The sequence below is a fragment of the Tsukamurella sp. II2bb genome (genome assembly GCF_057815145.1).
The window spans coordinates 55,674-110,161 of sequence record NZ_JBYPZI010000012.1; the positions used below are offsets into that span (position 1 = coordinate 55,674).

Consider the following 54,488-nt stretch of genomic DNA (forward strand, 5'->3'; position numbering starts at 1 on the left):
GTCCATCGTGGGCGCGGAGGAGATCTACCCGATGCTGGCCGACGTCAAGCCCGTCGCCCGCCTCCTGGGCCTGCCCTACGCGCCGATCACGCCGCTGTTCCCATGGCTCGGGCCCCTGGGCATGGTGCCGCTGCCGTCGAAGTGGCACATCGAGTTCGGCGAGCCCATCCCGACGGACCGGTTCGCCCAGTCCGACGCCGACGACCCCATGGTGGTCTTCGAACTCACCGACAACGTCCGCGAGACCATCCAGCAGTCGCTCTACCGCATCCTCGCGCGCCGGAAGAACATCTTCCAGGACTTCTAGGTTCGACGGTGCGGTGCTCGTGCCCGACGGTGCTGTGCGGCCGGGCTGGGTGGTTCGGTGGCCGGGCCGGGCGGGAGGACCGTTCCGCTCGCGGGTGTTCGTCCCCCGCGCGGCACCGAAAGGCGGGTCTGGCGTTTCGTCCCCCACTGGACGCCGGTCGTGGGGTGTGGGGTCGGCCGTCCCCCGCGCGGCGCCGATTCCCCACCGGGCGCCAGCTGTCCCACGTCGGAAGCCGATTCCCCACCGGACGGGCGCACCGTCGGAGCTGGGGGCCGGCGGGCGGGAGGTCTACTCGTCGCTGAAGTGCTTGATCAGGGCGGCGGCGCCGCCGATGGCGACACCCACGCCGAGGGCGGTGGGGACGCCGATCTTGGCGGCCTTGCGGCCGGTGCGGTAGTCGCGGATCTCCCAGCCGCGCACCCGCGCGACGTCCCGCAGGTCCGAATCCGGGTTGATGGCGACGGCGGTACCCACCAGGGAGAGCATCGGCACGTCGTTGTGCGAGTCGCTGTAGGCGGTGCAGCGCTTGAGGTTGAGCCCCTCGCGGATCGCGAGCGACCGGACGGCGTGCGCCTTGCCGAGGCCGTGCAGGATGTCGCCGACGAGCTTGCCGGTGAACACCCCGTCCTGCGACTCGGCCACCGTGCCCAGCGCGCCGGTCAGGCCCAGGCGGTCCGCGATCGTCTGCGCCAGCTCGACGGGGGTGGCCGTCACCAGCCAGACCTGCTGGCCGGCGTCGAGGTGCATCTGCGCCAGCGCCCGGGTGCCGGGCCAGATCTTGTCGGCGATGATCTCGTCGTAGATCTCCTCGCCGACGGCCTTGAGCTCCTCGGTGGAGCGCCCCGCGATGAAGGACAGCGCCTTCTCACGGCCGGCGGCCACGTCCTCGCTGTTCTCCTTGCCGGTCAGCCGGAACTTGGCCTGCGCCCAGATCGCGGACGCCAGGTCGGAGTAGGAGAAGTAGTTGCGGGCGGCGAGGCCACGGGCGAAGTGCACGATCGACGCGCCCTGCACCATCGTGTTGTCGACATCGAAGAAGGCGGCGGCCGTCAGATCCGGCAGGACCTGGCCGTCCTCACGGCCCTCCTTCTCGAGCAGCAGGGAGTGGGCGGCGTCGGCGCTGGCCTCGCCCGCCGCGCTCTGCCGACGTTCCTCGGCGCTGGCCTGGTCCGACAAGGGCACCTCCCGCTCGCGTGATTCCCCTCAACCTTAGCGGCGCGCGGCTGCGCCGGGGTGGGACACTCGGCACATGGCCGTCATCACTCTGCTCACGAGGGAGGGATGCGGGATGTGCGCCCGCGCCCACGACCAGCTCACAGCGCTGGTCGACGAGCTCCGCGCCGCCGACCGCCCCGTCGACTACCTGCAGCTGGACGTCGATGCGCCCGGCAACACCGAGTACCGCGGCGAGTACGGCGACATGCTGCCGGTCGTGCTGCTCGACGGGGCCATGCACAGCTATTGGGACGTGGACGTCGTAGGGCTGCGCGCGGAACTCGGCCCCTGATTGGCTCGCGGCTGTGGGAAGCGGACATTCCGCAGCTGCGGGCGGATATCCTGGGCTGAACGACCCTGACGGGTGACCTGCCGTCACCTGCACGGGTGAGGTGAGGCTGTGCGCGTTTTCCCCTTTCAGGGGATGCGGGGTACCGTGCCTTAACGGGAAACTACGGACTGTAGTTCACTCGTCATGATCTTCGAAGGAGCAGCGAGGGTGTCGGTTCTGCTGTTCGGCGCGTCGCACCGCAGCGCGCCGGTGTCGGTCCTCGAGAAGCTGGCGATCACCGAGACCGATCGTCCCAAGGTGCTGCAGCAGCTCATGGAGTCGCCCCACATCGACGAGGTCATGGTGGTCACCACCTGCAACCGCGTCGAGATCTACGCCGTGGTCGAGGCCTTCCACCCCGCGCTCGAAGCCGTCTCCGACGTCCTCTCCGCCCGCTCCGGCCTCACCATCAACGAGCTCAGCAAGCACGCCTTCGTGCGCTACTCGGAGGCCGCGGTCCAGCACCTGTTCTCCGTCGCGAGCGGCCTCGACTCGATGGTCGTCGGCGAACAGCAGATCCTCGGGCAGATCCGCGGCGCGTACGCCGCATCCGACGAGCACCAGGTCGCGGGCCGCGTCATCCACGATCTCGCGCAGCGCGCCCTGCACGTGGGCAAGCGCGTGCACACCGACACCGGCATCGACAAGGCCGGCGCCTCCGTCGTCTCCGTCGCCCTCGACCGCGCCCAGGCCATCCTCGGCGCGCAGGGCGGTGCGCTGCGGCGGGCCGTCGTCGTCGGCGCCGGTGCCATGGGCGGCCTCGGCGTCGCGCACCTGGCCCGCGCGGGCGCGACCGACGTCACCGTCGCCAACCGCACGCAGGACAAGGCGGCGCGGCTCGCGCAGGCCGCCCTCGACGCGGGGGTCGACGGTGCCCGGTCGGTCCCGATGGACGGTGTGGTCGCCGCGCTCGCGGACGCCGACGTGCTCATCGCCTGCACCGGCGCCGTCGGCAGCGTCGTGAGCCTCGCCGACGTGCACTCCGCGCTGGCGCAGCGCACCGTCGACACCGATCTCGTGGTGTGCGACCTGGGCCTGCCCCGGGATGTGGACCCCGCCGTCGCAGGACTGCCGGGCGTCGCCGTCATCGACATCGAGGCGCTCTCCCGGGAGCCGGGCACGCAGGCGGCGGAGGAGGACGCCGAGAAGGCGCGCCGGATCGTCTCCGACGAGCTCGCGGAGTACCTCTCGGCGCAGCGCTCGGCCGAGGTCACGCCGACGGTGACGGCGCTGCGGCGCCGCGCCGCCGAGGTGGTGGAGGCCGAACTGCTGCGGCTGGATTCGCGCCTGCCGGGCCTGGAGGGGGCGGACCGGGACGAGGTGGCGCAGACGGTGCGCCGCGTCGTCGACAAGCTCCTGCACGCGCCGACGGTGCGGGTCAAGCAACTGGCGGCCACCCCGGGCGGCGACTCCTACGCCGAGGCGCTGCGCGAGCTCTTCGAACTCAAGCCGGGCGCCACGGGCGCCGTATCCGCGACCGAAGGATCCGACGACCGAAGTGTCTGAAGTGACCACGCCATCCGTTCCGAACCCCATCCGCATCGGCACCCGGGGCTCGCTGCTGGCGACCACGCAGGCCGGCACCGTCCGCGACGCGCTGGTCGCGGCGGGCCACCCCGCCGAGCTCGTGATCGTGACCACCCCTGGCGACCTGAGCGCCGAGCCGGTCGAGAAGATCGGTGTCGGCGTCTTCACCTCCGCGCTGCGCGATGCACTCGCGGCGGGCGAGGTCGACGTGGCCGTGCACTCGTTCAAGGACCTGCCGACGGCCCCCGACGACCGTCTCTCGATGCCCGCCGTACCGCCCCGCGAGGACGCCCGCGATGCGCTCGTGGCGCGCGACGGTCTCGTGCTGGGGGAGCTTCCGGCGGGGTCCGTGGTGGGCACGTCCAGCCCGCGGCGGGCCAGCCAGCTTAACGCACTGGGTCTGGGTTTGGAAATCCGCCCCCTACGAGGCAACCTTGATTCTCGGTTACGCAAAGTAGCGGACGGTGAACTCGACGCGATCGTGGTCGCCCTCGCCGGACTCAAGCGGATCGGTCGCCAGAACGAGGTGACGGAAGCGCTCGATCCGGTGCAGATGCTGCCGGCGCCCGCGCAGGGCGCACTCGCAGTCGAGTGCCGACGCGACGATGCGGAACTGCACTCCGTGCTCTCCGGTCTGGACGATCCGGTCACGCGCGCGGCGGTCACCGCCGAGCGTGCCCTCCTCGCCGAACTGGAAGCCGGATGCACCGCGCCCGTCGGTGCGATCGCAGACGTCGTCGAGTCCCTCGACGACGACGGTCGGATCTTCGAGGAGCTGTCGTTGCGCGGCATCGCGCTGGCGGCGGACGGCTCCGACTCGGTCCGGGCCTCCGTGGTCGGTCCGGTGGGTGAGGCCGGCGCGTTGGGCATCGCGCTGGCACGGGAGCTGCTCGACCTGGGCGCACGCGACCTGCTCGCGTAGCACCCGCAACTACTGGGAGCCGATACATGAGCCGCACTGCACAGTCCGCGAAGGCCGACACGGCGCACGACACCGACGCGGTGTCCACCCGCGTCACCGCGAAGACGAAGAGCCCCGCCCGTGGCCGGGCGGTGGCACCGGGCCGCATCACCTTCGTGGGATCCGGCCCGGGAGATCCGGGGCTCCTCACCCTGCGTGCAGAGCAGACTATCGCGGGCGCCCGGACGGTCTACACCGACCCCGACGTTCCGCAGACCGTGCTCGACATGGTGGGCACCGCCCTGCCTGCCGAGCCGGTCGAGTCCGACGATGCCGCAGCCGACGCGAGCACCGCGAAGGGCCGCCGCAGCGAGCCGGCCGTGCGCAACCCCGCCACCGTCGCGCCCGCGCTCGGCGAGCCCGCCGAGGTCGCCAAGACGCTGCTCGCGCAGGCCCGCCACGGCCTCGACGTGGTCCGCCTGGTCGCCGGCGACCCCCTGTCGAGCGACGCCGTGCTGGCCGAGGTCAACGCCGTCGCCCGCACCCAGGTCGCCTTCGAGATCGTCCCGGGCCTGGCCCCGGCGACCGCCGTCCCCGCGTACGCCGGTATGGCGCTGGGCTCGGCGCACACCGAGGCCGACGTGCGCGGCGAGGTCGACTGGGCGGCGCTGGCCGCCGCACCGTCGCCCCTGGTCCTGAGCGCGACCGCCGAGCACCTGGCCGACACCGCCTCCGCGCTGGTCGAGAACGGCCTCGCGCCGCAGACCCCGGTCGCCGTCACGGCGCAGGGCTCGACCTGCAAGCAGAAGACCGTCGAGGCCACCCTGGCCACCCTCAACGAGGCCGGCGCCGGCCTGCCGGGCCCGCTCGTGGTCACCGTCGGCAAGGTCGTGGGCCAGCGGAACAAGCTCTCCTGGTGGGAGTCGCGCGCCCTGTACGGCTGGACCGTCCTGGTGCCCCGCACCAAGGACCAGGCCGCCGAGATGTCGAACCGGCTGCGGTCCCACGGGTCCATCCCCATGGAGGTGCCGACCATCGCCGTCGAGCCGCCCCGCAGCCCCGCGCAGATGGAGCGCGCGGTCAAGGGCCTCGTCGACGGTCGCTACCAGTGGGTCGTCTTCACCTCGACCAACGCCGTGCGCGCCGTGTGGGAGAAGTTCATCGAGTTCGGCCTGGACGCCCGCGCCTTCTCCGGCGTGAAGATCGCCTGCGTCGGCGAGCAGACGGCCGCCAAGGTCCGCGCCTTCGGCATCGAGCCGGAGCTGATCCCGGCGGGCGAGCAGTCCAGCCTGGGCATGCTCGAGGTCTTCCCGCCCTTCGACGACGTCTTCGACCCGGTCAACCGGGTCCTGCTGCCGCGTGCCGACATCGCCACCGAGACCCTCGCCGAGGGCCTGCGCGACCGCGGCTGGGAGATCGACGACGTGACGGCGTACCGCACGGTGCGCGCCGCGCCGCCGCCCGCCTCGACCCGCGAGATGATCAAGTCCGGCGATTTCGACGCGGTCTGCTTCACCTCCAGCTCGACGGTGCGCAACCTGGTCGGCATCGCCGGTAAGCCGCACGCCCGCACCATCGTCGCGTGCATCGGCCCGAAGACGGCCGAGACCGCGATCGAGTTCGGCCTGCGGGTGGACGTGCAGCCGGAGACCGCCTCGGTGGAGGACCTCGTGGAGGCCCTGGCGGCCCACGCCGCGCGGCTCCGCGCCGAGGGCGCCCTGCCCCCGCCGCGGAAGAAGCCGCGTCGGTCGCGGTCGTAGCGCTTACGTAGGCTGGGAGGCATGAGTTTTCCGCAGGTGCGGCCCCGCCGGCTGCGCACCACGCCCGCCGTCCGCCGCCTCGTCGCCGAGGTCTCGGTGGAGCCGCGGCAGCTGGTGCTGCCGATGTTCGTGCGCGACGGGATCGACGCCCCCGCGCCGATCTCGTCGATGCCGGGCGTCGTCCAGCACACCGTCGACTCGCTGCGCGCCGCGGCCGACGAGGCCGTGCGCGAGGGCGTCGGCGGGATCATGTTGTTCGGGGTTCCCGACGATGCCGACAAGGACGCCGAGGGCAGCGCCGCGTGGAACCCCGACGGGGTCCTCAACCGTGGTCTGCGGGCTCTGCGCGACCAGTTCGGCGATGCCGCGGTGATCATGGCCGACACGTGCCTGGACGAGTTCACTTCGCACGGTCACTGCGGCGTGCTCGACGCGCACGGCCGGGTGGACAACGACGCCACGCTGGAGCGGTACGCGCTGATGGCGGTCGCTCAGGCCGACGCCGGGGCGCACATGCTCGGACCGTCGGGGATGATGGACGGCCAGATCGGCGTGCTGCGCTCGGCGCTGGATGCCGCGGGCCACCAGGACGTCTCGCTGCTCGCCTACACCGCGAAGTACGCCTCGCCCTTCTACGGACCGTTCCGGGAGGCCGTCGGCTCGTCGCTGATCGGGGACCGCCGGACGTACCAGCAGGACGCCGCGAACCGCCGGGAGTCGCTGCGCGAACTGGATCTCGACCTCGCCGAGGGCGCGGACATCGTGATGGTCAAGCCCGCCATGAGCTATCTCGACGTGCTGGCCGACGTGGCCGCCGCGTCGCCGGTTCCCGTGGCCGCGTACCAGATCTCGGGGGAGTACTCGATGATCACCGCCGCGGCGCAGAACGGCTGGATCGATCGCGACGCCGCGATCCGCGAGTCGCTGCTGTCGATCCGCCGCGCGGGCGCCGACATCGTGCTCACCTACTGGGCCACCGAGGCGGCCGGCTGGCTCAACCGGGGGACGTGGTGAACATGCAGCACCAGGGCCCCGTCTGGCCCGGGCCCGGCCAGCAGCCGCCCACCTGGCCCGCACCGCCGCCCGCGCCGAAGCCCGAGCGCGGCCCCCGGCCCGACGACGTGAAGCTCTCGGTCCAGCTGTGGGTCTTCGTGATCCTCGCGTCCGCGGTCGCCCGGGTGGCGCAGGCGTTCGCGAACCGCGGCTCCGCGGAACTGCGCGAGCAGTTCGATGCCATGCGGGAGGGCGACGGCCTCATCGCCAGGAGCTTCCGCGAGCAGTACAAGACCTTCGAGCAGTACGACTCCACGACCTTCGTCATGGCCCTGGGCATGGTGGTCGTCGGTGTGATCGTGACCGGTGCGCTCGTCTACTTCCTGTGGCGCGGCCACTCCTGGGCGCGGCTGGTGCTGCAGTTCGTCGCCGCCTTCGTCCTGGTGCAGGGGGTGCTCGCGTTCTTCTCCGACCAGGCCCCGATCGCCGTCCCCGCGATCCTGGCGACCATCGCCGTGGTCGGCGCGATGATCACGGCCAACAGCCGCGAGGCGATGGCGTACTTCAAGCCCGGTTCGACGGTGGCCGGTCGGTGACGCCGCTGTACGCCGAGCGGGGGCTGTCCCGCGTCTGGCTGGTGCTCGTGCCCGTGGCGACGGTGGCGATGATCCTCACCCAGTGGCTGCTGGTGGGCCGTACCGCGGAGTGGTGGATCTGGCTGCTCCTGGGCCTGGCGACGCAGGGCTTCGTCTGGCTGCAGGTGACGGCCGGCCGCACGCACGTCTCGATGGCGCTGACCGAGGAGGACCTGCGCTGCGGCGAGGAGACGATCCCCGTCGCCGATATCGCGCGGATCCTCCCGGGGAAGGCGCCGGATCACCCGCGCAAGGCCAAGCCCGAGGACTTCCCGGTGTGGTCGTCGGCCCGCGCGATGGGGCGGCTGGGCACGGTGCCCCGGCGCCGCTACGGCGTCGGGCTGCAGCTCGCCGATGGTTCCACCGTGCAGGCCTGGGCCCGCAACGACTACGCCGTCCGCGCCGCCCTGGAGCCGCTGCTCGCGGCGCGATCCGCGAACTGACGGAGCGATCCGCGAACTGACGGCGCGCGATCCGCCCTCAGCCCAGTAGCGCGGCGGCCGTGCGCTCGATCTGCGCCGCGGCCTCGTCGATGCTTCCGCGGGGCGCGAGCAGGTGGCTCACGGTGAGCCGCACGAAGACCTCGACCGTCGCGTCGTCGACGGCCGCCCCGTCGGGACGTGCATCGAGCGCGCCGCGCACCGCGCCGATCGCGCGGCCCAACACGGCTTCGGGGTCGGTGGTGAGGAGCGGGAGCAGCTCGTCGCCCGCACCGGGCACCCCGGCGAGGATCGACTTGAGCAGCGTGTTGTCGGCCCCGTGGACCAGCGCGGCCCGGGCTCCCGCGCCGAGGCCCGCGACGACGTTCCCGGCGGCGGTGACGGCCGCGGTGACGGCGTCGAGGTAGCGGTCCGCGTCGCGCTGGATCAGTGCCGTGGCCAGGTCCTGCTTGGCGCCGAGTTCCTTGTACAGCGCGGTGCGGCTCACCCCGACGCGCTTGGCGATGAGTGACATGTTCACCGCGTCCCAGCCCTGGTCGACCACGAGCTCGCGGGCGGCGTCCAGCGCACGGTCCCGGAGCAGCTGCTTGACCTCCGTCTGGAAGCGGGCGGGAGCACTCATACCGCAAGACTACATCTCCGGGCTCAGTGTCCGCATGGTTGACAGATGTACCTGATGTGTAATCAAATGGAACACGTTAGTGACACGTGTCACCCCGGCGACGGCCCCGTCGGGACGGACCGAAGGAGACCGACATGCCCAGCTCAGCCATCCCGGCGACCACCACGACCACCGACTACGACGTGCTCGTCATCGGATCCGGCTTCGGCGGATCCGTCACGGCGCTGCGGCTGACGGAGAAGGGCTACCGCGTCGGCGTCCTCGAGGCGGGCCGGCGGTTCGCGGACGAGGACTTCGCCAAGACGAGCTGGGATCTGCGCAAGTTCGTGTGGATGCCGGCGTTGGGTCTCTACGGCATCCAGCGCATCCACCTGCTGCGCGACTGCCTGATCCTCGCGGGTGCGGGCGTGGGTGGCGGCTCGCTGAACTACGCGAACACGCTGTACAAGCCGCCCGCGTCGTTCTTCGAGGACGAGCAGTGGGCGGGTATCACCGACTGGTTCGACGAGCTCTCGCCGTACTACGACCAGGGCCGCCGCATGCTGGGCGTCGTCCGCAATCCCCACATGACGCCCGCCGACGAGATCGTCAAGCAGGTCGCCGACGACATGGGTGCCGGCGAGACCTTCATCCAGACGCCCGTCGGCGTCTACTTCGGTGAGCCCGGCAAGACGGTGCCGGACCCCTTCTTCGGCGGCGTCGGGCCCGATCGCACGGGCTGCATCGAGTGCGGCGAGTGCATGACGGGCTGCCGCCACGGAGCGAAGAACACTCTGGTCAAGAACTATCTCGGGCTCGCTGAGCGGGCCGGCGCGCAGGTCCATCCGCTGACGACGGTGACCGGGCTGACGCAGCTGGGCGACGGCACCTGGGCGGTGTCGACGGTCCGCTCGGGAGCGAAGCTGCGCAAGCGCCGGCGGACGTACACGGCGCAGCACGTCGTCTTCGCCGCGGGCACCTGGGGCACGCAGCAACTGCTGCACAAGCTCCGCGATACCGGCGCCCTGCCCGCGCTCTCCGATCGGTTGGGCGTGCTGACCCGGACCAACTCCGAATCGATCCTCTCCGCCGTCCGGATGAGCGTCGACGAGGATCTCGACCTCACCCGGGGCGTCGCGATCACCAGTTCCTTCCATCCGAGCAGTGACACCCATGTCGAGCCGGTGCGCTACGGCAAGGGCTCCAACGCGATGGGCATGCTGCAGACCCTGATGACCGACGGCGGCGGCCGTACGCCGCGCTGGCTGACCTTCCTCGGCACCGTGGCGCGCCATCCGCTGGCCTTCCTTCGCGTGCTGTTCGTCAACGGGTGGAGTGAGCGGACGATCATCGCGCTGGTCATGCAGAACCTGGACAACTCGATCACGACGTTCACCAAGCGCGGCCTGTTCGGCCGGACGATGTCCTCGCGGCAGGGACACGGCGAGCCGAATCCGACGTGGATCCCCCTGGGCAACGAGGCGACGCGGCGGATCGCGGACAAGATCGACGGCATCGCAGCGGGCACCTGGGGCGAGGTCGTCAACATTCCGATGACGGCGCACTTCCTGGGCGGGTGCGCGATCGGCGCCGACGCGTCGCGCGGTGTGATCGACCCGTATCACCGGGTGTACGGATACCCGACGCTCAGCGTCGTCGACGGCTCCGCCGTCTCCGCGAACCTCGGGGTGAACCCGTCGCTGACGATCACTGCGCAGGCCGAGCGGGCCGCCGCGCTGTGGCCGAACCGGGGCGAGGCGGACCGGCGTGCCCCGCAGGGCGAGCCCTATCGCCGCATCGCCCCCGTCGAGCCGCGCCGACCCGTGGTCCCCGCGACCGCCCCGGGTGCGCTGCGGCTGCCGATCGTCGAGATCCGCCGCGGCGAGCAGGTCATCGGCTGATCGCGTCGAGGCCGCGGCGCACGCGCTCGGTCTGCCGGACCGACATGGGTGGCAGCGCATCCGGCGCGAACCAGGCGATCTCGAGGGACTCGTCGTCGGCGACGTGGGCGTCCCCGGAGACGTACCGGCACAGGTAGAGGATCGTGAGGTACTGCGCGACGTCGCCGTTCGGGTAGGTCACCGGATCGTCGGTGCGCAGGTCGAGCAGTGCGACCACCTCCGCCTCGACGCCCGCCTCCTCCCGGATCTCGCGGACGATCGCCTCCGCCGGCTGCTCGCCGGGTTCGAGGATGCCGGCGATCGAGGCCCACGCTCCGGTGTCGGCGCGCCTGCCGAGCAGGACCTCGCCCGCCTCGTTCACGACGATCGCGGCGACGCCGGGCAGCCACAACAGGTCGGTGCCGATCTTCTCGCGGATGCTGCGCACGTACTCGGGGATGGGCATGCTTCTAGAGGGTACGGACCGACGCCGGCGAGGGAGTGGACGCGATGCTGAGTGACTTGATCGAACGGGAGATCGCGCAGGGGCCGCTGCCGGGTGCGGTCGCGGCCTTCGACGATCCGGCGGGCCTGACCGTCGCCGTGGCGGGCGAGCGGGCGGCGGGCGTGCCGATGACCCGCGACACCGTCTTCCGCATCGCCTCGCTGACCAAGCCGATCCTCGCCGCAGCCACGCTCGTGCACGTCGAGCGCGGCACCGTCGGACTCGACGACCCGGTGGCGCGGTGGCTGCCCGAGCTCGCCGAGCCCCGCGTGCTCCGCGATCCGGCCGGACCGCTCGACGAGACGGTGCCCGCGGTCCGCCCCATCACCGTGCGGCACCTGCTCTCGTTCACCGGTGGCCTCGGCATGCTCTCCGACTTCTCCGCCCCGCTGATGGCGGCGCTGTTCGGCACCCTGCACCAGGGGCCGGCCGACCCGCTGGGCACCCCGCCGCCCGACGAGTGGCTCGCGACGGCCGCGCAGCTCCCGCTGGCGCACCAACCGGGGGAGGGTTGGACCTACAACACCGGCGCCGACCTGCTGGGCGTTCTGCTCGCCCGCGCCACCGGCGGCACGCTCGGCGAGGTCCTGCGTGACGCGGTGCTGGACCCGCTCGGCATGGCCGACACCGCGTTCCGGGCGACCGCGGCCATGCGCCCGCGGCTCGGCGACGCCGTGATGGCGACGCCGGACGGGCTCGCGATCGTCGACCCCGCCGACGGTGCCTTCGTCCCGCCGCCCGTCTTCGAGTCCGGTGCGGGCGGCCTGCTCTCCACGCTCGACGATCTGCTGCGGTTCGGGCGGATGCTCCGCGGGGCGGGGGAATCCGACGGGGCGCGGGTGCTCAGTCCAGAGTCCGTGGCCGCGATGACGACCGCGCAGGTGCCGCCGCAACCCGGCAACGTCTTCCTCGACGGTGCCGCGTGGGGCTACGGCGGCGCGGTCGACGTCGACCGCGTGCACCCCTGGAGTGTGCCGGGCCGGTACGGCTGGGTCGGTGGCTCGGGTACGGCGTTCTACTTCTACCCGGACACGGGAAGGATCGCGGTGTGGCTCGGCCAGTTGCAGTTCGCCGGCCCGGCGGAAGCCGCACCGATCGAGCGGTTCTGGGCGGCCGCGATAGCGGATTGATACCCCTAGGGGGTATAGTCGACGGTGCGCGACGATCGCGCCCGTGTTGTAAGGAGTGAGCAATGGCAGTGGAGACCACCTACACCGTGACCGGCATGACCTGCGGGCACTGTGCGTCCTCGGTGCGCGAGGAGATCTCGGAGATCGGCGGCGTGACCGGTGTCGAGGTGAACGTGGAGACCGGTGCCGTCACCGTCGCCAGCGAGGCCGAGCTGGCGCGGGACGCGGTCGAGGCCGCGGTCAAGGAGGCCGGTTACACGCTGGTCTGAGCGGTTCCGCCTCCAGCGCAACGCCGTGCCGACCGGCTACGGTGGGGGCATGTCTGAGCAGGGTTTCGGGGACTTCGAGTTCGAGCGCAAGTTCTTCGTGCGCGAGGTCCCCGAGGCCGCCGCTCTCGACCCGGCGCCCACCCTCATCGTGCAGGCCTATCTGTTCGCCGCCGACGGGTACGCCGTCCGGGTCCGGGTGCAGGGGCCGGCTCCGTCGGAGCTCGCCGACGATCCCGGCGCGCTGGTCGACGCGCTCGACGGGGTGACCACGGGGACCATGACGGCCAAGGGGCCCGCCGTGAGCGGCACCCGGTACGAGGCCGAACGCGATCTCGACGCCCTGGTGGCGGGACAGATAGTGCGCCGCGCCGAGCACGTCGTCGCCAAGGTGCGGTACTCCGTGTGGCTCGGCGAGGACGGCTGGATCATCGACGACTTCCTGGGCGCGAACGCGCCGCTCGTGCTGGCGGAGGTCGAGCGGGGCGGCCCGGTGGTCGATCTCGCGATTCCCGACTTCTGCGCCACCGAGGTCTCGGAGGACGACCGCTTCCGCAACGAGTACCTCGCGCACGTCCCCTTCGGCGGCTGGTCCGACGCGTACACCCGGGAACTGGCCCTCCTCGGCCCCCGCTTCGTCCACAGTCTGGGCCAGAACCGCCTCGGCGGCGTCTAGCGAACTCCTGGCCGGAGCCAATCGCGGCGTGCCACGATGCCTCCCGTGAAGGAGGGGCGACGATGCTGAACGTGGGCGAGGACTTCGCCGGGTACCGGATCGAGCGGCTGCTCGGCGCGGGCGGGATGGGGGAGGTGTACGTCGCGCGGCACCCCCGGTTGCCGCGCTCCGACGCGCTCAAGGTGCTGGCCCCGCAGTTCGCCGCTGACGACCACTACCGCGCGCGTTTCCTCCGCGAGGCCGATCTCGCGGCCGGGCTCGCGCACCCCGCGATCGTCACGGTGCACGACCGGGGCGAGTTCGAGGGACGGTTGTGGATCGCGCTCGCCTACGTCGACGGTGCCGACGTCGCGAAGATCGCCGGGGCCGGGCGGATATCCGATGCGGAGGTCGCCCGGATCGTGACCGTCGTCGCGGACGCCCTGGACTACGCGGGCGCGCGTGGTCTCGTGCATCGCGACGTCAAGCCGGCCAACATCCTGGTCAGTACCGACCGCCGGATCCTGCTCACCGACTTCGGGATCGCCCGGCGGGGCGACGAGGCCTCGGACCTCACCGGGACGGGGGTCACCGTCGGGACGCTGCACTACGCCTCGCCCGAGCAACTGCGCGGGCTCGCCGTCGGGCCGCGGTCGGATCAGTACTCCCTGGCGTGCACGGCCTTTCACCTGCTCACCGGGTCGGCGCCGTTCGCGGACAGCAACGCCGCGAACGTGATCGCCGGCCATCTCGGGGCGCCGGCGCCGTCGGTCCGTCGCGCCCGTCCGGACCTGTCGCCGCAGGTCGACGGGGTGCTATCGCGGGGGATGGCGAAGGACCCGGCGCACCGGTTCGGCTCCAGCGGCGAGTTCGCGGCCGCGCTCGCCGCCGCGCTCCCCACCGCGCCCGCAGTGGCGCCGTCGCCGCTCCCGGCGCAGCCGTACGACCCGGATCGCACGCACCTGCGCGGGCAGGAACCGATTCGCACCGTCCCGACGGTGCCGCCCCGCCGGACCGGCCGCAACCTTGCCGTTATCGCGCTCGTGGCGGTGCTGCTCGTGGCTGTCGCCGGCTACGGCGGATACCGCTGGCTGTATTCGCCGGGCGCCGACAACGGGCCGACCGCCGCTGCCGCCGCGCTCCCGAGGGTGCCCTCGGTCCCGGCGCTGCCCTCGCTCGCGACGAAGCCCGAGAAGCCGCGCTGGGAGGTGAGCGAGGAGTGGGACTTCCTCGACGCGACAGATCGGCTTGCCGTCTTCCAGGTGCGGACGCGGCCCGGCGGGATCGCGGTGGTCGACGCCGCGACCGGGCGGCCCACCCGACCCGTGATCGCACTGCCGGATCTGCGGCGCGTGTCGGATTGCGCCGTGTACGAACAGCGGCTGGCGTGCGTCGCCGAGTCCGGCGCGCAGGACTCGCTCCTCGCGCTCGTCGATCTCGGTTCCGGCGCGGTGACCACGAAGCCGGTGGGGGACAGGGGATACGCCGCCTTCGTCGGCGAGAACGCGGTCTGGCACACGGACAAGGAGGCGATCGCCTTCCGCCCCGACGGGGCGCAGGCCTGGCGGCTCGCCGCGGAGACCGTGCAGGTCCGATCCACGGCGGGGTTCGCGGTCTCGATCGCCGCGGCACCGAAGAGCGATCCGTTCGGCAAGGGAGTCCTGACGGTGCTCGACGAGAGCGGCCGGCAGGTGCTGCGCCGCGAGTACGCCGCCGGAGAGCAACTGCCCCTCGTACGCACGTCGATGACCGGCCTGCTGTTGGAGACGCGCGACGCGCTGGAGGTGATGGCCCGCGACGGCACCGTCCGCCCGGTGGCCGCCGGGTGGAAGGGCGCCTACGACTGCGCGTGCGACGCGCCGCCGTCGCTGCCGGTGGTGCACCGCGCGGACGGCGACCGGACGACGGTGGCGGCGATCGACCCGGCGACCGGCGAAACCCTCTGGTCGCGTGCGATGTTCGGTAAGAAGGTCGCCGGCGCGGAGGGCTCGCCCGCCGTCGAGGTGCGGGGGACGGGCACGGCGATCGTGGCGAAGCGCACGCAGTCGAACGCGAGCGGCTCCGACTCCGTGGCGTACGGCATCCGGGACGCCTATACGGCGGAGGGCGGCGATCTCTTCTTCGGGCGCAGCGGCCAGATCATCGGGAGCGACGGCGGCCGCGTTCTGGCCCGCCTCGACTCGCCGAGCGGCCTCGCGGCGTACGACGTGGGCGCGGTCTCGGAATCCTGGACGCTGTCGTTCAGCGGTGCCCCGTTCGTGGCGGCGGGCGGGGTCTACGTGGGCAACCGGCGGGTGATGTAGCGAAATCCGACCGGGGGCGGTTGACGCCACCTGTGATAACGATGTTAACTTAACGTCGTTAACACAAGTGGAAGGAGCCGGACGATGATCGACGCACTCACCCGCCTCGTCGCGCGCCGCGCGAAGGCGGTCCTGCTGCTGGCCGTGATCCTGCTGGCCGGGCTGGGCCTCGCGGGCGCCGGGGTCGCGGACAAGCTGCAGGCCGGCGGCTACGTCGACCCGCAGGCCGAGGCCATGCAGACCTACGACCGCATGGCCGACGACTTCCACCGCGGCGGCCTGCCGCTGGTCCTCGCCGTCTCGGTCCCCGAGGGGCAGGAGGCCGCTGCGGGCGCGTACGGCCGCGGCCTGGTCGACCGGCTGAAGGCCGACGGCCGCGTCGAGAGCGTGGTCGACGGCTTCAGCACCCCCACCCCCATGCTGGTCAGCGAGGACAAGCGCACCGCGCTCATCGTCGCCGCGATCGCCGGCGGCGAGTCGCGGGCCCCGCTCAACGCGAAGGACATCGTCGCGGGCCTGCCGGAGCCGCCCGCCCCGGTCACGGTGGCCGCGGGCGGCCAGGCCTACAGCTACTCGCAGATCAACGAGCAGTCCTCGCGCGACCTCCTGATCGCCGAGGCGGTCGCCATCCCGATCACCTTCCTCGTGCTCGTCTGGGTCTTCGGCGGCCTCGTGGCGGCCGCGATCCCCGTGCTCGTCGGCGTCGCCGCGATCATCGCGACCACCGGCATTCTGCGCGCCTTCACCGCCTTCACCGACGTCTCGATCTTCGCGCTCAACCTCACCACCGCCATGGGCCTGGCGCTCGCGATCGACTACACGCTGCTCATCCTCAGCCGCTACCGCGAGGAGGTCGCGGGCGGGTCCGCACGGCCGGAGGCGTTGCGCCGGACCATGAACACCGCCGGCCGCACGGTCCTCTTCTCCGCGGTCATCGTCGGTCTCTCGTTGGCGGCGATGGCGATCTTCCCGATGTACTTCCTGCGCTCCTTCGCCTACGCGGGTGTGGCCGTGGTCGTCTTCGCCGCCCTCGCGTCGCTGATCCTCACGCCCGCGGTGCTCACCGTGCTCGGTGGTCGGGTGGACGCCCTGAAGATCGGCCGCCGCCGGCCCGAGCCCGCCCCGCAGGAGAGCCTGTTCTACCGGTTCACCCGCGTCGTGCTGCGCCGCGCCGTACCCATCGGGGTCGCGCTGATCGCGCTCCTGCTCGTGCTCGGCAGCCCGTTCCTGAGCATCCATTTCGGCTTCCCGGACGACCGGGTGCTGCCGACCACCGCCAGCTCCCACCAGGTCGGCGACACCATCCGGTCGGACTTCGCCGAGGACGCGGCGGGGCAGGTGAGCGTCGTCCTCACCGACCGGGTCGACGACGGTGCGGTGGCCGACTACGCCGGCCGGCTCTCGTCCGTCGCCGACACCGGTGCGGTGGTCGCGCCCACAGGGACCTACCTCGACGGCCGGCGGGTGGCCGACGGTGACCCGACCGCCCGCGCAGCGAACGGGACTGCGCTGCTGCTGGTCTCGTCAAAGCTCGACCCGCTCTCGCAGGCCGCCTCCGACCAGCTCGACCGGCTGCACGAGGTGCGGGCGCCCGCGCCCGCGACCTTCGGCGGGTCCGCGCAACTGAACCGCGACTCGGTGCAGTCCATTCTGGACACCCTCCCGACCGTGCTCGTCGTCATCGCGGTGACCACGTTCATCCTGCTCTTCCTGCTCACCGGAAGCCTGGTCCTGCCGCTGAAGGCGCTGGTGATGAACGTGATCTCGTTGTCGGCCGTCTTCGGCGCACTGGTCGCGATCTTCCAGTGGGGCTGGCTCGGCGGGCTCGACACGACGGTGACCGGCGCGATCATCGCGAACATGCCGGTCCTCATGTTCTGCATCGCCTTCGGCCTGTCCATGGACTACGAGGTCTTCCTGCTCTCCCGGATCAAGGAGTTCTGGGACCACTCGGAGGTCAAGGACCACGCCGCCAACGACGAGGCCGTCGCGATGGGCATCGCCCGCACCGGCCGGGTGGTGACCGCCGCGGCGCTGCTCATGGCGATCGTCTTCGCCGCCATCGGTTTCGCCGGCGTCTCCTTCATGAAGATGTTCGGCGTGGGCATGATGATCGCGGTGCTCCTGGACGCCACCCTCATCCGGATGCTGCTGGTGCCCGCGTTCATGCGGGTGGCGGGCGTCTGGAACTGGTGGGCGCCCGCGCCGTTGCAGCGCCTGTACCGCCGGGTCGGTCTGCGAGAATCGTAGGACCATGACTCAGGAGAAGCGGCGGCGCAACAAGCGCGGCGACGGTGAACGCCTCGCCGACGACATCCTCGACGCCGCGACGGCCCTGCTGATCGAGACCGGCAGCGCCGAGGCGGTGTCGATCCGCGCCGTCGCGCAGCGGGTGGGGGTCACGCCACCGTCGATCTACCTGCACTACGCCGACAAGGGCGCGCTCCTCGGCGCGGTCGTGGCGCGCTACCTCGCCGGCCTCGACGACGCCCTGCGCACGGCGGAGGAAGGCGCCGCGACCCCGCTCGACGCGGCCCGCGCGCAGGGCCTCGAGTTCGTCCGCTTCGCCGTGGCGAACCCGGAGCAGTACCGGCTCGCGGTGATGGAGCCGTCGGAGGCCGCCTCGGACGTCGACGAGGTGCTGAACAACGCCGCCTTCAGCCACCTGGAGTCGACGGTGCGCCGCCTCCAGGACGTGGGCTACTACCCGCCCGGGGACCCGCGGCCCATCGCGCTGAAGATGCTGACGATCGTGCACGGCGTGGCCTCCCTCATGGTCGCGAAACCCTTCCTGCCGTGGGGCGATCCGACCGAGTACGCCGACAGCGTGATCAGCGGCGCCTGCCTCGGGATCGCCCTCACCGCGTGGATGGACGAGGTGCCCGACGGTGCCGAGGCCCTCGACCTCGTCCGGCGGCTGCACGGCGGGGAGCCGCTCGGATCAGGCTGACCGCAACCGTTCTGCCGCGGCCCGTCGTGCCGCACTGTTGTCCTCACATCCCGAGGAGGACAGATGATCGAGGTGCAGGGCCTCACCAAGACCTACGGCGCCGGTCCCGGTGCGGCGCACGTGCTGCGGGACGTGGGCTTCACGGTGGCGGCGGGCGAGATCTTCGCCGTCGTCGGACCCAGCGGCGCGGGTAAATCGACACTCGCGCAGTGCCTGAACCTGCTCGAACGACCGACCAGCGGCACCGTCGTGATCGGCGGACAGGACCTCACGGCGCTGCCGGAGGGGCAATTGCGGGCGGCCCGCCGCCGGATCGGCACCGTCTTCCAGTCCTCGAGCCTGCTGCGCCGGCGCACGGCCGCGGAGAACGTGGCCCTGCCGCTCGAGTACCTGGGCGTGACGAAGGCACAGACGCGGGCGCGGGTGGCGGAGCTGCTCGACCGGGTCGGCCTGGCGGACAAGGCCGGTCACTACCCGCATCAGCTCTCCGGCGGCCAGCGGCAGCGCGTCGGCATCGCCCGCGCACTGGCGCTGCGCCCCAAGGTCCTCCTCTCCGACGAGGCCACGTCGGGTCTCGACCCGGACGCCACCGCGCAGTACCTCGACCTGCTGCGGGACGTCCGCGACGAGCTGGGCCTCGCCGTGGTGCTCATCACCCACGAGATGGACACCATCGTCCGCGTCGCGGACAGCGCGGCCCGGCTCGACCACGGCGTCCTCGCCGAACAGGGCGTGCTCGTCGATCTGCTGACCGATCCCGGATCGGTGCTCGGACAGGCACTCCGGTCCGCCGGGCCGGCGGCGGCGGCACCGTCGGGCCAGACGACGGTGCGCCTGACCTACGACACGCGCGTCCCCGCCGACTGGCTCAGCCGGGTCACGCTCGAGACCGGTGCCGCCGTCGCGCTGCTGTCCGCGTCCGTCCAGGCGGTCGGTGGCGTCACGGTCGGGACGGTCACCGTCGGGATCGACGACGGTGACCTGCCCCGCGTCCTGGGCGTCGCGCGTGCACTGGGGCTGCGGCCCGACGCCACGGAGCGCGAGGCGGTGGCGGCATGACCTACCTGGCCTCGGGGATCACGGTTCCCCTGGGTGAGATTCCCGATCTGGTGCTGCCCGCGCTGCGCGACACGGTGATCATGGTCGGCCTCGTCATGGTGATCGTGCTCGTCGTGGGGGTGCCGCTGGGTGCTCTGGTGCACAATCTCGCGCCGGGTGGGCTCCTCGCGAGACCCGCCTTGCATCGACCTCTCACCTGGGTGATCAGCGTCGGTCGCTCGCTGCCCTTCCTCGTGCTCATGACGGCGATCATCCCGTTCACCCGGCTCCTCACCGGGACGAACATCGGGATCGCCGCCGCGGTGGTGCCGATGTCCATCGCGGGCATCGCCTTCTTCGCCCGGATCGTCGAGAACAGCCTGCGGGCGCTGCCGCCCGAGGTGGTGACCGTTGCGAAGGCATCCGGCGGGTCCACCGCCCAGATCATCTGGGGCGCACAGATCCCCGAGGCGCTGCCGGGCATCGTCGGCGGCCTGACCATCAACACCATCGCCATGATCGAGTACTCCACGATCGCCGGGACCATCGGCGCCGGTGGGCTCGGTTACGTCGCCGTCACCTACGGCTATCAGCGCTTCGACCACGGCGTCATGATCGCCACGATCGCCGTCCTCATCGTCGTCGTCACCGCGATCCAGCTCGCCGGCGACGCCCTGGTGCGGCACCTCACTCCCGAACAGACCGTTCTCCGAAAGGCTCTCGCATGAGCGATATCGACACTCCTACGCCCGACGCACCTCCCACCGGCGACGACCACGGCTTCACCACCCGCGGCTCGCGCCGTCCGCTCGTCATCGGGGCGGTGATCCTCGCCGTCCTCGTGATCGGTGGCTTGATCGGCTGGCGCGCCTTCGGCGGCTCGGATACCAAGACCGCCAATGAGACCGCGGGTGCGACGCTGCTGGTCGCCACCACCGAGGGCAACGCCGCCGAACAGGCACTGATCGAGTTCGTGGCGAAGGACGTCGCCCCGAAGCACGGCATCAAGGTCGCCTTCAAGGGCCTCGCGGACTCCACCACGATCAACCGCGCCGTCAGCGAGGGTGAGGTGGCCGCCACCGTCTACCAGCACAAGCTGTGGCTCGGGCAAGTGCTGCAGGCGAATCCGGACTTCCGCGAGGAGGCCGCGACGCCCGTCTTCCGGTGGGGCTTCGGCCTGTTCTCCGACAAGTACACCGATCCGAAGCAGCTGCCGCAGAACGCCAAGGTCTCGCTGTACTCCGATCCGGCGAACGAGGCCCAGGGCCTGTGGTTCCTCGAGCGGGCCGGTCTGATCACGCTCAAGCCGGGCGTGAACAAGTGGCAGGCCACGGTCAAGGACATCGCGACCAACCCGAAGAACCTGCAGTTCACGCTGCTCGACTTCGCCGCCCAGACCCGCGCCCTGCCGGATCTCGATGCGGCTGTAGGTTATACCGAGTACTACCTCGCCGCGGGCGTCCCGATCTCGAAGGAGATCTTCGCCCCGCCCGCGCCCGACGAGTTCGCGGGCCAGCTGACCATCGGCACGCGGTGGAAGGACACCGAGAACATCAAGAACCTGGTCGCGGCGTTCAAGGATCCCGCGGTGCAGGAGTTCCTGCGCACCGATCCGCGGGTGAAGAACATCCTGCTGCCGCTGTAGCACCGCACTGGAGTCGGCGTGACGACGCCCACGGAGCGCAATCGAAGTCGTTCCGTTGGTTGGTAATCCGCTCTGTGGGTTGTCGTTGTCCCCGTGTTCGCCCCTCGGTCAAGGCGTTTCGTGTAGCGTCCGAAGAGCCTAGGGGGTGATCATGGACGGTCGGTCATCGGTCGTCGCGGCGCTGGTGCCCATCGCGTGCTTCGTCGCACTGGGAATCACGTTCGTGCCCTTGGCTCGTCGCGTCTCGTTCGGGCCGCAGATGCGCTACGAGAGCATTCGTGGACTCCGGATCGGGCTGGGGGTCTTCCTCGTGGTCGCGCTCGCGTGCGGGGCGTTGCTGAGCCGGTGGTGGTCCCACTACAGCACGGCGGCCGGACTGATCGCACTTGTCGTCGCCGTCTCGGCGGCGATGCTGATCCCGGCGATCCGCGTGCCCAACGGTGCCGAGACGGGGCTGCGGCGTTGGGGCGGGCCGGTGCTGGTGGCCGGGCTCGCACTCCTCGCCGGTTGGGGTTCGCTCGCCGTCGTGCACCACGAGCTGCAGGCCATCGAGGCGTACGGCACGCGCAACGAATACGACCAGCTGGTGTTCACCACCGGCAGCGGCAGTAGGACCGTCAGTATGGCGATTTCCGCCGACTGCGTCGTGGCCGCAGTGCTGTTGGCGGTCCTGGCGATCGTCAGCGCGATCGTCGTCACTGGCACCGCCGGAACCTGGCGCCGCCACCACGGCCACCTGCTCCATCTCGTCGTCCTGGCGGGATCGACGGCGGTGATCCTGATCGGCACGCCGGCGCAGGACGGCCACGAGGCCGCGCTCGCGGCGCAGAAGGTCGGTTCGATGGCGACGTCGGGCCCGGGCCGACCGCTGTACGACGGCCTCGCCGATCACGCGGAGAACCTCGAGTACCTCGCGCAGCTGTCGACGTTCGGGCCCATCGGTTTGCTGCTCGCCGTGATCCTCGGCTGGTCCCGCGGCGCCGATGCGCGCACCCCGGCCGCACAGGTGGGCCCGCTAGGGTGAGATCATGACCGAACGACCCGAGGTGACCCTCTGGCCCAACGGTGACCGGAAGTCGGACTTCCATTGGACCGGCACGGAGGTCGACGAGGATCGCCTGCGCGCGCTCGCGCTCGGCGGCTACCAGCTACGCGGTTGCCGGCGCCCGGTGGACGCGCTGCGGTGGGAGTGCACCGTGCACGACGGGCCGCCGCCCCCGGAGTACGCCGCGGCGGAACTGCGCAAGAGCTGGGGCATCGAGGACGCACCGGAGCTGCGCCGCACCGTCGGGAAGCTGCTGGACGGCATGCACTCCGGCCTGTACGAGACGGTCTTCCCGCTGGCGGCGAAGCTCGGCGTCGCGAAGCGCGACGGCAAGCCGATGGACTCGCCGCTCACGATCGAGGACCACCGGCGGTTCCTCTCCGTGCGTTCATCGGTGATCGGCCAGGATCCGCGGGTCGTGCTGAGCGCGCACGAGGCGATCTATCGGTTGATCGCGATGCGCCTGCTCACCAGGCTGACGGAGCCCGACCTGCCCCGGCACGTGCGGGCCTGGGACCTCGCCCGCATCCCCGGTGTGGTGCGGTGCGGGTACACCGCGGGTTACATCGACGAGGCCGAGGCCTGGCAGCTGCTCGCCGCCGCGCTCCGCAGGGCGCAGGCGGAGTATCGCGGCTGGGAGACCTTCGCCGACGGGCTGCTGACCGGGCGGGCGTTCTGGCTGGCGATGGACGATGTCACCGAGGTCGCGTCCGAGGACGCGAAGGTCGCGGCGGAGGTGCACTTCCTCCTGGAGGCCGACACCGGGCCGTGGCGCCGAGTGACCCTGCAGCCGTAGCGCGACGGACCGGCCGTCAGTGGGCGGCTCCGGGCGGCGCCGCGCCGAACACCCCGGCGATCAGGGTGGGCACCTCGGCCTCGGGAACGGTGCCGGCCTCGATCCGCGCCCGCAGCTCCGTGTACCGCTCGACCTCCTGCGCGATGCCCTGGCCCCGAACCGGTTCCGGCGACGGTGCCACGGCGTACCGGCCGTAGGTACGGGCACCGTCGACCGTCTGGAAGAAGCGGTGGAAGGAGACCCTGCTCCGGAGCCACACGTGGTAGCGCCCCGTGCGATCGACCAGGTTGGCGCGCACGTGGCCGGGGTCGTTCGTCTCTCCCTCCTCGATCCGGATGAACACGGACAGGGGGAGTTCCAGAACACGGGGCGTGGGCTTGGGTGTCGCGTAGAGCAGCCGCCGGTCGGTGACCAGCAGCGGCTGCCAGCCCTCGGCGTTGTCGCGCCAGACCTCGAAGGCGCCGAGGACGAGCTCGTCCGCGCGGACGGTGTCGATCAGCCATCGGTCGGCATCGGGCAGATCCTCGAGCTGCCGGAACCAGTACATGGCGGCCTTGATATCGGGGCGGTTCCGGCTCGGGGGGCCGTAGTCGGGGCGCGCTGCGGCGGGCCGGCTCAGCGTGATGTGCTCGGGGTCGGCATCGGACGGTCGCGGCTCGGTCATGGTTACCGGACGGCGACGCTGTTGGCCGGATCCAGCATCGGCACGTCCAGCGCGACGGCGGGGATGCCGAAGGCGTCGACCAGCGATTCGGCGATCGGGCGCGCCTTGCCGCACAGCTCGTTGACACCGCGGCGGATGGCCTTGGCGCGCTCGACCGAGACGTGGCGGTGCATCAGGTACCAGCCCAGGTCGCGTTCGAGCAGCGAGTAGACGTACAGGTTGCGCATGAGCTTGAGCGCGTCGCGGGTCGGGCGGTCGGTGACGTCGGTGATCACGTCGACGAAGGCCTCGAGCACGATCCGCTCGATGTGCGCCTCGCCCACCTTGACCAGGTGGTCCTGGGTCTCGGTGAAGACCTCGAGCGGGTCGGCGTCCTCGTCCTTCGCGCGCCGCATCCGTGCCGCGGCGGTGCGCAGCAGGTGATCCTCGCGGTTCCGGAGCAGCCGCAGCTGCGTGCCCGGGTGGGTGAGGTCGCTCTCCTCGGTGTCCTCGTTCGAGTCGTCGAGCAGCGTCTGCACCACCTGACGCGCGGCGGTCTTCTCCAGCACCACGTCGCGGGCCATCTCGGCGACGAAGCGCACCCAGCCCACCGCGTCGAGGCCCTGCACGTCGGCGGCGTAGGCGGTCAGCTGCTCCTTGGCGACCAGCTGCGTGAGCACGAGGTTGTCGCCCTCGAAGGTGGTGAAGACGTCGATGTCGCCGCGCAGCAGCGGAAGCCGGTTCTCCGAGAGGTAGCCGGCGCCGCCGCAGGCCTCGCGGGCCGCGCTGATCGCGTCGGAGGCGAGACGGGTGTGCCCGGCCTTGATCGCGGCGGCCTTGCCCTCGATCTCGCGGGCGTAGTCGGGATCGACGGCGTCGGGATCGCCGGTCTGCAGCTCGTGCAGCTCGGCCGTGAGCTCGTTCTGGGCGATCGCGAACGCGTAGGCGCGAGCCACGAGCGGCAGCAGGCGGCGCTGGTGCGTGCGGTAGTCCAGCAGGAGCAGCTCGTTCTCGCCGCCCGGGGCGTCGAACTGCCGGCGCACCAGTGCGTACTTGGTGGCCAGGGTGATGCCGAGGCGGCCGGCCGCGCCCGCCGCGGCGCCGACGGTGACCCGGCCGCGGATCAGTGTGCCCAGCATCGTGAAGAACCGCTTGTTGTCGGAATCGATGGGGCTGGAATAGGTTCCGTCCTCCGCGACCTCCGCGTAGCGGTTCAGCAGCTCGCGCCGGGGGATCCGCACGTGATCGAAGACGATGCGGCCGTTGTCCACGCCGGGCAGGCCGCCCTTGTAACCGCAGTCGGAGGTGGTGACGCCGGGCAGGTCGTCGCCGTTCTCGTCCCGGATCGGCACGACGAAGCAGTGCACACCGCGGGCCGTGGGCTCCTCGCCCGGGCCGCCGGTGATGAGCTGGGCGAAGACCGCGGCCCAGCGCGCGTGCGCGCCGGCGCCGCCGATGTAGTCCTTGCGGGCGCTCGACGTGGGGGAGTGGATCTCGAACTCACCGGTCTCCGGCAGGTACGTGGCCGTGGTCTCCAGTTCCTGCACGTTGGAGCCGTGGCCCGTCTCCGTCATCGCGAAACAGCCGAGCACGTCCAGGTCGATGAGGCCGCGCACGTAGGTCTCGTGGTGGTACTCGGTGCCCAGGTTCTCCACCGCTCCGCCGAACAGTCCCCACTGGACGCCCGCCTTGACCATCAGCGAGAGATCGCCGTAGCCGAGGGTCTCGATCGCCGTGACCGCGGCGCCCACGTCACCCGTACCGCCGTGTTCGGCCTTGAAGCCGTCGGCGGGGAAGCCGAGCGGCACCATGGCCTTCATCTGCTCGAGCATCAGCTCGCGGTACTCGTCCAGGCTCAGCCCGGCCTTCGGCACCACCGCGCCGTCCTGGATCTGCTCGCGGACCACGTCCCGCGTGGCGGCCCAGCGTCCGTCGAGAATGGCGCGCAGCGCTGCGGTCAGTTCGGGCGACGATGCCTGCGAGGTCGGAGCACTCATGGCCTCAACCGTACCCAGCACGGGCGATTCCTGCCGGTTCCGTTGCGGGAATCACGAGCACGACGCGCAGGGAGCCTCCGCTCCGCTCGCGCGGAGCACCGCGAGCACCGAATCGGGCACCGGCAGGTCCCGGCCCGGCGTGGGCTCCACGCGGGCGTAGCCCTTGCGTAGCGGCAGTACACCCGACCAGCCGCCCTCGCTCGTCGCGGCTCCGCCGGTGCGGGACTTGACGATCCAGTTGTCGTCGGTGATCGTCAGCGTGAGGACGGCCGTCGCGGCGAGCTCCTTGCGGGTGTTCGCGCGCAGTTCCGTGCTCCGCCCCGGTAGCAGCGCGTCGAGGAAGCCGTCGAGTAGTTCCTCGGCGTCGGTGCCGCCGCCGTCCAGGACGCCGCGGAGCACGGCCGACCGGTAGTTCATCGAATGGTCGAAGGCGGTGTCGGCCACGACGAGGCCGTCGACGTGGGTCACCGTCAGCGTGACCGGCGCGCCGGCGGCGACGTGCCGCAGCGCGCCGGCACCCGTCGAGCCGTGCAGCACGATCCGCTCTCCGACGCGCGCGTAGGCGATCGGGATCGACCAGGGGAGGCCGTCGGCCACCGTCGACAGCACGGCGACCACGCCCTCGTCGAGGATCTCGTCGAGCAGGCGCCGGTCTCCGCCGCGCTCGGGGTATCGGGTGAGCTTGTCCATGCAGACCATTCTCGGATCGATACCGGAGTATCGGAAGATCCAGAACGTGCGCGATCTGAGAACCACTATTCTGGCGAGGTGCCCCGCCCGCCCGCTCACCTCCCCGACTTCTGGGCCGCGCTCGCGCCCGCGGACGCGTCCCTGTCGAGCTCCGGCATCGTCGACGCCGTCCTCGCGGGGCTCGACCGCGGCGCCCTGCACCCCGGGGACCGGCTCCCCTCCACCCGCGCGCTCGCCGCCGGACTGGGCATCGCGCGCAGCACCGTGGTCACCGCCTACGACACCCTGGCGGCGATGGGGGCGACGATTCCCGTGCCCGGCAGCGGAACCCGGATCGCCGACGGCACGGACCGCCTCGCCCGTGCGATGCTCGCGACGTCCGTGCCGTCGCGGCGGGAGGAGCCACCGTCGGACACCGGCGCCGTGGGCCTGGAACCCGGCGTTCCCGATGTGCACCTCATCGACCAGCGGCGGTGGCGCCGCTCCTGGCGGCACGCCACGGCGCTCCCGCCCGCGGCGTCCGCGGCGCCGAACATCGCAGCGCTGCAGGAGGAACTGGCCGTGCACCTGCGCCGCCGGCGCGCCGTCCGGGCCGCGCCGGACGACCTGCGCCTGTTCCCCGGCGTCAACCCGGCGCTGGCCGCGATCGCCACCTGGTTCGACGCGCCCGTCGCGGTCGAGACACCGGGCTACCGGCGAGCCTTCGACGCCTTCCGCGCCACCGGGAACGAGCTCATCGGCGTGCCCGTGGACCACGAGGGGATGGTCGTCGCCGGGCTGCCGCACCGGCGGTGCCTCGTCTACGTCACACCCGCGCACCAGTATCCGACGGGCGTGCGGATGTCGATGCAGCGCAGGCTCGACCTGGTCGACTGGGCTCGCGCCACAGGCGGCCTCGTCATCGAGGACGATTACGACGGCGAGTTCTCCTTCGACGTGGCGCCGCTGCCCGCGCTGCAGACCCTCGCCCCCGACCACGTCGTCTACCTCGGTACCGCGTCGAAGGCGCTCAGCCCGCAGCTCCGGATCGCCTGGGCCGCAGTGCCCGAGGCCGCGCGCAGCGTCCCGAACGCCGGGCACGGATCGAGTACCGGGGTCGACGGTGCCGCAGCCGCGATGCTCGCCCACTTCCTGGGAACCGGCGCGTGGGATGCGCACGTCGCCCGGGCGGCACGCACCTACGGCGCGCGCCGCACCGCGGTCCGGAGGGCGCTGAGCCGGCACCTGCCGGCGGCGACGGTGCTCGGCGCCGACGCCGGGCTGCACCTGACCGTCGACCTCGGCTCCGCCGCCGCGCTGCGCTGCGCGGTCGAGAACCTGGCACGCAACGGCTTTCGGGTCGCGACCGTCGCCGAATACGCGCTGACCGAGGGCGACGTCGCCGACACCGCGCTGCTGCTCTCCTACGCCCGGCTGCCCGAGACCCGCGCCGACGCGGTCATCCGGCTGCTGCGGACGTGAACTCCTCCCAGGCCCTGCGGATCTCGGGGGAGGGGTCGTAGACGATGCGGTTGCTGTCGTCGATCACCAGCGTGGCGCGGGAGGTGCCGTTGTAGGTCGGCCATTCGCTCGCGGGACGGCCGGTGCGCGCGAACGTGATCCAGTCGCGCTGCATCCCGTCCGAGACGCGCATGGCCACTCGGCGGTCCCCGAGGGCGCCGAGGACCCACCCCGTCCTGCCGTGGTACACGCCGAAGACCGCCATCAGCTCGGAGGCGTGCGTCGCGCCGTAGCCCAGCAGGTCCAGCGTTTTCGGGGCGAAGTCGTAGCGGTAGAAGTACGTGGGCGCGTGCCTGCTGTGCGCGTGCGCGATCCGCAGCGACGGGGCCCAGAACATGTAGTCGCCGATGATCCGGTTCAGCGCACCGGTGTCGGGGAAGCCGGGGTACTGCTCGGCGAGCGGCGCGAACCGCTCCGGCGTCGCGCCGAGGGTGTGCGCGGCCCGCTCCGCCGAGGGCTTGCCCATGCCCGGCATCTTCGTGAACAGCGTGGCCTCGGCGCGGTTCGTGCCGATGATGAGCGGTACCTGTGCGCCCCGTCCGGCCGCGATCGCGACCTCCGGGTCCTCCGGGAGGTAGTCACCGTCGACCGTGGGGCCGTACGGGACCACCCCGAGCTGCTCCCGGTTCAGCTCGCCCATGAGGCGGTTCCCGGCGCGGCCCAGGTCTTCCGAAGTGGCCGCGTCGATCTGCTCCGGCCCGCCGAGGATCTCCACGAAGCGCTTGCCCCAGCCCCGCGCGGTGACCGCGTCGACGGTGAGGCCGGGGGCCGAGCTCTGCGCGATGGCGCGGTGGAACAGCCCGCGCGCCGCGGGCGTCGCGAGGAGCGTCGTGACGGCGTTGCCGCCCGCGCTCTCGCCGAAGACGGTGACATTGCCCGGGTCGCCGCCGAAGACGGAGATGTTGCGCTGCACCCACTCCAGCGCGGCGACCTGATCGCGCAGGCCCAGGTTGCCGTCGATCGGCCGTTCGTCCGTGGAGAAGTCCGTCAGGTCGAGGTATCCCAGGGCGCCCAGCCGGTAGTTGATCGAGACGAAGACGACGTCGCCGCGCTCGACCAGCGAGGTGCCGTAGTACAGGGGCGTCGCCGAGCTGCCCATGAGGTAGGCGCCGCCGTGGATGAACACCATCACCGGGCGCGGCGCTGCCGCCGGTCCCGCCGGAGCGGTCACGTTGAGGGTGAGGGAGTCCTCGCTGGTCGGTTGGTACTCGCGGAAACCGACCAGCGTGTACTTCTTGTTCTGCGGCGAGGCCGCGCTGAACTCCGTCGCCGTGCGGGCCCCGGCCCAGGGCTCCACGGGTTGCGGCGCCCGGTAGCGCAGCGGGCCGACGGGCGGCTGCGCGTAGGGGATCCCGCGGAAGGCGTGCACCGTTCCCTGATCGCGGCCGACGATCTCGCCGCTGTCGATCCGCACCCGGGGGCCGTCGGTCATGACTGTTCGCTCTCCTCGTCCACCGCCGCGACCAGCGCCGCGATATCGCGCTCGAAGGCGCGCACGATCGGCCACGGGTCCGGCACCTGCTTCTTGCAGGCGATCACACCGATGTTCAGTGTGCCCTCCTGCGAGAAGACGGTCACGTTGAGGCCCGCGCCGTGGAAGACCGGCCCCAGCGGGTACATCGCGTGGATCCGCGCGCCCAGGAAGTACAGCGGGAAATCGGGGCCCGGGACGTTGGAGATCACCAGGTTGTAGATCACCGGGTGCAGCTCGGGCAGGTTCCTGTCGCCGTAGATCCGGGCGCCCGCCTGCATGATCGCCGCGGGTGCGAACTGCGCCCACGAGCGCAGCAGGTTGTCGTCGAGTTCGCCGTGGTGCTCCTTGCTCGTCGCCACGCGCTCCCGGATCGCCTCCAGGCGTTCGACGGGGCCGTCGACGTCGGTGGTCATCCGGGTGAACATGCCCGTGACCTTGTTCGAGCCCTCGACCAGCGTCGCGCCGATCTCCGCCTCGTGCACGGAGACCGGGATCATCGCGACCAGCGGCTGTTCGGGGAGCTCACCGCGGTCGTGCAGGAACTCGCGCATCGCGCCGGAGCAGGCCGCCAGCACCACGTCGTTGACCTTGACGCCGAAGTGGTCCTTGATCCTCTTGACGTCCGCCAGCGGTACCGAGGCGAAGGCGATCGAACGGTGCCCGGTGATCGAGCTGTTCAGCGAGGTCCGGGGAGCGCTGAACGGGGCCGGCATCGCCGCGCCGCGCCGCGCGCGGGCCCACCACCGGACGGGCACGGGCAGCGTGCGCGGCAGCAGCGAGACCAGCGACAGCGGCCGGAGCAGGAGGTTCTTCGCACCGTCGGCGGCGAGCGCGAGCAGCGGCGCCCCGCCCGTGGACCTGCCGACCATCGCGGGGTCCAGCGCCGGCGGTTCGGGGGTGAGCGAGCACAGCTGCGCCATCAAGCCGGCGCCGGTCACGCCGTCGACGCCGGCGTGGTGCATGCGCATCATGACCGCGATCCGCCCGGTGGACGCCGGGAGCGGAGCGAGCGGGTCCGGTTTCGCTGCCAGCCCCTCGATGACCCACATCTCCCACAGCGGCTTGCTGCGGTCCAGGGCCTGCCCGGCGATGTGCGCGCACAGCTCCGCGAGCTCCTGCTCGCCGCCCGGCGCGGGCACCGCGATGCGGTGCACGTGCGCCTCGATGTCGAAGGACTCGTCCTCCACCCACACCGGGTGGTCCAGGTTGACCACGGAGTCGTGCAGCTTGCGGCGGAAGGCGGGCATGGCCGTGATCCGCCGCGCCAGCTCGCCCCGCAGGTCCTCGAAGCGGTAGCCGCCTTCGACGGTGCCGGGGTCCAGCTCGAGGATGCCGCTCACGTGCATCAGCTGGGACCGGGACTCGAGGTACAGGAAGGAGGCGTCCAGCCCGCTGAGTCGTTCCATGGCCGTAGCTCCTACCCGTGCGCGATGTGGCCCCAGGGTGGAACCTGTTCCACTATAGAGGGTGATTCGGGCTGCTCGGTGCGGGATATGAGCCGTGTGGTCGCAGTGTCGACGGGTGGTGCTGGAGCCCGTCGCGCGCCGCTCAGGTCGCTGAGGTCCACGAGGCGAGAAGCGCGGCGCTCGCGCGGTAATCGACACGCCCCTCGCGATGGCATGCGCGGGGCGCATGGCTCGGGCCTCCGAATCCGCCTGTGAACTGCATGTCTCCGGGCCATGCGCGTCGCGCATGGCCCGGGAGAAGGAACGCGACTTCTCCGCGCCGGCCCGGTTCGGGTAGTTCTCCTACACCCTGTAGTTGACGATTTGCCTCCGTGAGGGACACTGGAGGTCGTGAGTTCCTCCCTTGCCCTCGGTACCGACAGTGCGGCTCCGGCCAGCGCGGCCCTCTTCGAGCGCGCCGCCCGCTCCATCCCCGGCGGGGTGAACTCTCCGGTCCGTGCCTTCTCGGCCGTGGGCGGCACGCCCCGGTTCATCGTCAGCGCCGCGGGCTCGCAACTCGTCGACGCCGACGGCAAGACCTACGTCGACCTCGTCTCCAGCTGGGGCCCCATGATCCTCGGCCACGCGCACCCCGCCGTGGTCGAGGCCGTGCAGCGCGCCGCCACCACCGGCCTGAGCTTCGGCGCCCCCACCGAGGCCGAGGTCGCGCTCGCCGAGGAGATCATCGCCCGCGTCGCGCCCGTCGAGCGCGTCCGCCTGGTCAACTCCGGCACCGAGGCCACCATGAGCGCCGTGCGCCTGGCCCGCGGCGTCACCGGCCGGACCAAGATCGTCAAGTTCGCCGGCTGCTACCACGGCCACGTCGACGCCCTGCTCGCCGACGCCGGCTCGGGCGTCGCCACCCTGGGCCTGCCCACGAGCCCCGGCGTGACGGGCGCGCAGGCGGCCGACACCGTCGTCCTGCCGTACAACGACCTCGACGCCGTCCGCGAGGCCTTCGCGCAGTACCCGGGGCAGATCGCGGCCGTCATCACCGAGGCCGCCGCCGGGAACATGGGCGCCGTCCCGCCGCTCCCCGGGTTCAACGAGGGCCTGCGCGAGATCACCAGGGCCGACGGTGCCCTCCTCATCCTCGACGAGGTCATGACCGGCTTCCGGGTCAGCAAGGCCGGCTGGTACGGCCTCGATCCCGTCGACGCCGACCTGTTCACCTTCGGCAAGGTCATGTCCGGCGGGCTGCCCGCCGCGGCCTTCGGCGGCTCGGCCGAGGTCATGGGGCATCTCGCCCCGCTCGGCCCCGTCTACCAGGCCGGAACCCTCTCCGGGAACCCCGTCGCCGTGGCCGCGGGCCTCGCGACGCTGCGCAGCGCGACCGACGAGGTCTACGCCAAGCTCAACGCCAACTCGATCCGCCTCGGCGGGCTGATCGGCGACGCGCTCACCGCGGAGGGCGTGCGGCACCACGTCCAGTACGCGGGCAACCTCGTCTCGGTCTTCTTCGCCGACGGGGCCGTCACGGATTACGCGCAGGCCAAGGCCGCCGAGACCTTCCGCTTCGCACCCTTCTTCCACGCCCTGCTCGAGCAGGGGATCTACCCGCCGCCCAGCGCCTTCGAGGCGTGGTTCGTCTCCGCCGCGCTGAGCGACGACGATTTCGCAGCCATCGAGGCGGCCCTTCCCGCCGCCGCCCGCGCGGCCGCCGCGGCGACGCGGTAGCCGGTCACGAGGAGAAACGATGACCCAGACGATCGTGCACGTGATGCGGCACGGCGAGGTGCACAACCCCGACGGGATCCTCTACGGCCGCCTGCCCGGGTTCCGGCTGTCGGACACGGGCCGGGCCCAGGCGCAGACGGTGGCCGACGCGCTCGCCGATCACGACATCACCGCCGTCTTCGCCTCGCCGCTGCAGCGCGCCCAGGAGACCGCGACGCCGATCGCCGCCGCCCACGGGCTGTCGATCATCACCGACGAGGAACTGATCGAGGCGGGCAATCAGTTCGAGGGACTCAAGGTGGCCGTCGGCGACGGCGCCCTGCGCCAGCCCAAGCACTGGCCCAAGCTCCGCGACCCGTTCACCCCCTCGTGGGGCGAGCCCTACCTGCAGATCGCGCACCGCATGGTCGGCGTCGTCGACATCGCCCGCGAGCGGGCGCGCGGCCACGAGGCGGTGCTGGTGAGCCACCAGCTCCCCGTCGTGACGCTGCGCCGGTACCTCGAGGGCAAGCGGCTCTGGCACGACCCGCGCAACCGCCAGTGCTCCCTGGCCTCGCTGACCAGCCTCGTCTACGACGGCGACGACCTCGTCGAGATCGTCTACTCCGAGCCGGCGGGCGCCACCGACCCGCTGGTGCGCGGCGCGTGAGGATCGCGCGTCGCGCGGCCGCGCTCCTCGTCGTGGGCGCCGTCGCGTTCGGCGCCTCCGCCTGCGTCCAGCTCTCCGACCAGTCCGCCAAGGGCGGCGTCATCGCCCCCGGCGGCAAGGTCCGGCAGTTCTACGAGCCCGGGCAGCGCAGCACCGTCGAGAACCTGTCCGGGCGCAGCGTGACCGACCCGAACACCACGATCAAGCTCTCCGATTACGCCGGCAAGGTCGTCGTCATCAACGTCTGGGGCAGCTGGTGCGCGCCGTGCCGCCTCGAGTCCCCGGAGCTCGAACGCACCTTCCTCGCCACCCAGGCCCGGGGCGTGCAGTTCCTCGGCATCAACGTGCGCGAGACCGCCGGCGACGACGCCGCGCGGGACTTCATCGGCTCGCAGGGGCTGACCTACCCGTCGATCTACGATCCGCCCGGGAAGACCCTGCTCGCGATCGGTGAGCAGTACCCGACCACCGTCGTGCCGATGACCTTCGTGCTCGACCGGCAGCACCGCGTGGCCGCCTCCTACCTCACCACCGTCGGCGAGAAGGAACTGACCGCGACGATCGACAAGGTCCTGGGGGAGGGCTGATGGGAGAGGCCTTCGCCGCCGCGGCCGTCTCGGGTCCGCTGCTACTCGCGCTCGGCGCGTGCCTGCTCGCGGGACTCGTCTCGTTCGCCTCGCCGTGCATCGTGCCGCTCGTCCCCGGCTACCTGTCGTACCTCGCCGGGCTCGTCGGCGCCGAGGCGCCCGCCGCCACCGTCGACGAGGCCCGCGCGGGCGCACGCGCCGGACGGTGGCGCGTGATGGGCGCGGCGATGCTCTTCGTCGCCGGCTTCACCGCCGTCTTCCTGCTGATGACGATGTCGGTCTTCGGGCTCGCCACGTCGATCCGGCTGAACTCCGACGTGCTGATGCGGATCGGCGGCGTGATCACCATCGTCATGGGCCTCGCCTTCATCGGCCTGGTCCCGATACTCGAGCGCGACGTCCGGTTCGCGCCGCGGCAGTGGACCACCCTCGCGGGCGCGCCGCTGCTCGGCGGCGTCTTCGCCCTCGGCTGGACGCCGTGCATCGGGCCGACGCTCGCCGGGATCCTGTCGATCGTCGTCGGCACCGACGCGGAGCCGGCGCGCGGCGCCGTCCTCATCGTCGCCTACTGCGCCGGGCTGGGGCTGCCCTTCATCGTCCTGGCCCTCGGGTCGACGGTGGCCGTCCGCGCCGTCGGGTGGCTGCGCCGCAACTCGCGGCGCATCCAGATCGCCGGCGGCGTACTGATGATCGCGGTCGGCCTCGCGCTGGTCACCGGCTACTGGGCCGAGTTCATCGACCTGGTGCGCCGCCTGTTCGTCTCCGACACGGTGATGCCGATCTGATGACCACTCCGGTGAAACAGTCCCTCCCGCGTCGCGCGATCGCCGCCGTCCGCAACGCCTGGCGCTCGCTGACGTCGATGAAGACCGCGCTCGTGCTGCTCTTCCTGCTCGCCGTCGCGGCCATGCCCGGCGCTCTGCTGCCGCAGCGGGACGTGGACTCCGCCGCGACCGCCACGTGGATCGCCGACCACGGCACGCTCGGCGAGTTCATGGACAAGCTGCAGCTCTTCGGCGTCTTCAAGTCGGTGTGGTTCACCGCCGTCTACGCGCTGCTCTTCGTCTCGCTCGTCGGCTGCATCGTGCCGCGCGTCTTCGAGCACCTGCGGGCACTGCGCACCCCGCCCGTCGCGACGCCGCGCAACCTCTCCCGCCTGCCCCGGCACACCGTCCGCGAGTCCGCCGAGGAACCGGACGCCGCCGCGCGGACCGCTCTCGGGGCGCTCCGCGGCTGGCGCAGGATCAGCCGGGTGGAAACGGCCGCCGAGGCCGGTACTGATGGCGCCGCCACCGTCACCGTCTCCGCCGAGAAGGGCTACCTGCGCGAGGCCGGGAACCTGGTCTTCCACATCTCCCTACTGGGCATCCTCGTCGCGATCGGCGTCGGCCAGCAGTTCTCCTACGAGGGCTCCCGGATCGTGATCGCCGGCGACGAGGGCTTCTGCAACTCGTCGTCGAACTACGACAACTTCCGCGCGGGCAACCTCGTCGACGGGACCGGGCTCGCGCCCTTCTGCCTCAAGGCCGACGAGGTGCAGGCCACCTTCCTGCCGAACAAGCAGCCGGACATGTTCCGCACCCTGGCCTCCTACCAGGACCGCGACGGACTGCGCGACGGAACCTGGAAGAAGTACGACATCGAGGTGAACCAGCCGCTCCGGATGGAGGGCGTGCGCGTCTACATGCTCGGCCACGGCTACGCCGGCACCTTCTCGGTGACCTACCCCAACGGTGCGGTCCGTACGCAGACCATGCAGTTCGCGCCGCAGGACAAGGTCAACTTCCTGTCCTCGGGCGCGCTGCGCTTCGACCCGCCGGCGGACCTGTACCGCACCGAGGACGAGCGCCGTACCAAGCAGATCGGGATCGAGGGGCTGCTCGCGCCCACCAAGCAGCTCGACGGGACGCTGCTCACCTCGCGGTTCCCCGCCCCGAACGATCCGGCCGTGGCGGTCGACATCTACCAGGGCGACACCGGCCTCGACACCGGCAAGCCGCAGAACATCTTCTCGCTCAGCCGCGATCAGATCGACGCGAAGCGGCTGGAGAAGAAGGCGCGGGTGAACCTCACCGTCGGGCAGTCCACGACCCTCGAGGACGGCACGCGGGTGCGCTTCGACGGGGTGACGAACTTCGCGGCCCTGCAGGTCAGCCACAACCCGGCGCAGAACTGGACGCTGATCTTCGCGATCGGCATGCTCGGCGGGCTCATCGTCTCGCTCACCGTCAAGCGGCGGCGGGTGTTCGTGCGGCTGACCCCGCGGGACGGCGGCGGTACCGTGATGGAGATCGCCGGATTGGCCCGCACCGATCAGGCGGGGTGGAACGAGGACTTCGAAGCACTGGCCGACCGCCTCGTGGGCGGAAACCGGGAGAAAGTGACACGGTAATGGAACCCACGATCAACACCACCCTCGCCGGGTACGCCGAGACGATGTTCCTCAGCGCCACCGCGATCTACGCCGTCGCGCTCGTCCTCCTGGTGGTGGAACTCGCCACCACCCGGGTGAGCGCGACCGCGGCCCGGGATCGCACGCGGGAGCTCGTCGCCGCCGGTGGCGCGCCGATCGCCACCGACTCGGCGCCCGGCGTCATCCTCGACGACGGCCCGCGGATCTCGCGCTCCGAGCGGATCGGCCGGATGGGCTACGCGGTGGTGATCGCGGGCCTGCTGCTGCACGTCGCGTCGATCGTCTCCCGCGGCATCGCCACCGGACGCATGCCCTGGGGCAACATGTACGAGTTCGTCACGATCACCTGCGCGGGCGCGGTGCTCGCCGCCGTCGTGATGCTGCGCAAGTCCGAGACCCGGCCGATCCTCGTCTTCGTGCTGGTCCCGGTGCTGATGCTGATGTTCGTGGCCGAGAGCGTGCTGTACACCACCGCCGGGCCCGTGGTGCCGGCGCTGAAGTCGTACTGGCTCGCGATCCACGTCTCGATCGTCTCGATCGGCTCGGGCATCTTCCTGGTCTCCGGCGTGGCGTCGCTGCTGTACCTGGTTCGGCGCCGCTTCGAGCTGCCGGACGGGAGCGTGGCGGCACCGTCGGGCTTCGGGGGCCGGCTGGTGGAGGCCCTGCCGTCCGCGCAGGTCCTCGACCGCGTGGCCTACGGGACGGTGATCGTCGCGTTCCCGTTGTTCAGTGCGGGGGTCATCTGCGGCGCGATCTGGGCGGAGGCGGCGTGGGGCCGGCCGTGGGGCTGGGACCCCAAGGAGACGGTGTCGTTCGTGTCCTGGGTGATCTACGCGGCGTACCTGCACGCGCGGGCGACCGCCGTCTGGCGCAAGGCCGCGCCCTATCTGAACCTGCTGGGCTTCGCGACGATGGTCTTCAATCTGTTCTTCATCAACTACGTGGTGAGCGGACTGCACTCCTACGCGGGCTGAGCCTGCGCAGGAGCGCAGAGCGCTCGGCCGCCGTGCTACGCGGTGGTGTTCTGATTCAGTAGAGCAAATACTTCCGAGGCCCGGAAGCGACGGTGCCCGCCGGGGGTGCGGACGGAGCCGAGGAGGCCCGCACCGGCCCACCGGGTGACGGTTTTGGGGTTGACGTTGAACAGAGCGGCCACCTGGCCTGGGGTCATGAGCCGTTCGGGCTGACGGGGAGCAGCGGCCCGCGGGTCTGCTGCGCGCTGGGCGAGGTTCGGGTGTGCCGTGGTCATGATGCCCAGTATGCAGTGATTTGCCCGAGTACTCGAACATCTATCGGAATGTCAAGTATTGGTAAAGTCGCATTTCGGGCGGCGAGTAAGATCGTGGCCATGACCGATACGAGTACGGCTAAGCGGACGCTCGCCCGCGCCCTTGTTTTGTATACGGCGTTCCGCCTGGGACTTGTCGTCGCCGTCTTCGCCGTGCTGTACGGCATCGCCTCGCTCTTCCTCGACGAGGTGCCCCCGGTTCCCGTCGTCCTCTTCGCCATCGTGGTCTCGCTGCCGCTGTCGATGGTGGTGGGCACGAAGCTGCGCAACCGCGTCAACGAGAGTGCCGCGGTGATCGACGCCGCCCGCAAGGAGAAGCGCAACGAATTCCGCCGGCGGCTACAGGGCGTGGACGAGTGACCGTCGTCTGCGATCGGTCCGCGGACCGATCGTGGGTCGACAACGCTGTCCGGCTGATCGAGGCCGACGCGCGGCGCAGCGCCGACACGCACCTGCTGCGGTTCCCGCTGGGGGAGTGGGCGCGGGCTTCCGGCTCCGGCGGTGCGGACGGCGCGGGGATCGATCTGTACCTCAAGGACGAGACCACGCACATCACCGGGAGCCTCAAGCACCGTCTGGCCCGGTCCCTGTTCCTGTACTCGCTGTGCAACGGGTGGGTGCGGGAGGGCACCACGGTGATCGAGGCGTCGTCGGGCTCGACGGCGGTCTCCGAGGCCTACTTCGCGAAGCTGCTGGGCCTGCCCTTCGTCGCCGTGATGACGAAGAGCACGTCGCCCGCGAAGGTGGCGCTCATCGAGCGCGAGGGCGGCACCTGTCACTTCGTGGACCGCGCCGACGAGGTGTACACCGAGGCCGCGCGTCTCGCCCGCGAGCGGGGCGGGCACTACATGGACCAGTTCACGCACGCCGAGCGGGCCACGGACTGGCGGGGGAACAACAACATCGCCGAGTCGATCTTCTCCCAGCTCTCGCTGGAGGAGCACCCCGAGCCCGCGTGGATCGTGGTCGGGGCCGGTACGGGCGGCACGTCGGCGACGATCGGCCGCTACATCCGGTACCGCCGGTACGCGACGCGGCTGTGCGTGGTGGATCCCGAGAATTCGAGCTTCCTCCCCGGTTTCGAGGCCGGCGACTGCACGGTCGAGACGGGGCAGTCCTCGCGGATCGAGGGCATCGGCCGGCCGCGCGTGGAGCCCTCGTTCATCCCCGAGATCGTCGACCGGATGGTGGGGGTGCCCGACGCCGGCTCGATCGCCGCGGCCCGCATCGCCTCGTCGCTCCTCGGCCGCCGCGTCGGTGGCTCCACGGGGACCAATCTGTGGGGCGCCTTCGGCGTGATCGCGGAGATGGTGCGGACGGAACGGTCCGGCAGCGTCGTCACCCTCCTCGCCGACGACGGTGACCGCTACCTCGACACCTACTTCGACGACGCCTGGGTCGCCTCGAAGGGTTTCGACCTCCTCCCGCCCACCCTCGCCCTCGAACGCTTCCTGGCCGACGGGACCTGGCGGGAGTAGGGCGCCGGGTCCGGGTCCCTGGGCGCTGCTGGGCGGCCGCGCCTATTTTCGGGTGGCGTGACTGCTCCGAAAAGCCATGCGTCCGACGCATGGCTCCTGTTTCCGCAGATCAGAGCGTTTTTTCCGAGTGCGGGCCATGCGTGTCGCGCATGGCCCACTGACCTCGCCGCCGCGCTCGCCCCTCGGCAGATCGCGAACGGGCTCACCAGCCCGCCGACGCGCGAAAGTTGTCAGTGCCCAGCGGTACCGTCCCGACATGTCCGATATCGAGAGGTTGCGGGTGGTGGCGACGGTCGCCCGTACGCACAGCATCACCGAGGCGGCGCGGGTGCACGGCGTCGCGCAGTCCACCGTCACCAGGTCCGTCACGGCCGCCGAGAAGATGCTCGGCTACCCCCTCTTCCGCCGCGGGGCGCGCGGCGCGGAGCCGACGACGGGCGGTCGAGCGGCGATCACACTGATCGAGCGCATCGTCAGCGGGTTCGACGAGCTCCGCGCCCTCGGTGCCGGCCGACCCGCCATGCTCCAGCTCGCCCACCGCGCAGACCTACCGATCCCCATCCGCCTTGAGGACACGGTCGTCCTGTGGAACCGCAAGAACGAGCCCACAGTCGAACCGGTCGTCGTCGAGGATCCGGTGGCGGCGGTCCGCGCCGGCGAGACCGCGTTCGCCGTGGTCAGCAACAGCGGCCCGCTGATCCCGGACATGGAGACCGTCGTGGTCCGAGTCACGCGACTCGAGCGGATAGAGCTGCTGCACCGGCCGGACCCACCTGCCGAGATGGCCGCCTTCCTGATGCGAGTGTGACGGTGCCGTCGATGGTGGCCAATGCGTGCGGCGCATGCCCCGGATCGTCGAAACTAGCCTTGACCTGCGTTTATTGGAGCCATGCGCGGCGCGCATGGCTGATTCGACGAGAGGGCGGGATTTCAGGGGGCGTTCACGGCCCGAACTGCATCAGGCCGCCGTCGGGCAGTGACACGATGAGCATGGTGCCCACGTGCAGTTGCCACGCCTCGAATCGGGTCCCGGGCCCGGATCGGAGAACCGTGCGGCCACCGGCCGGGATGATCCGAATCTCACCCGACTCGTACACCTGTACCTCGACGGGGCGCCCCACGCGCAGGTGCGGTTCGAGCGCAGCGATCAGGGACGGTCCGTCATTCGCGATGTCCTCTGCCTGGATGCTGCGGCGGTCGCCGTCCGCGGAGTCGATGTGGATCGGGTCCTCGATCATCAGGTGAGATTCGTCGTCGAACCGGAGGACCACGTTGAAATCGTGGACGACCACCTCTGCGACCGCGGCCGAGAGTGTCAGCCGGACATCGCCCTCGTCGGCCAAGCCCGTCACGCCCCCAGGAACAGCCCGACCGCGGCGCCGAGGGACCAGACCAGCATGGCGAGGCCGGTCTGGGCGAGGGCGGGGATCAGTGCGGGGCCCTGGCCGCCGCGGAGCACGGGGAGTGCGGCGCGCACCGCCAGCGGCGCGGACAGCAGGGCGAGCAGCGCCCACGGCGTGGCCACGGCCGCCAGAGCCAGGCCCAGCACCGTCGGGGCCCCGGCCAGGACGGCGAACAGGACGCGCGTGCGGGCATCTCCGAGCCGCACGGCGAGGGTGATCTTGCCGGACTCGCGATCGGTGGGGATGTCGCGCAGGTTGTTGGCGACGAGCACGGCGGAACTGTACGAGCCCACCGCGCACGCCGCGAGGACGCCGGCGACGTCGATACGCCCGGCCTGTACGAACTGCGTGCCCAGCACCGCGACCAGGCCGAAGAAGACGAAGACCGCCACCTCGCCGAAGCCGAGGTAGCCGTAGGGCTTCGAGCCTCCGGTGTAGAACCAGGCCCCGGCCACGCAGACCGCGCCCACGAGGATCAGCCACGGCGCCGACGTCAGCGACAACGCCACGCCGGCGACGCCGCCGACCCCGAAGCACGCGAACGCCGCGCGCTTGACCGCGGCGGGCGAGGCGAGCCCGGACCCGACGAGCCGCAGCGGCCCGACTCGGTCGTCGTCGGTGCCGCGGATCCCGTCGGAGTAGTCGTTGGCGAAGTTCACGCCGATGATCAACGCCAGCGAGACCACCAGCGCCAGCAGCGCCTTCCACCACACCGCCCCGCACAGGAAGGCCGCCGCCCCCGTACCCGCGATCACCGGGGCGATCGCGTTCGGGAGCGTGCGGGGCCGGGCTCCTTCGAGCCACTGCGCTGCGGTTGCCATGCACCCAGCCTATGCAGCGGCTACAGAACCGAGGTGTCCAGGTCGAGCGTGGTGCGGTCGAGCCTGGCCAGCAGGTCGAACTCGGTGTGCGCCTTGGGCAGCTCGTAGACGAAGAAGTACTGCGCGGCCGCGCGCTTGCCGCGGTAGAAGGCCTCGTCGCGCACCGTGCCGTCCTCGGCGACGGTGGCCAGCGCCTGGTCCAGCCACAGCCACGCGACGACGACGTGGCCCAGCCCGTCCAGGTACGCGGTGGCGTTCGCCAGCGACAGCGACGGGTCGCCCGTCCCCCCGAGCGTCATCGTGACCTCCACGGCGCGCTGCGCCGCCGCCCGCAGTGCCTCGGCGTGCGGGGCGAGCTCGGGCACCGTCGAGGCCCGGGCCGCAGTGGCCTCGATCCGGCCGAGCAGCGCCCCGAACGCGGCGCCGCCGTGCTGCGGGACCTTGCGCCCCAGCAGGTCCAGACCGTGGATCGCCTTGGCGCCCTCGTGGATCGCGTTGAGCCGGTTGTCCCGGTAGAGCTGCTCGACGTTGTAGTCGCGGGTGTAGCCGTAGCCGCCGTGGATCTGGATGGCGTAGTCGTTGGCGCGGGTCGCCCACTCGCTGGGCCAGCTCTTGATGATCGGGGTCAGCAGGTCCAGCAATTGCGCGGCCGCGGCCCGCTCCTCCTCCGACGGTGCCGTGTGGGCGTCGTCGACGAGGCGCGCGCCGAACAGTGCGAGCGCGAGCCCGCCCTCGACGTAGCTCTTCTGCGCCAGCAGCATCCGCCGGACGTCGGGGTGCTCGATGATCGGGACCTGCGGCCCCGTCGGAGCGGTGACCGGCCGGCCCTGTACGCGGGTCTTGGCGTATTCGAGGGACTGCAGGTAGCCGGTGTAGCCGATCGCGGAGGACGCGAGGCCGACGGCGACGCGCGCCTCGTTCATCATCTGGAACATCTGCACGAGGCCGCGGTTCTCCTCGCCGACCAGGTACCCCGTCGCCCCGTCGAGCGAGAGCAGGCAGTTCGTGGTGCCCTTGTTACCCATCTTGTGGTTGAGGCTCACCAGGTTGACGGCGTTGCGCTCGCCGACGGTGACCGCCCCGTCCGGCCCGGAGACGACCAGGTGCTTCGGCACGATGAACAGCGAGATGCCCTTGACGCCCTCCGGCGCGCCGGGGACCTTGGCCAGCACGAGGTGGACGATGTTCTCGGTCATCTCGTGGTCGCCGCCGGTGATCCACATCTTGGTGCCGGTGATCGCGTAGGTGCCGTCCTCGCGGCGCTCGGCCTTGGCACTGATGTCGGCCAGCGCCGAACCCGCGTCCGGCTCCGAGAGACACATGGTGCCGGTGAACCGGCCCTCGATCATCGGCTCGAGGAACAGGCGCTTCTGCTCGTCGGTGCCGAAGGAGCGGATGACGTTGCCGTTGCCGAGCGTGAGGCCCGAGTAGACGGTGGTGGAGACGTTCGCGGCCTGCATCCACGCGAACGCGGCCTTGCTGACCAGCGACGGCAGGCCGATGCCGCCCTCCTCGGCGGGCAGCTCGGCGAAGGTGAAGCCGGCCTCGTTGATCGCGTCGAGCCCGGCCTTGGTCGCGGGCAGCGTCTTCGCGGTGCCGTCGGGCTGGATCGTCGGCTCGTTCGCGTCGGCGTCCTTGTAGTGGTTCGACAGCTTCTGCACCGCGATGTCGGCGGCCAGGTCCAGCGCGGCGTCGAAGGTCTCCTTGGAGTGGTCCGCGAAGGCCTCGCGCTTGGTCAGGTCCTCCGCGTGCAACCACTCGTAGAGCAGGAAATCGACGTCACGCGGGTTGAGCAGCGGGGTCTGCGCTGCGATGTTCTGCTTCACGGTTCTCCGATCCGGGCTGTGGTCTGGCGAGCCATCTTACTCGGCAGTAACTTTACCCGGATTTCCTTCATTCGTGAATATTTGTGACCAGCTCCGCCAGCGCGCGCCGGTCGACCTTCCCCGGCCCGCGCCGCGGCAGCTCGTCCACGAGGTACACGGCGCGAGGCGCCGCCGTCCGGTCCAGGTCGGCCTCCACGGCCGCGCGCAGGGCCTCGACGGTGACCGCCCCCGCCGGCGTGCCCGGGGTCCGGACGACCGCCGCTGCGACGCGCTCGCCGAGCCGCTCGTCGGGCTGCGCGAAGACGGCGACCTCGGCCACCCCGGGCACGCGGGCGAGGACGGCCTCGACGACCTGGGGGAGCACCGTCAGGCCGCCGGTGGAGATGGCCTCGTCGAGCCGGCCCGTGACCGTCAGGACACCGTCGGTCAGCGTGCCCGCATCGTCCGTGCGGAAGTACCCTCGTTCCGCGAACGCGGGATGCTCGGGCAGGTTCCGGTAGCCGAGGGCCACCGTCGGGCCGCCGAGGACGACGCGCGCCGTCCCGGACGACGGAGCGCCGTCCAGGCGGATCTCGACGCCCGGGAGGGGCACCCCGTCGTAGACGCAGCCGCCGGCCGTCTCGCTCATGCCGTACGTGCGGACCACGCGGACGCCGGCGGCGAGGGCGGCCTCGCGGACCGGGACGGGGCACGCGGCGCCGCCGACGAGGACGCCGTCGAACCGGGCGAGGGTCTCGGTCGCCGACGGGTCGGCGAGCACCTTGACGAGCTGCGTGGGGACGAGGGAGACGTAGCGGCGCTCCGCGGTCATCGCGGCGTAGCCGGCGGCCAGGGCGGCGGGGTCGAAGCCGCGGGAGACGTCCAGGCCCACCGGCGCGTGGCCGGAGGCGAGGGAGCGGAGCATCACCTGCACGCCCGCGACGTGGTGCGGCGGCATCGCCAGCAGCCACTGCCCGGGGCCGCCGAGCCGCTCGTGCGTACCCGCGGCGCTGGCCGCGAGATTGGCGCGGGTGAGCATCGCGCCCTTGGGCGTCCCCGTGGTCCCGGACGTGGCCACGACCAGGGCGGCGCGCTCGTCGATCGGCGAACCCGCGGCCAGCGCGTCCGCCAGGCGGGCCGCCTCCCGCGGATCGTGCGCGGGGACGGGCAGCCACGCCGGCGCCGTGCCGTCCAGCAGGGCCTCGAGCTGCGGGAGCGCCGATTCGACGGTGCCGATCGGGAGCGTGGTGAGGTTCACTCGCCGTGGGTCCGGGGGCAGCCGTCGGGGTTGAGCGGGGCGTCGTCGAAGGGCCAGCCCTTGCGCTCCAGACGCTCCCGGACCCGGGCGATGTCCTTCTCGAGCGGCATCTCGTGCGTGCGTCCGCTGATCGCGACGCCCGCGTCCACGCGGGTGATCGGCTCGACGCCCTCGGGGGAGAGGTGGACGTGGTCGATCAGCTCGCGGGTGACCTGCTTGACCTCCTCCTTGGTCAGCTGGCGGTCCAGGAGGGCGAGGAGCGGTTGATAGTCGGTGCTGGGCACCCCGTCGGGGTAGCCGGCGCGCAGCCAGTCCACGATCTTGGCGAGGAAACCCGAACCAGAACTCATGAGAGATCCACCTCCGGTGCGGTGCGCCACGGGTGGCGCAGTGTCGTGCAGTGCCGTGAGGGGGTCATCGCGAACGGCCCCCTATGCCTGTGACCAGGATAGGGGGCCTTCCGCGCTGCCGCGATCGACAGCCGGGCGTACGTACTCAGTGAGCGAAACCGGTGAGCGGCCAGCCGCCGGCCGCGAGCTTGCTCGCGACCTGGCGCAGGTCCTGATCGCTCGGCTCGGACTGCGTGACCTTCGCGATCGCGGCCTCGATCTGCTCGCGGTGCACCTCGTCGGGGCGGTTCGCCAGGATGCGGCCGATGACGGAGTTCACCTCGTCCTCGGTGAGCTGCTTGGTGAGCAGGGCGAGGAGGGGGAAGTAGTCCTTCGGCGGCACGCCCTCGGGGTATCCGGCGCGGAGCCAGTCGAGGACCTGGGCGAGGACGCTGTCCTGGGTGTTCTCAGTGGTCATGGTCCCGCTCCTACTTCTTCTTCTCGAACCACGGGTAGATGTGCTCGAAGGTGAGCTCGTACTTGAAGCCCGACGCGACGATCATCGCGATGCCGAGGAGCACCGCGGCGATGACGATGACGAAGGCGATCGCCGCGAGCACGTTGCCGAGCGGGTTCGGGGCGTGGACGGTGCCGTCCTCCCGCTCGTGCCCGTTCCCGACGGCGAGGCCGCGGACACCGAGCGCGAACAGGGCGGGCAGGCCGGCGCCGAGGACGAGGCCCACGAGGAGCACCTTCCAGACCGCGGCGAGGGCGAGGGAGATGGTTTCCATGTCTTAGACCTTCGCAATCTTCTCGTCGGCGACCGGCGCGACCGCATTGGTCTCGTCGTCCCATTCGGCGTTGACGTTGTTGGAATCGATCTTCTGCTGCTGGGCACGCCAGTACATGTACCCCGACAGCGCCACGAGAATCACGAAGGCGACGAGCGGGCCGGCCAGCGTCGGGATCTTGGCGGCGACGAACCACATCACCGCACCGACCACGGCCGCGGCCGGCAGGGTGATGACCCATGCGGCGACCATCCGGCCGGCGATGTTCCAGCGGACCTTCGCGCCCGGCTTGCCGACGCCCGAGCCGAGGATCGAGCCGGTCGCGACGTGCGTGGTGGAGAGGGCGAAGCCGAGGTGGCTGGACGCCAGGATGATGGTGGCCGACGAGGCCTCGGCGGCCATGCCCTGCGGCGAGCTGATCTCGATCAGGCCCTTGCCCAGGGTGCGGATGATGCGCCAGCCGCCCAGGAAGGTGCCGAGCGCGATGGCGACGGCGCACGCCACCTTGACCCAGAACGGGACGCCGTGGGTGTCGTGCCAGGCGAGCGGGCCGGTCGAGTCGGGGGTGGAGGCGCTGTAGCCGATGAGGGCGAGGGTGATCACGCCCATGGTCTTCTGCGCGTCGTTGGTGCCGTGCGCGAGCGAGACGAGCGAGGCGGTACCGATCTGGCCCCAGCGGAAGCCCTCCTCGGTGAAGCGCTCGGCGACGCCGGCGACGATCTTGAAGATCAGGTAGGTGCCGACGGCGGCGACGAGACCCGCGACCACGGGTGCGAACAGCGCGGGCATGATCACCTTGCCGACCACGCCGTCGAGCTTGCCGTGGCCGATCCAGACGACACCGGCGCCCGAGGCGAGGGCGGCGCCGACGAGGCCGCCGAACAGCGCGTGCGAGCTCGAGCTGGGCAGGCCGAGCAGCCAGGTCAGCAGGTTCCAGACGATGCCGCCGATCAGGCCGGCGAGCACGATGACCAGCAGCGCGCGGCCGTGCTGCTGCGTGAACTCGACCTTCGGTGAGCCGTCCTTGTTCTGGATCTTGATCACCGCGTTGGTCACGGTCAGCGCGACCTCGACGGACAGGAAGGCGCCCACCAGGTTCAGGATCGCCGAGAGGCTCACGGCCGTCTTCGGCTTCAAGGCACCGGTCGCGATGGACGTCGCCATCGCGTTGCCCGTGTCATGGAAGCCGTTGGTGAAGTCGAAGGCGAGGGCCGTCACGATCACCAACAGCAGGATGATCAGTTCGCTGTTCATGATCAAATAGTGCGGCCCGAGGGGCCTTTCCTCCAAACAGGTGAGACGGCTCAGTTGCTCCTTTGACCTGCGGATTCGCGATCGTCTGACGAGCGTTCACCAGATGTTCATTCAGTCTGTTCGCAGACGCGCCGTTTCGTGTCCGATTTGTAACGGTTTCCGGCGGGCGACGGAGGCGCTCGGCGGGCCGCGACTAGTATTCGCGCATGGCGATTTTGGATATCCGCGTGCTGGGCCAGGTCTCGCTCTCCGTGGACGGCGCGCCCAACGAGGTGTCGGGCGTGAAGCCGCGGTCGGTGCTCGCGCTCCTCGTGATGAACCGCGGCCGTGCCGTCACCGTCGACTCCCTGAGCGAGCAGGTCTGGGACGGCAATCCGCCCGCCTCCGCGCGCGCCAGCCTGCAGGTCTTCGTCAGCGGGCTGCGCAAGGCGCTGCGCGGGCCGTCGGGCGATTCGGGGCTCCACGAGCTGCTCGGTACCTCCGGGTCGACGTACCGCCTCGACCTCGAGCCGGAGCAGTCCGACGTGGGCCGGTTCGACGCAGCCCGCAGGCGGGGCGCCGAGCTCGCCGCCGCGGGCAGGTACGACCAGGCGTCGCTGGCCTTCGCGTCGGCCCTGTCGGAGTTCCGCGGCGACGCCGTCGCCGACCTGCGCGGGCTGCAGTTCGCCGACAACTTCGCGATCGGCATGGCGGAGGAGCGGGCCGCGGTGCAGTCCGCGATGTACGACGCGGAGATCGCGGCCGGTCGGGCCGCGTCGGTGATCGGCGAGCTCCGCCGCCTCGTCTCCGAGCACCCCCTGCAGGAGCCGCTGTGGGGGCAGCTCATCACGGCGCTCTACGTGACGGGCCGCCAGGCCGATGCGCTGGAGGCGGCGCGGGAGCTGCGCCGGGTACTCGCCGACGAGCTGGGCGCCGACCCCACGCCCGCCCTGGTCGAGCTCGAGCGCAAGGTGCTGCGGCAGGAGCAGCTGGCCTTCGCGGCCGCGCGCCCCGTGGCCCAGCCGGGCGACGGCCGCGCCTTCGAGAAGACCGAGACCGACGTCACCGTCGCCGCGGCCGGCCCGCGCGGGACGCTCACCGCCGCCGACGGCACCGAGTACCCGGTGCACGGCGAGGTCCGGCTCGGCCGTCTGCCCGACAACGACATCAGCATCGACGACACCAAGGTCTCGCGCGAGCACGCCGTCATCACCGGCTCCGTCAGCGGCTTCGCAGTCCGCGACCTCCAGTCGTCCAACGGGACCTACGTCGGGGACCGCCGCGTCGCCGGCCAGCTCCCCCTGTCCGACGGTGACGAGCTCACCCTGGGCCGCACCACCTTCCGGTTCCGGGTGCTCGAGGAGTAGGCGGGCGGGGTCGCATGGGACGAGTCGCCGGGGGTGGGCCAGCGGTGCGGAGCCGCGCCGGCGCGTGTGTCAGCCATGCGTGTCACGCATGGCTTGGATAAGTGCAGGTCAACGCACTTTTTCAGCGGGCGGGCCATGCATTGCGCGCATGGGGCTATCGTGGGCGGGTGATCAACGGGGCGCACATCATCCACTACTCCACCGACGCGGACGCGGACCGCGCGTTCCTGCGCGACGTGCTCGGCGTCGAGGGGGTGGACGCCGGCGGCGGCTGGCTGATCCTGCCGCTGCCCGCATCGGAGATCGCCGTCCACCCCACCGACGGCGCGGCGAAGCAGGAGCTGTACTTCATGTGCGACGACGTCGAGGCGGAAGTGGCTGCGCTGCAGGCGAAGGGGGTCGATACCGCGCCCGTCACCGACCAGGGCTGGGGCCTGCTCACCTCGCTGACGCTCCCCGGCGGCGGTGCGATCGGGCTGTACCAGCCCCGGCACCAGCGCGCCCACGGCTGACCGTCTCAGCCCGAGCGGTCCAGCTTGCCGGCGCCTGAATCGTCGTCGGTGAGGAGCCGGGCCAGCAGGTCCAGGTCCTTGGTCATGGCGGACCGCATCGCCCGAGCCATGACGGGCGCCGCGACGCGGGCGAAGCCGCTGGGCGTGCCCCGGTTGCGCAGCCGCATCAGCGTGCCGCCGGTCACCGTCTCCCAGGTGTAGACGGTCTCCATCGGGAAGGGGCCGTCGGCGGTGCGCATCACCATCCGCTCGCCCGGAACGAGTTCGGTCACCTCGTACGTGTAGGCCAAAGGCCTTCCCAGGAACCGCGCCTCGAAGTCCATCCGCGAGCCGATCCGCACCGGTGGATCCGTCCGCCAGGCGACGGACCTGATGTTGGCGTACCACCGCGGCGCGTTCGATGGATCCCCGGCGAACCCCGCGACCCGCTCGCGCGCAACGGGAATCACTCGCTCGACCGCGACATCGACGTCCATGCGAGCACGATACGCGGCGCGCCGGCCGGCATCAGTCCGGCAGGGCGTCCCGGAGAAGGGTGGCGGCATCGTCGGACCTGCGGGGCCGGCGGCGGAGGAACCGGCCGAGCACGGACCGCTTGTCGCCGGCGAACCGCGGAATGACGTGCAGGTGAACGTGATCGACGGTCTGCATCGCGACCCGTCCGTCGTTGACGACGAGGTTCACCCCGTCCGCCCGGAGCCCGCCCTCGCGCGCGGCCCGCGCCAGACGGTGCCCGAGCGCGAACATCCGTGTTCCGTCGTCGGCGGGGAGGTCGGCGAGGCGCGCCGCGTGCCGCTTCGGGACGACGAGGGTGTGCCCGGGGCTGAGCGGGCGCACGTCGAGGAAGGCGATCACCTCGTCGGTCTGGGTGACGACCGCCGCCGGTGATTCACCGGCGACGATCGCGCAGAAGACGCACTGCGGCACGGTGACTCAGTAGTAGTACGGGAACGGCGACCAGTCGGGGGCGCGCTTCTCGAGGAAGGAGTCCCGTCCCTCGACGGCCTCGTCGGTCATGTACGCGAGGCGGGTGGCCTCGCCGGCGAAGAGCTGCTGCCCGACGAGCCCGTCGTCGGGGAGATTGAAGGCGTACTTGAGCATGCGCTGCGCCTGCGGACTCTTACCGAGGATCTTCGCGGTCCACTCGAGCGCGACGTTCTCCAATTCGTCGTGGTCGACGACGCGGTTCACGGCGCCCATCCGGTGCATGTCCTCGGCGCTGTACACATCGCCCAGGAAGAAGATCTCCCGGGCGAACTTGTTGCCCACCTGCTTGGCGAGGTAGGCGCTGCCGTAGCCGGCGTCGAAGCTGCCCACGTCGGCGTCGGTCTGCTTGAACTTCGCGTGCTCGCGTGAGGCCAGGGTCAGGTCGCAGGTCACGTGCAGCGAGTGCCCGCCGCCCGCGGCCCAGCCGTTGACCAGCGCGATCACGACCTTCGGCATGAACCGGATGAGCCGCTGCACCTCCAGGATGTGCAGCCGTCCGCCCTCGGCCTTGACCCGGGCCTCGTCGACGCCGTCGGCGGTCGCGGCCTCGACGTCGGAGTCGTGGCTCGTCGCGTACTGGTAGCCGGAGCGCCCGCGGATCCGCTGGTCGCCGCCCGAGCAGAACGACCACACGCCGTCCTTGGGGGCCGGGCCGTTGCCGGTCAGCAGCACCGCGCCGACATCGGCGGTGCACCGCGCGTGGTCGAGCGCGCGGTACAGCTCGTCGACGGTGTGCGGGCGGAAGGCGTTGCGCACCTCCGGCCGATCGAAGGCCACGCGGACGGTGCCCTGCGTGATGTGCCGGTGGTACGTGATGTCGGTGAGGTCCTCGAATCCGGGGACCGGCTGCCACAGCTCGGGGTTGAAAGTCACGCACCCGACTCTACTGTTGGACCCGTGGTGGACATCGACGAACTGGTGGCCGCGGCGCACGTGGTGCGGCTGCCGATGCGGGTGCGGTTCCGCGGGATCACGGCGCGGGAGGCCGTGGTCTTCCGCGGTCCGGCGGGGTGGGGCGAGTTCGGCCCCTTCCCCGAGTACGGGGACGCCGAGGCCGCGCACTGGCTGCGCGCCGGGATCGAGGCCGCGTACACGGGATTGCCGGAGCCGCGGCGCGGCACCGTCGAAGTCAATGCGACGGTGCCGGCCGTGCCCGCCGCTCAGGTGCCGGAGGTGCTCGCCCGATTCCCCGGCTGCCGAACGGTGAAGATCAAGGTCGCGGAGCGGGGGCAGACGCTCGATGACGACCTCGCGCGCGTCGCCGCCGTCCGGAAGGCCCTGCCGGGCGGGATGATCCGCGTGGACGCCAACGGCGGCTGGAGCGTCGCGCAGGCGCACGAGGCGATCAGCAGGCTCGTCGCCGATGGACCGCTCGACTACGCCGAACAGCCCTGCGCCACCGTGGAAGAGCTCGCGGAGGTGCGCCGGCTGGTGGGCGGCGCGTGCGATATCGCGGCCGACGAATCCATCCGTCGCGCAGACGATCCCCTGCGCGTCGCGGAGCTCGGCGCCGCCGACGTCGCGGTCGTGAAGGTCGCGCCGCTCGGCGGCGTCCGGGCCGTGCTCGCCGTCGCGGACGCGCTGCGGGCGGCGGCGGGGGTGCGAGTGACGGTGTCGTCGGCGTTGGACACCGCGGTGGGGCTCTCGGCCGGGATCGTCGCCGCGGCCTGCATCCCCGACGGCAACGCCGCGGGCCTCGGGACCGGGGGCTTCTTCACCGCCGACCTCGGCGAGCATCCCCTGGTCGACGGCGCGCTGCGGGTGCGGGCCGTCGCGCCGACGGAGGAGCGGCTGGCCGCGGTCGAGGTGGCGGGGGAGCGGCGGGACTGGTGGCTGAACCGCGTCCGACGGTGCGCCGCCCTTCTGTAGCGAGGTCCGAGGCGCTACTTCCAGGGCGCGTACGCCCACCCGAGCAGGCGGTGCGGCCGTGGGTTGGGGGTGGGGATGATCTGGATCTGGCTGCCGTCGCCGTAGCCGCGCTTGAGCCCCTGCACGCCGCCGCTGAGGTACTTCCCGTTCCCGAGCGAGATGTCCACGTGGTAGCCGTAGTCGCTCTGGGTGAAGACCAGCGCGCCGCGCGGCGCAGGAAGTTTCGGATGGCCGAGGCCCTTGGCCGCCAGGCCCTCGTAGAAGGAGCGGGCGGTGTCGCGGGGGATACCGGTCGCGGTGGTCTTGCCGTAGGCGAAGTCGACGAAGTCCTCGCAGCCGTACTCGCCGAAGGTGTCGGTGCCCAGCAGTGTCATCCCGCGTTTGATCGCCGCCTCCACATCGGCCGCATGCGCCGCGGGGGTGCCGGTGAGGGCGATCAGCGCGGCGAGCAGGACGGTCAGCAGTGATCGGCTCATCGTTCCTTTCTAGTGCTAAGACGACCGGCGTCGTGCCGTTTTGCGATCGGAATATCGTGGGAGTCTCCTGTCAGTGGTACCGCCTAGGGTGCGGGTCATGGAGAACCTGATGACGGAGCTCGGCGCGGCGATGACCGGTGAGCAGACGGAGCGCAAGCGCAGATTGGAGTCGGTCTGGGCGCGGATCGAGCCGTCGGATCATGCGTCGAGGTGCATCGCCGCGCACTACATCGCCGACGTCCAGGACGAGCTGGACGCCGAGGTGGAGTGGGACGAGGTGGCGCTGGCCGAGTCGGTGCACGTCTCGGACGCCGATCTCCAGGCCGTTCACCCGTCGCTCAGCGTGGCGGGCTTCATGCCGTCCCTGCACCTCAACCTCGCCGACGGGTACCGGCGGCAGGGCCGGTTCGCCGAGGCGGCCGACATGCTGCAAACCAGCAGGGAGTTCGACTTCGCGCTGGACTCGGCGATCGATCCCGCCGACGCCTCGGGCATTCGCGAGGCGCAGGACCGCGTGGCCGCCCGCATCGCGGCGGCGGACAGCGGCGGCGTGGCTACCCGGGCGGAGTGACCGGCGCGGGACGCTTCCGGCCGGAACCGGGAAGCGCGGTCAGGAGGCCGGCTGGTCGCGCAGGGCTCGGGCGGCGTCCTCGTGGCCGCCCTCGAACAGCGCGCCGATCAGCATCGTGCGCAGCGCGTGCTTCTTGATCGCGATGTCTGCGGTCTCCGGCAGTGCGGAATCGAGCACGGTGAAGCCGTTGATCAGGGCGACGACCCCGCGGGCGGTCTCCGGGCCGATCTCCGCGCCGGCCAGTGCCGCCGCTCCCTGCGCCACGGCGTCGGCGGCGCGGAGGTACTCCTCCACGAGCACGCGCGAGGCGGGGTCGCGGGCCGCGCGCAGGTAGGCCTCGATGAGGGCGAGGGACTCGTTGCCCCGCGCCTCCGAGGACTCGGCGAAGGCGGCGATCACCTCGTCGGGGCTCGCCGAGGTGTTCTCGAGGACGGCCGACAACACCGCGAGTCGCTCGAACTCCTCCCCGACGAAGGTGCGCATCGCCTCGTGCGTGAGATCGTCGATCGACGCGAAGAAGTAGCCGATCGTCGTGGTGGGCAGGCCCGCGCGGGCCGTCACCGCCCGGTGGGTCACGGACGCGTACCCGGATTCGCCGACCGTCTCGACCGTCGCCTCGAGCAGCGCGCGCTTGCGCTCGAGGGTGCTCCGCCGGTGTTTGCGCTCCTCCACGCCCGCAGTCTAGGCGGCCGACGAAGTCTGTACAAAGATCCAGACTCGGGCTATCGTCGATTTCTGTAAATCTGTACAGACTCGGCGTGCGCGCCGGAGGAGCTGCCATGACCACCGAGATCACCGACGTGCCGACCCGGGTCCACGCCTTCTGCGACGACGCCCTCGGCACCCTCGACGCCACCGGTGTCGCCGAGGCGATCGCCGCGGGCGAGATCGGCGTCGCCGAGGCCGCCTCGGCCGCGACCGCGCGGATCCGCACCGTCGACCCCGCGGTGCGTGCGGTGCGCTGGTGGTTGCCCGAGGGCGGGACCGGGCCGCAGGCGCCCGAGGGCGCCGCGTTCTACGGCGTCCCGGCGGCGGTCAAGGAGAACATCGCGCTGGCCGGCCTGCCCACCACGATGGGCTCCGCGGCGCTGCCCGCCGTCCCGGCGAAGCGCTCGGGCCCGGTCGCGGAGCAGCTCCTCGCGACGGGGATGAACGTGCTGGCGTCGACGGTGATGCCCGAGTTCGGCATGACCGCGAGCGCGGAGTTCGCGAACCGCGAGCCCGCCCGCAACCCGTGGAACCCGGCCTACTCGGTGGGCGGATCGTCGTCGGGAGCAGCGGCGCTCGTGGCCTCCGGCGCCCTGCCGATCGCGCACGGCAACGACGGGGGTGGCTCGATCCGCATTCCCGCGGCGCTGAACGGGCTGGTCGGGCTCAAGGTCAGCCGCGACCGGCTCGTCGGAATCCCGGAGCTGCGGGTGCTGCCGGTCAACGTCGTGTGCGAGGGCGTCCTCACGCGCACCGTCCGCGACACCGCCCGGTACGTCGCCGCCGCCGAACGGCACCGTCGCACGACGACACTGCCGCCGGTCGGGCATGTGCGCGGCCCCGGTCGGCGGCGCCGGATCGGGCTGGTCACCGAGTCGGTCACCGAGTTCGGCATCGCCGACGCCTGCCTCGCGCCGGTCCGCACCCTGGCCGACGAGCTCGCCGCGGCGGGACACGAGATCGTCGAACTGCGCATGGCGGACCTGCGCATCGACGGCGGCTTCGTCGCCGACTTCCTGCACTACTGGGGGCTGCTCGCGGCCCTGGAGGTGGGGGCGACGGCGGTCGCGGCGCGGGGGCGCGGCTCGTTGTCGGCGCTGGATCCGGTGACCCGCAGCCTGCTGCGTTCCGGACTGCTCGGGGCGCCCGCGATCCCCGGGGCGATCGCCCGGCTGCGCGCCGTGACCGGCAAGTACGAGCGGATGTTCGTCGAGCGCGGCGTGGACGCGATGCTCTCGCCGACGATGACGAGCACCACCCCGCGCATCGGCCACCTCGACCCGAACCTGCCCTTCGACGAGTTCATGGCCCGCACCATCGAGATGGTGGGGATCACGCCGCTGAACAACGTCTCGGGCGGCCCCGCGATCTCCGTGCCCTGCGGCGTCGACGATGCGGGGCTCCCTCTTGGGGCGCAGTTCGCGGGGCCCGCGGGCACGGAGTCGGCGCTGCTCGAACTCGCCTACGAGGTGGAGCAGCTCCGTCCCTTCGGGCGGATCGACCGAGGCGTCTAGCGGCGGAACCAGCCGCGCTGGGCCGGTTGCTCGGCGCCCGACGGTGCCGGGTGGCCCGGGCACCAGTCCTCGGGGCGGAC

Annotated in this window: 58 protein-coding genes (2 of these 58 cut by a window edge); 35 read left to right on the forward strand and 23 right to left on the reverse strand. The window is 71.5% G+C overall.

Annotated features, from left to right (window positions below; translation table 11 throughout):
• Nucleotides 1-307: the 3' portion of a lysophospholipid acyltransferase family protein gene (locus tag AC21LY_RS21925; protein ID WP_489048691.1), read on the forward strand. It extends 761 nt beyond the left edge of the window; the window shows 307 of its 1,068 coding nt (coding positions 762-1,068); its start codon lies beyond the left edge, outside the window; the stop codon is at nucleotides 305-307.
• 288 nt (nucleotides 308-595) lie between these two features.
• Here the strand turns inward: AC21LY_RS21925 and AC21LY_RS21930 are convergent, their stop codons facing one another.
• Nucleotides 596-1,483 (reverse strand): HAD family hydrolase, encoded by an 888-nt coding sequence (locus AC21LY_RS21930; RefSeq protein ID WP_489048692.1) that lies wholly within the window; start codon nucleotides 1,481-1,483, stop codon nucleotides 596-598.
• Nucleotides 1,484-1,556: 73 nt separating this feature from the next.
• Here AC21LY_RS21930 and AC21LY_RS21935 point away from each other — a divergent pair, with 73 nt between their 5' ends.
• The 7 genes from AC21LY_RS21935 (at nucleotide 1,557) to AC21LY_RS21965 (ending at nucleotide 8,112) form a co-directional block, all read left to right on the forward strand.
• Nucleotides 1,557-1,814 carry a glutaredoxin family protein gene (locus AC21LY_RS21935; RefSeq protein WP_489048693.1) on the forward strand — a complete coding sequence of 86 codons (258 nt, stop codon included), beginning with the start codon at nucleotides 1,557-1,559 and terminating at the stop codon, nucleotides 1,812-1,814.
• 207 nt (nucleotides 1,815-2,021) lie between these two features.
• Entirely contained in the window at nucleotides 2,022-3,359 is a 1,338-nt protein-coding gene (locus tag AC21LY_RS21940; RefSeq protein ID WP_489048695.1) for a glutamyl-tRNA reductase, read from the forward strand.
• A 1-nt stretch (nucleotide 3,360) separates the two neighbouring features.
• On the forward strand, nucleotides 3,361-4,302 hold the full coding sequence (hemC, locus tag AC21LY_RS21945; protein WP_489048696.1) for a hydroxymethylbilane synthase: 942 nt from the start codon (nucleotides 3,361-3,363) through the stop codon (nucleotides 4,300-4,302).
• Nucleotides 4,303-4,328: 26 nt separating this feature from the next.
• Nucleotides 4,329-6,041 (forward strand): bifunctional uroporphyrinogen-III C-methyltransferase/uroporphyrinogen-III synthase, encoded by a 1,713-nt coding sequence (locus AC21LY_RS21950; protein WP_489048697.1) that lies wholly within the window; start codon nucleotides 4,329-4,331, stop codon nucleotides 6,039-6,041.
• A gap of 21 nt (nucleotides 6,042-6,062) precedes the next feature.
• Nucleotides 6,063-7,055, forward strand: coding sequence for a porphobilinogen synthase (gene hemB / locus AC21LY_RS21955; protein ID WP_489048698.1), 993 nt, complete (start codon nucleotides 6,063-6,065; stop codon nucleotides 7,053-7,055).
• A 2-nt stretch (nucleotides 7,056-7,057) separates the two neighbouring features.
• Entirely contained in the window at nucleotides 7,058-7,630 is a 573-nt protein-coding gene (locus AC21LY_RS21960; RefSeq protein ID WP_489048699.1) for a hypothetical protein, read from the forward strand.
• The gene (locus AC21LY_RS21965) at nucleotides 7,627-8,112 is read left to right on the forward strand and encodes a DUF3093 family protein (protein ID WP_489048700.1); all 486 of its coding nucleotides are present in this window, start codon (nucleotides 7,627-7,629) and stop codon (nucleotides 8,110-8,112) included. Before AC21LY_RS21960 ends, AC21LY_RS21965 begins: the two co-directional genes overlap by 4 nt.
• Nucleotides 8,113-8,149: 37 nt before the next feature.
• Here AC21LY_RS21965 and AC21LY_RS21970 read toward each other — a convergent pair whose 3' ends face one another.
• Entirely contained in the window at nucleotides 8,150-8,731 is a 582-nt protein-coding gene (locus AC21LY_RS21970; protein WP_489048701.1) for a TetR/AcrR family transcriptional regulator, read from the reverse strand.
• 134 nt (nucleotides 8,732-8,865) lie between these two features.
• Between AC21LY_RS21970 and AC21LY_RS21975 the strand changes: the two genes are divergently transcribed.
• Complete coding sequence (locus AC21LY_RS21975; protein ID WP_489048702.1) at nucleotides 8,866-10,611, forward strand: GMC oxidoreductase; 1,746 nt, start codon at nucleotides 8,866-8,868, stop codon at nucleotides 10,609-10,611.
• On the opposite strand, the gene AC21LY_RS21980 is transcribed toward AC21LY_RS21975, so the two are convergent.
• Nucleotides 10,601-11,056 (reverse strand): NUDIX hydrolase, encoded by a 456-nt coding sequence (locus AC21LY_RS21980; RefSeq protein ID WP_489048703.1) that lies wholly within the window; start codon nucleotides 11,054-11,056, stop codon nucleotides 10,601-10,603. The two genes, AC21LY_RS21975 and AC21LY_RS21980, sit on opposite strands and share 11 nt — an antisense overlap.
• 44 nt (nucleotides 11,057-11,100) lie before the next feature.
• Between AC21LY_RS21980 and AC21LY_RS21985 the strand changes: the two genes are divergently transcribed.
• The 11 genes from AC21LY_RS21985 (at nucleotide 11,101) to AC21LY_RS22035 (ending at nucleotide 22,923) form a co-directional block, all read left to right on the forward strand.
• On the forward strand, nucleotides 11,101-12,225 hold the full coding sequence (locus AC21LY_RS21985) for a serine hydrolase domain-containing protein (protein ID WP_489048704.1): 1,125 nt from the start codon (nucleotides 11,101-11,103) through the stop codon (nucleotides 12,223-12,225).
• Nucleotides 12,226-12,287: 62 nt separating this feature from the next.
• On the forward strand, nucleotides 12,288-12,494 hold the full coding sequence (locus AC21LY_RS21990; protein WP_489048705.1) for a heavy-metal-associated domain-containing protein: 207 nt from the start codon (nucleotides 12,288-12,290) through the stop codon (nucleotides 12,492-12,494).
• A 49-nt stretch (nucleotides 12,495-12,543) separates the two neighbouring features.
• The gene (locus tag AC21LY_RS21995) at nucleotides 12,544-13,167 is read left to right on the forward strand and encodes a CYTH domain-containing protein (RefSeq protein ID WP_489048706.1); all 624 of its coding nucleotides are present in this window, start codon (nucleotides 12,544-12,546) and stop codon (nucleotides 13,165-13,167) included.
• Between the two features lie 62 nt (nucleotides 13,168-13,229).
• A complete protein-coding gene (locus AC21LY_RS22000; RefSeq protein ID WP_489048707.1) occupies nucleotides 13,230-15,449 on the forward strand; it encodes a serine/threonine-protein kinase in 2,220 nt (739 codons plus the stop codon).
• An 84-nt stretch (nucleotides 15,450-15,533) separates the two neighbouring features.
• Entirely contained in the window at nucleotides 15,534-17,699 is a 2,166-nt protein-coding gene (locus AC21LY_RS22005) for an MMPL family transporter (RefSeq protein WP_489048708.1), read from the forward strand.
• 4 nt (nucleotides 17,700-17,703) lie between these two features.
• Entirely contained in the window at nucleotides 17,704-18,399 is a 696-nt protein-coding gene (locus tag AC21LY_RS22010) for a TetR/AcrR family transcriptional regulator (protein ID WP_489048709.1), read from the forward strand.
• A gap of 63 nt (nucleotides 18,400-18,462) precedes the next feature.
• A complete protein-coding gene (locus AC21LY_RS22015) occupies nucleotides 18,463-19,458 on the forward strand; it encodes a methionine ABC transporter ATP-binding protein (protein WP_489048710.1) in 996 nt (331 codons plus the stop codon).
• On the forward strand, nucleotides 19,455-20,165 hold the full coding sequence (locus tag AC21LY_RS22020) for a methionine ABC transporter permease (RefSeq protein WP_489048711.1): 711 nt from the start codon (nucleotides 19,455-19,457) through the stop codon (nucleotides 20,163-20,165). The genes AC21LY_RS22015 and AC21LY_RS22020 overlap by 4 nt, the downstream gene beginning before the upstream one ends.
• The gene (locus tag AC21LY_RS22025) at nucleotides 20,162-21,082 is read left to right on the forward strand and encodes a MetQ/NlpA family ABC transporter substrate-binding protein (RefSeq protein WP_489048712.1); all 921 of its coding nucleotides are present in this window, start codon (nucleotides 20,162-20,164) and stop codon (nucleotides 21,080-21,082) included. The genes AC21LY_RS22020 and AC21LY_RS22025 overlap by 4 nt, the downstream gene beginning before the upstream one ends.
• Before the next feature lie 151 nt (nucleotides 21,083-21,233).
• Nucleotides 21,234-22,106: a hypothetical protein gene (locus tag AC21LY_RS22030; protein ID WP_489048713.1), complete on the forward strand. Its 873-nt coding sequence runs from the start codon at nucleotides 21,234-21,236 to the stop codon at nucleotides 22,104-22,106.
• 4 nt (nucleotides 22,107-22,110) lie between these two features.
• The gene (locus AC21LY_RS22035; RefSeq protein ID WP_489048714.1) at nucleotides 22,111-22,923 is read left to right on the forward strand and encodes a DUF1266 domain-containing protein; all 813 of its coding nucleotides are present in this window, start codon (nucleotides 22,111-22,113) and stop codon (nucleotides 22,921-22,923) included.
• Nucleotides 22,924-22,939: 16 nt separating this feature from the next.
• Here the strand turns inward: AC21LY_RS22035 and AC21LY_RS22040 are convergent, their stop codons facing one another.
• From AC21LY_RS22040 to AC21LY_RS22050, 3 genes are read right to left on the reverse strand one after another with little or no spacing between them, the layout of a single operon-like run.
• Nucleotides 22,940-23,587: a hypothetical protein gene (locus AC21LY_RS22040; protein ID WP_489048715.1), complete on the reverse strand. Its 648-nt coding sequence runs from the start codon at nucleotides 23,585-23,587 to the stop codon at nucleotides 22,940-22,942.
• A 2-nt stretch (nucleotides 23,588-23,589) separates the two neighbouring features.
• Nucleotides 23,590-25,563 carry an acyl-CoA dehydrogenase family protein gene (locus AC21LY_RS22045; RefSeq protein WP_489048716.1) on the reverse strand — a complete coding sequence of 658 codons (1,974 nt, stop codon included), beginning with the start codon at nucleotides 25,561-25,563 and terminating at the stop codon, nucleotides 23,590-23,592.
• Nucleotides 25,564-25,614: 51 nt separating this feature from the next.
• The gene (locus AC21LY_RS22050) at nucleotides 25,615-26,253 is read right to left on the reverse strand and encodes a pyridoxamine 5'-phosphate oxidase family protein (protein ID WP_489048717.1); all 639 of its coding nucleotides are present in this window, start codon (nucleotides 26,251-26,253) and stop codon (nucleotides 25,615-25,617) included.
• Between the two features lie 78 nt (nucleotides 26,254-26,331).
• Here AC21LY_RS22050 and AC21LY_RS22055 point away from each other — a divergent pair, with 78 nt between their 5' ends.
• On the forward strand, nucleotides 26,332-27,714 hold the full coding sequence (locus tag AC21LY_RS22055) for an aminotransferase-like domain-containing protein (protein WP_489048718.1): 1,383 nt from the start codon (nucleotides 26,332-26,334) through the stop codon (nucleotides 27,712-27,714).
• Here AC21LY_RS22055 and AC21LY_RS22060 read toward each other — a convergent pair.
• Together AC21LY_RS22060 and AC21LY_RS22065 are read right to left on the reverse strand one after the other, a co-directional pair.
• Complete coding sequence (locus tag AC21LY_RS22060) at nucleotides 27,692-29,185, reverse strand: carboxylesterase/lipase family protein (protein WP_489048719.1); 1,494 nt, start codon at nucleotides 29,183-29,185, stop codon at nucleotides 27,692-27,694. The two genes, AC21LY_RS22055 and AC21LY_RS22060, sit on opposite strands and share 23 nt — an antisense overlap.
• Nucleotides 29,182-30,633: a WS/DGAT/MGAT family O-acyltransferase gene (locus AC21LY_RS22065; protein ID WP_489048720.1), complete on the reverse strand. Its 1,452-nt coding sequence runs from the start codon at nucleotides 30,631-30,633 to the stop codon at nucleotides 29,182-29,184. The genes AC21LY_RS22060 and AC21LY_RS22065 overlap by 4 nt, the downstream gene beginning before the upstream one ends.
• A gap of 390 nt (nucleotides 30,634-31,023) precedes the next feature.
• Here AC21LY_RS22065 and hemL point away from each other — a divergent pair, with 390 nt between their 5' ends.
• From hemL to ccsB, 6 genes are read left to right on the forward strand one after another with little or no spacing between them, the layout of a single operon-like run.
• Nucleotides 31,024-32,349 carry a glutamate-1-semialdehyde 2,1-aminomutase gene (gene hemL, locus AC21LY_RS22070; protein ID WP_489048721.1) on the forward strand — a complete coding sequence of 442 codons (1,326 nt, stop codon included), beginning with the start codon at nucleotides 31,024-31,026 and terminating at the stop codon, nucleotides 32,347-32,349.
• Between the two features lie 19 nt (nucleotides 32,350-32,368).
• On the forward strand, nucleotides 32,369-32,998 hold the full coding sequence (locus AC21LY_RS22075; protein ID WP_489048722.1) for a histidine phosphatase family protein: 630 nt from the start codon (nucleotides 32,369-32,371) through the stop codon (nucleotides 32,996-32,998).
• The gene (locus AC21LY_RS22080; protein WP_489048723.1) at nucleotides 32,995-33,585 is read left to right on the forward strand and encodes a TlpA family protein disulfide reductase; all 591 of its coding nucleotides are present in this window, start codon (nucleotides 32,995-32,997) and stop codon (nucleotides 33,583-33,585) included. Before AC21LY_RS22075 ends, AC21LY_RS22080 begins: the two co-directional genes overlap by 4 nt.
• A complete protein-coding gene (locus AC21LY_RS22085; protein WP_489048724.1) occupies nucleotides 33,585-34,370 on the forward strand; it encodes a cytochrome c biogenesis CcdA family protein in 786 nt (261 codons plus the stop codon). The genes AC21LY_RS22080 and AC21LY_RS22085 overlap by 1 nt, the downstream gene beginning before the upstream one ends.
• A complete protein-coding gene (gene resB, locus AC21LY_RS22090) occupies nucleotides 34,370-35,977 on the forward strand; it encodes a cytochrome c biogenesis protein ResB (RefSeq protein WP_489048725.1) in 1,608 nt (535 codons plus the stop codon). The genes AC21LY_RS22085 and resB overlap by 1 nt, the downstream gene beginning before the upstream one ends.
• A complete protein-coding gene (ccsB, locus tag AC21LY_RS22095; RefSeq protein ID WP_489048726.1) occupies nucleotides 35,977-36,972 on the forward strand; it encodes a c-type cytochrome biogenesis protein CcsB in 996 nt (331 codons plus the stop codon). The genes resB and ccsB overlap by 1 nt, the downstream gene beginning before the upstream one ends.
• A 35-nt stretch (nucleotides 36,973-37,007) precedes the next feature.
• On the opposite strand, the gene AC21LY_RS22100 is transcribed toward ccsB, so the two are convergent.
• Nucleotides 37,008-37,169 (reverse strand): BldC family transcriptional regulator, encoded by a 162-nt coding sequence (locus AC21LY_RS22100; RefSeq protein ID WP_074850913.1) that lies wholly within the window; start codon nucleotides 37,167-37,169, stop codon nucleotides 37,008-37,010.
• Nucleotides 37,170-37,346: 177 nt separating this feature from the next.
• Here AC21LY_RS22100 and AC21LY_RS22105 point away from each other — a divergent pair, with 177 nt between their 5' ends.
• The 3 genes from AC21LY_RS22105 (at nucleotide 37,347) to AC21LY_RS22115 (ending at nucleotide 39,572) form a co-directional block, all read left to right on the forward strand.
• A complete protein-coding gene (locus tag AC21LY_RS22105; RefSeq protein WP_489048727.1) occupies nucleotides 37,347-37,646 on the forward strand; it encodes a DUF4229 domain-containing protein in 300 nt (99 codons plus the stop codon).
• The gene (cds1, locus tag AC21LY_RS22110) at nucleotides 37,643-38,764 is read left to right on the forward strand and encodes an L-cysteine desulfhydrase Cds1 (RefSeq protein ID WP_489048728.1); all 1,122 of its coding nucleotides are present in this window, start codon (nucleotides 37,643-37,645) and stop codon (nucleotides 38,762-38,764) included. Before AC21LY_RS22105 ends, cds1 begins: the two co-directional genes overlap by 4 nt.
• 256 nt (nucleotides 38,765-39,020) lie before the next feature.
• Nucleotides 39,021-39,572: a LysR family transcriptional regulator gene (locus AC21LY_RS22115; protein ID WP_489048729.1), complete on the forward strand. Its 552-nt coding sequence runs from the start codon at nucleotides 39,021-39,023 to the stop codon at nucleotides 39,570-39,572.
• A gap of 133 nt (nucleotides 39,573-39,705) precedes the next feature.
• Here the strand turns inward: AC21LY_RS22115 and AC21LY_RS22120 are convergent, their stop codons facing one another.
• The 8 genes from AC21LY_RS22120 to AC21LY_RS22155 form a co-directional block, all read right to left on the reverse strand.
• Nucleotides 39,706-40,116 (reverse strand): DUF6188 family protein, encoded by a 411-nt coding sequence (locus tag AC21LY_RS22120; protein WP_489048730.1) that lies wholly within the window; start codon nucleotides 40,114-40,116, stop codon nucleotides 39,706-39,708.
• Nucleotides 40,113-40,988: a 1,4-dihydroxy-2-naphthoate polyprenyltransferase gene (locus AC21LY_RS22125; RefSeq protein ID WP_489048731.1), complete on the reverse strand. Its 876-nt coding sequence runs from the start codon at nucleotides 40,986-40,988 to the stop codon at nucleotides 40,113-40,115. Before AC21LY_RS22125 ends, AC21LY_RS22120 begins: the two co-directional genes overlap by 4 nt.
• Nucleotides 40,989-41,008: 20 nt before the next feature.
• Nucleotides 41,009-42,814, reverse strand: coding sequence for an acyl-CoA dehydrogenase (locus tag AC21LY_RS22130; RefSeq protein WP_489048732.1), 1,806 nt, complete (start codon nucleotides 42,812-42,814; stop codon nucleotides 41,009-41,011).
• A gap of 67 nt (nucleotides 42,815-42,881) precedes the next feature.
• Entirely contained in the window at nucleotides 42,882-44,051 is a 1,170-nt protein-coding gene (gene menE / locus AC21LY_RS22135; protein WP_489048733.1) for an o-succinylbenzoate--CoA ligase, read from the reverse strand.
• Nucleotides 44,048-44,401, reverse strand: coding sequence for a DUF3349 domain-containing protein (locus AC21LY_RS22140; RefSeq protein ID WP_489048734.1), 354 nt, complete (start codon nucleotides 44,399-44,401; stop codon nucleotides 44,048-44,050). The genes menE and AC21LY_RS22140 overlap by 4 nt, the downstream gene beginning before the upstream one ends.
• A gap of 145 nt (nucleotides 44,402-44,546) precedes the next feature.
• Nucleotides 44,547-44,858 (reverse strand): DUF3349 domain-containing protein, encoded by a 312-nt coding sequence (locus AC21LY_RS22145; RefSeq protein ID WP_489048735.1) that lies wholly within the window; start codon nucleotides 44,856-44,858, stop codon nucleotides 44,547-44,549.
• 10 nt (nucleotides 44,859-44,868) lie between these two features.
• The gene (locus AC21LY_RS22150; protein ID WP_489048736.1) at nucleotides 44,869-45,171 is read right to left on the reverse strand and encodes a hypothetical protein; all 303 of its coding nucleotides are present in this window, start codon (nucleotides 45,169-45,171) and stop codon (nucleotides 44,869-44,871) included.
• Nucleotides 45,172-45,174: 3 nt separating this feature from the next.
• Nucleotides 45,175-46,425, reverse strand: coding sequence for an inorganic phosphate transporter (locus AC21LY_RS22155; RefSeq protein ID WP_489048737.1), 1,251 nt, complete (start codon nucleotides 46,423-46,425; stop codon nucleotides 45,175-45,177).
• Between the two features lie 206 nt (nucleotides 46,426-46,631).
• Between AC21LY_RS22155 and AC21LY_RS22160 the strand changes: the two genes are divergently transcribed.
• Entirely contained in the window at nucleotides 46,632-47,771 is a 1,140-nt protein-coding gene (locus AC21LY_RS22160) for a BTAD domain-containing putative transcriptional regulator (RefSeq protein WP_489048738.1), read from the forward strand.
• A gap of 167 nt (nucleotides 47,772-47,938) precedes the next feature.
• Nucleotides 47,939-48,283, forward strand: coding sequence for a VOC family protein (locus AC21LY_RS22165; protein ID WP_489048739.1), 345 nt, complete (start codon nucleotides 47,939-47,941; stop codon nucleotides 48,281-48,283).
• 5 nt (nucleotides 48,284-48,288) lie between these two features.
• Here the strand turns inward: AC21LY_RS22165 and AC21LY_RS22170 are convergent, their stop codons facing one another.
• From AC21LY_RS22170 to AC21LY_RS22180, 3 genes are read right to left on the reverse strand one after another with little or no spacing between them, the layout of a single operon-like run.
• Nucleotides 48,289-48,759 (reverse strand): SRPBCC family protein, encoded by a 471-nt coding sequence (locus tag AC21LY_RS22170; protein WP_489048740.1) that lies wholly within the window; start codon nucleotides 48,757-48,759, stop codon nucleotides 48,289-48,291.
• Nucleotides 48,760-48,790: 31 nt separating this feature from the next.
• The gene (locus tag AC21LY_RS22175) at nucleotides 48,791-49,210 is read right to left on the reverse strand and encodes an HIT family protein (RefSeq protein ID WP_489048741.1); all 420 of its coding nucleotides are present in this window, start codon (nucleotides 49,208-49,210) and stop codon (nucleotides 48,791-48,793) included.
• 6 nt (nucleotides 49,211-49,216) lie between these two features.
• Complete coding sequence (locus AC21LY_RS22180; RefSeq protein WP_489048742.1) at nucleotides 49,217-50,143, reverse strand: 1,4-dihydroxy-2-naphthoyl-CoA synthase; 927 nt, start codon at nucleotides 50,141-50,143, stop codon at nucleotides 49,217-49,219.
• A 24-nt stretch (nucleotides 50,144-50,167) separates the two neighbouring features.
• Here AC21LY_RS22180 and AC21LY_RS22185 point away from each other — a divergent pair, with 24 nt between their 5' ends.
• Entirely contained in the window at nucleotides 50,168-51,139 is a 972-nt protein-coding gene (locus AC21LY_RS22185) for an o-succinylbenzoate synthase (RefSeq protein ID WP_489048743.1), read from the forward strand.
• A gap of 14 nt (nucleotides 51,140-51,153) precedes the next feature.
• On the opposite strand, the gene AC21LY_RS22190 is transcribed toward AC21LY_RS22185, so the two are convergent.
• A complete protein-coding gene (locus tag AC21LY_RS22190; RefSeq protein ID WP_489048744.1) occupies nucleotides 51,154-51,615 on the reverse strand; it encodes a C40 family peptidase in 462 nt (153 codons plus the stop codon).
• 97 nt (nucleotides 51,616-51,712) lie between these two features.
• Between AC21LY_RS22190 and AC21LY_RS22195 the strand changes: the two genes are divergently transcribed.
• A complete protein-coding gene (locus tag AC21LY_RS22195; protein ID WP_489048746.1) occupies nucleotides 51,713-52,186 on the forward strand; it encodes a hypothetical protein in 474 nt (157 codons plus the stop codon).
• Between the two features lie 39 nt (nucleotides 52,187-52,225).
• On the opposite strand, the gene AC21LY_RS22200 is transcribed toward AC21LY_RS22195, so the two are convergent.
• On the reverse strand, nucleotides 52,226-52,858 hold the full coding sequence (locus AC21LY_RS22200) for a TetR/AcrR family transcriptional regulator (RefSeq protein ID WP_489048747.1): 633 nt from the start codon (nucleotides 52,856-52,858) through the stop codon (nucleotides 52,226-52,228).
• A 107-nt stretch (nucleotides 52,859-52,965) separates the two neighbouring features.
• Between AC21LY_RS22200 and AC21LY_RS22205 the strand changes: the two genes are divergently transcribed.
• Entirely contained in the window at nucleotides 52,966-54,408 is a 1,443-nt protein-coding gene (locus tag AC21LY_RS22205) for an amidase (protein WP_489048748.1), read from the forward strand.
• Here the strand turns inward: AC21LY_RS22205 and AC21LY_RS22210 are convergent.
• Nucleotides 54,405-54,488: the final stretch of a hypothetical protein gene (locus tag AC21LY_RS22210; RefSeq protein ID WP_489048749.1), read on the reverse strand. The gene runs 84 nt beyond the window's last position; 84 of the gene's 168 nt are visible here — the last part of the coding sequence; its start codon lies beyond the right edge, outside the window; the stop codon is at nucleotides 54,405-54,407. The genes AC21LY_RS22205 and AC21LY_RS22210 overlap by 4 nt on opposite strands.

Excerpts from the sequence above, each read along its gene's own strand:
- AC21LY_RS21935 (WP_489048693.1), top strand. The coding sequence starts at position 1,557 with ATGGCCGTCATCACTCTGCTCACGAGGGAGGGATGCGGGATGTGCGCC.
- AC21LY_RS21950 (WP_489048697.1), top strand. The coding sequence starts at position 4,329 with ATGAGCCGCACTGCACAGTCCGCGAAGGCCGACACGGCGCACGACACC.
- hemB (WP_489048698.1), top strand. The coding sequence starts at position 6,063 with ATGAGTTTTCCGCAGGTGCGGCCCCGCCGGCTGCGCACCACGCCCGCC.
- AC21LY_RS21960 (WP_489048699.1), top strand. The coding sequence starts at position 7,058 with ATGCAGCACCAGGGCCCCGTCTGGCCCGGGCCCGGCCAGCAGCCGCCC.
- AC21LY_RS21970 (WP_489048701.1), bottom strand. The coding sequence starts at position 8,731 with ATGAGTGCTCCCGCCCGCTTCCAGACGGAGGTCAAGCAGCTGCTCCGG.
- AC21LY_RS21975 (WP_489048702.1), top strand. The coding sequence starts at position 8,866 with ATGCCCAGCTCAGCCATCCCGGCGACCACCACGACCACCGACTACGAC.
- AC21LY_RS21980 (WP_489048703.1), bottom strand. The coding sequence starts at position 11,056 with ATGCCCATCCCCGAGTACGTGCGCAGCATCCGCGAGAAGATCGGCACC.
- AC21LY_RS21985 (WP_489048704.1), top strand. The coding sequence starts at position 11,101 with ATGCTGAGTGACTTGATCGAACGGGAGATCGCGCAGGGGCCGCTGCCG.
- AC21LY_RS21990 (WP_489048705.1), top strand. The coding sequence starts at position 12,288 with ATGGCAGTGGAGACCACCTACACCGTGACCGGCATGACCTGCGGGCAC.
- AC21LY_RS21995 (WP_489048706.1), top strand. The coding sequence starts at position 12,544 with ATGTCTGAGCAGGGTTTCGGGGACTTCGAGTTCGAGCGCAAGTTCTTC.
- AC21LY_RS22000 (WP_489048707.1), top strand. The coding sequence starts at position 13,230 with ATGCTGAACGTGGGCGAGGACTTCGCCGGGTACCGGATCGAGCGGCTG.
- AC21LY_RS22005 (WP_489048708.1), top strand. The coding sequence starts at position 15,534 with ATGATCGACGCACTCACCCGCCTCGTCGCGCGCCGCGCGAAGGCGGTC.
- AC21LY_RS22010 (WP_489048709.1), top strand. The coding sequence starts at position 17,704 with ATGACTCAGGAGAAGCGGCGGCGCAACAAGCGCGGCGACGGTGAACGC.
- AC21LY_RS22015 (WP_489048710.1), top strand. The coding sequence starts at position 18,463 with ATGATCGAGGTGCAGGGCCTCACCAAGACCTACGGCGCCGGTCCCGGT.
- AC21LY_RS22020 (WP_489048711.1), top strand. The coding sequence starts at position 19,455 with ATGACCTACCTGGCCTCGGGGATCACGGTTCCCCTGGGTGAGATTCCC.
- AC21LY_RS22025 (WP_489048712.1), top strand. The coding sequence starts at position 20,162 with ATGAGCGATATCGACACTCCTACGCCCGACGCACCTCCCACCGGCGAC.
- AC21LY_RS22030 (WP_489048713.1), top strand. The coding sequence starts at position 21,234 with ATGGACGGTCGGTCATCGGTCGTCGCGGCGCTGGTGCCCATCGCGTGC.
- AC21LY_RS22035 (WP_489048714.1), top strand. The coding sequence starts at position 22,111 with ATGACCGAACGACCCGAGGTGACCCTCTGGCCCAACGGTGACCGGAAG.
- AC21LY_RS22040 (WP_489048715.1), bottom strand. The coding sequence starts at position 23,587 with ATGACCGAGCCGCGACCGTCCGATGCCGACCCCGAGCACATCACGCTG.
- AC21LY_RS22045 (WP_489048716.1), bottom strand. The coding sequence starts at position 25,563 with ATGAGTGCTCCGACCTCGCAGGCATCGTCGCCCGAACTGACCGCAGCG.
- AC21LY_RS22050 (WP_489048717.1), bottom strand. The coding sequence starts at position 26,253 with ATGGACAAGCTCACCCGATACCCCGAGCGCGGCGGAGACCGGCGCCTG.
- AC21LY_RS22060 (WP_489048719.1), bottom strand. The coding sequence starts at position 29,185 with ATGACCGACGGCCCCCGGGTGCGGATCGACAGCGGCGAGATCGTCGGC.
- AC21LY_RS22065 (WP_489048720.1), bottom strand. The coding sequence starts at position 30,633 with ATGGAACGACTCAGCGGGCTGGACGCCTCCTTCCTGTACCTCGAGTCC.
- AC21LY_RS22075 (WP_489048722.1), top strand. The coding sequence starts at position 32,369 with ATGACCCAGACGATCGTGCACGTGATGCGGCACGGCGAGGTGCACAAC.
- AC21LY_RS22085 (WP_489048724.1), top strand. The coding sequence starts at position 33,585 with ATGGGAGAGGCCTTCGCCGCCGCGGCCGTCTCGGGTCCGCTGCTACTC.
- resB (WP_489048725.1), top strand. The coding sequence starts at position 34,370 with ATGACCACTCCGGTGAAACAGTCCCTCCCGCGTCGCGCGATCGCCGCC.
- ccsB (WP_489048726.1), top strand. The coding sequence starts at position 35,977 with ATGGAACCCACGATCAACACCACCCTCGCCGGGTACGCCGAGACGATG.
- AC21LY_RS22100 (WP_074850913.1), bottom strand. The coding sequence starts at position 37,169 with ATGACCCCAGGCCAGGTGGCCGCTCTGTTCAACGTCAACCCCAAAACC.
- AC21LY_RS22105 (WP_489048727.1), top strand. The coding sequence starts at position 37,347 with ATGACCGATACGAGTACGGCTAAGCGGACGCTCGCCCGCGCCCTTGTT.
- AC21LY_RS22115 (WP_489048729.1), top strand. The coding sequence starts at position 39,021 with ATGTCCGATATCGAGAGGTTGCGGGTGGTGGCGACGGTCGCCCGTACG.
- AC21LY_RS22125 (WP_489048731.1), bottom strand. The coding sequence starts at position 40,988 with ATGGCAACCGCAGCGCAGTGGCTCGAAGGAGCCCGGCCCCGCACGCTC.
- AC21LY_RS22140 (WP_489048734.1), bottom strand. The coding sequence starts at position 44,401 with ATGAGTTCTGGTTCGGGTTTCCTCGCCAAGATCGTGGACTGGCTGCGC.
- AC21LY_RS22145 (WP_489048735.1), bottom strand. The coding sequence starts at position 44,858 with ATGACCACTGAGAACACCCAGGACAGCGTCCTCGCCCAGGTCCTCGAC.
- AC21LY_RS22150 (WP_489048736.1), bottom strand. The coding sequence starts at position 45,171 with ATGGAAACCATCTCCCTCGCCCTCGCCGCGGTCTGGAAGGTGCTCCTC.
- AC21LY_RS22155 (WP_489048737.1), bottom strand. The coding sequence starts at position 46,425 with ATGAACAGCGAACTGATCATCCTGCTGTTGGTGATCGTGACGGCCCTC.
- AC21LY_RS22160 (WP_489048738.1), top strand. The coding sequence starts at position 46,632 with ATGGCGATTTTGGATATCCGCGTGCTGGGCCAGGTCTCGCTCTCCGTG.
- AC21LY_RS22170 (WP_489048740.1), bottom strand. The coding sequence starts at position 48,759 with ATGGACGTCGATGTCGCGGTCGAGCGAGTGATTCCCGTTGCGCGCGAG.
- AC21LY_RS22190 (WP_489048744.1), bottom strand. The coding sequence starts at position 51,615 with ATGAGCCGATCACTGCTGACCGTCCTGCTCGCCGCGCTGATCGCCCTC.
- AC21LY_RS22195 (WP_489048746.1), top strand. The coding sequence starts at position 51,713 with ATGGAGAACCTGATGACGGAGCTCGGCGCGGCGATGACCGGTGAGCAG.
- AC21LY_RS22205 (WP_489048748.1), top strand. The coding sequence starts at position 52,966 with ATGACCACCGAGATCACCGACGTGCCGACCCGGGTCCACGCCTTCTGC.